Consider the following 57671-nt stretch of genomic DNA (forward strand, 5'->3'; position numbering starts at 1 on the left):
TTGCCTCGAACGCAGCGTTTTCGACGGCCGCTTCTCGACAGGCTCGAAGCTGCTCGAACCGAACGGAATGAGTCTGCATCGAGATATTGACGATCGATAAGCCCCGGTGCAGCATGACCGTATCACCCGATACGAAGAGGCTTTCTCGATGCGGCGCAGTTTCGTCCTGACCACCTTGCTCGCGGCTTCCGCTCTGTCCGCCTGTGCGACCACGCCGCCCGTTGCTGTCTTGCCGCCGCCGGAAGCACCCGCGACGGCCGTCGCCGAAGCCGCCCCGGCACCCAAGCCCGAGATCGGCGATTTCGGCTTCGACGTGGCCGGCATGGACCGCGCCGTGAAGCCCGGCGACAATTTCTACAAATACGCCAACGGCAACTGGGAAAAGATCACCCCGATTCCGGCCGACAAGTCGAACTACGGCATGTTCACCGCGCTCGACGATCTGTCGAAGACCCGCACCCGTGAGCTGCTTGACACCGCCAAGGGCGATGCGAATTCGAAGATCGGCACCGCCTATGCCACCTATCTCGACCAGGCGGCGATCGAAGCGAAGGGGCTGGCCCCGATCCAGCCATGGCTCGGCGAGATCAAGGGCCTGAAGTCGAAGGCCGGCTATGCCGCGCTGGCGGCAAAGGCGTCGCAGGCCGGGGTTGGCGCGCCGTTCGGCGCCTATGTCGGCCCGGATGACAAGGCGCCGACCGTTTACGCGCTACAGACGTCGCAGGCCGGCCTCGGCATGCCCGACCGCGACTATTATCTTTCGACCGATGCCAAGCTGGTCGAACAGCGCAAAGCCTATCAGGCGCATCTCGCCAAGATGCTGACGCTGGCGGGCGAACCCGATGCCGCCGCCCGTGCCGCGGCGATCGTCGCGTTCGAAACGCAGATCGCCAAGGCGCACTGGACGCGGATCGAAAGCCGCGACGCGAACAAGACCTATAACAAGATGACCGTCGCCGACCTCCAGCGTCGCGCGCCGGGCTTCGACTTCGCGACCTATTTCCGGGGTCTGGGCGCCAACACCAGCGACGTGATCGTCGCACAGCCGACCGCCTTCACCGGCATGGCCAAGGTGATCGGCGCGGCACCGCTGTCGGTGCTGAAGGACCAGATGCTGGTGCGCTCGCTCGACAATTTCTCGGGTGTGCTGCCCAAGGCGTTGGACCAGGAAAACTTCGCCTTCTACGGCACCGTCCTGTCGGGCACGCCGGAGCAGGAGGAACGCTGGAAGCGCGCGGTCGACTTCACGTCGGAAGCGGTCGCCGATGACGTCAGCAAGGCGTATGTCGCCAAATACTTCCCGCCCGCGACCAAGGCGGCAGCGGACGAGCTGGTCCGCAACGTGACGGAGGCGATGGGCCGCCGCATCGACAATCTCGACTGGATGGCGCCCGAGACCAAGGCGAAGGCCCGCGCGAAGCTTGCCGCCTTCACGCCGAAGATCGGCTATCCCGATCAGTGGCGCGACTTGAGCGACCTGACGATTACCCCCGGCGATGCGTTCGGCAACATGCTGCGCGCGAACCAGTGGCAGCAGCGCTACAACGTCCAGCATCTCGGCAAGCCGATCCAGAAATGGGAATGGTTCATGACGCCGATGACCGTGAACGCCTATGCGAACCCGGTCATGAACGAGATCGTGTTCCCGGCCGCCATCCTGCAACCGCCCTTCTTCGATCCGAACGCCGATCCGGCGGTCAACTACGGCGCGATCGGCGCGGTGATCGGGCACGAGATCAGCCATCATTTCGATGATCAGGGCCGCAAGTACGACGTCAACGGCAGCCTGACCGACTGGTGGACCGCCGAGGACGTGAAGCGGTTCGACGAACGCACCGCCGCGCTGGTCAAGCAATATGACGCCTATGAACCGCTGCCCGGCCTGCATGTGAAGGGTGAACTGACGCTGGGCGAAAACATCGCCGACCTTGCCGGGCTGACCGCCGCGTGGGACGCCTATACCCATGCCTATCCGAACGATCAGAAGGCGATCGACGGCTTCAGCCCCGAACAGCGTTTCTACCTCGGCTGGGCACAGGTGTGGCGGCGCAGCTACCGCGAGGCGAACCTGCGCCAGCGGCTGCTGACCGACCCGCACAGCCCCTCCGAACAGCGCGCCTGGGTCGTCCGCAATCTCGACCCGTGGTACAAGGGCTATACCCCCGCGACCGGCGAATATCTGTTCCTCCCCCCCGAACAGCGCGTTCGCATCTGGTAACCCCGTTATCCCTCTCCCCATCAGGGGAGAGGGATGCGCAGACTTGGTCTTCGCGCAAGCGAAGGCCTAGTCGAAGCTGGGAGAGGGGGGCGCTCGCGTCTGCGAGCGCGCGAGCCACCGGCTCGCCCCACCCAACTCGCATATCCTCGTCCCCCGCCCGGGAAGGGGCCGGAACGCCGACGAACCGAACACACTGGCGTGCCACCCGTCCGTTCACCGCTACCCGGCCCGCACAACGCTTGACGGACGCAGGCCGTCACCCCAACAGCCTATTCATGCTGCCCAAATTTTCCGCTGGCCCGTCGCCGGTCCTGCCGCTGATCACCGCGCTTGCCGCCGGGGTGGTTGCGGGGGCTGTCATCCTGTGGATGATCGGGAGCCTGGCCGTCGCCGCCGGCTTTGCCGCGGCCGCGGTGGTACTGGCGGGCGTCGCGCAGGCGGTGCTGCACTGGACCGATACCCGCGAACCGGTCGAACCCAGCGTCGACTGGTCGCTGGTGCAGACCATCGCCGCCACCTGTCCCTACGCGCTGGCGGTGACCGACCGGGCCGGGCGGCTGGTCAGCGCCAATAATCGGTTCGCGACGATGTTCGGCGGCTATCCCACCCCGCCCGGCGTGCTGGGCGACGGGGTCGATGCCAACACCCTTGCCGGCGCGGCCCGGTCGGCATGGCGCGATGGCGAGGCGAAGGCGACGGTGCGGCAGGGTGACGCCCCGCTCAATGTGACGCTGTACCGCGCCGGCGACAACATGCTCGTCTGGCAGTTCGAAGGCGGGCAGGTCATCGCCGAGGCGGTGTCGATGCGCACGATGATCGCCGGAACCGCCGGCGACCGGCTCGGCACGGCGGGGGTGATGCTCGCGCTGCTCACCTCCGACGGTCGCATCCGTGCCGCCAACCGCGTGTTCCGCGCCCGCGCCGTCGGCAACGAGGAAGCTGCGATCGAGGGGCGCGACTTCGCCCGCTTCCTCGTCACCGACCATCGCGGGCGGGTGCGCTTCGAACGCGAGGGGCTGGGCGGCGATCCCCTGCGTATCGTGCAGGTGCCGATCACCGACGATGCCGCCGGACCGATGCTGGTGGCGCTGCTCGACGAGGAAGAGGCGCCGGTCGGACTGATGCCGATCGCCACGCCGGGATCGGCGGGGCAGGTGCGGGCGCTCGTGTCGCTGCTGCCGGTCGGCATGGCGCTGGTCGATCGCGACGGGCGCTTCCTGCATATGAACGACGCCTTCGTCCGCGCGACCGGCGTCAATCCGGTCGCGCCGCCGCTCTATCCGGGCGACCTGGTGGTGCGCGAGGACAAGGCGGCGCTGGCCGACGCCGTCCGCCGCTTCGCCGGGGGCGCACAGCATAATGCCGACATGGCGGTGCGGCTGGCCGATCGTTCCGACGAACCGATCGCGCTGACGATCGCCGGCGCACGCGGGCTGGGCGAGGCGGCCGTCGTCCTGTCGCTGCGCGATACGGGCGAGGAGGGCAAGCTGAAGCGGCAGGTGGCGCAGGCGACCAAGATGCAGGCGGTGGGGCAGCTCGCCGGCGGCGTCGCGCACGACTTCAACAACATCCTGACCGCGATCATCGGGCATTGCGACCTGATGCTGATGCGCCATTCGCCCGGCGACAGCGATTATGACGATATCCAGCAGATCCGCGCCAATTCGAACCGCGCCGCCAGCCTGACCCGCCAACTCCTCGCCTTCTCGCGCCAGCAGACGCTGCGCCCGCAGGTGTTGCAGCTGCCCGACGTCATTTCCGAAGTCTCGAACCTGCTGAAGCGCCTGCTCGGCGAAACCGTGCAGCTGGTCGTCAACCACGGGCGCGGGCTGGGGTCGGTACGCGCCGATCCGGGGCAGCTCGAACAGGTCGTCGTCAACCTGGCGGTCAACGCTCGCGACGCGATGCTGTCGCAGGGCGGCAATCGCAACGTGCTGACCATCGAGACGCTGGCGACCAGCGCGCAGGAAGTCCGCGCGATGGACGACGACGTGCTGCCGGTCGGCGACTATGTGACGCTCAAGGTTTCCGATACCGGCACCGGCATCCCGCCCGAAGTGCTGCCCAAGATCTTCGAACCCTTCTTCACCACCAAGGAAGTGGGTAAGGGGACCGGCCTCGGCCTGTCGACCGTCTATGGCATCATCAAGCAGTCGGGCGGTTACATCTTTGCCGAATCGCGCGCCGGGCGCGGTGCGACCTTCGTCATCCACCTGCCGGTCCATGCCGCCGCCGCCGAACCGCCGCGCATCGGCACCAACCCGAAGCTGAAGAGCGAACCGACCGCGCCGGCATGGGGATCGGGCACGGTCCTGCTGGTCGAGGACGAGGACATGGTCCGCGTCATCGCCGAACGCGCGCTCAGCCGGCAGGGCTATACGGTGATGACCGCCGAGAATGGCGAGGCGGCGCTGGAGCTGCTCGCCGACCGCCCGCACATCGATCTGCTCATCTCCGACGTGGTCATGCCGACGATGGATGGACCGACGATGGTCGGCCACGTACGCAAAGTCTATCCGACCTTGCCGATTCTGTTCATGTCCGGCTATGCCGAGGAACAGTTGCGCCGGTCGATTGATCTGGATCAAGTTTCGTTCCTGCCAAAGCCGTTTTCGGTGCAGCAACTTGCCACGGCCGCGCGCGATGCGCTGGCCCAGACCTGATCTCTACGCCGAATTCTGTTGCGGTGTTCCTGCTTTGACCGCTAAGGACCGCGGCGTATGACTTCGCCCGCGCGTATCCTCGTCGTTGAGGATGAACCCCTGATCGCCATGATGCTCGAGGATTTTCTCGACCTGCTGGGCCGAACCGTTACCGGCACCGCCGACAGCGTCGCATCGGCGATGGCTGCGGTGGACAAGGGCGGCATCGACGCCGCGATCCTCGACGTTCACCTGCGTGCGGGGGAAAAGAGCTGGCCGGTCGCCGACAAGCTGGCGGAGGCGGGCATCCCGTTCGTGCTGGCGACCGGTGGGTCGGGCGACATGATCGAACCCGCCCACCGCGACCGCCCGGTCCTGTCGAAGCCGTTCACGATGGATGCCGTCGAAAAGGTGCTGAACGAATTGGGTTGATCCGGTCGGTATTTGGTATCGAAATGTTGCCCATTCCCTGAATTGGGTCCGAATCGACGGCGATTTCGCTACGCCCGATTGACATGCCGTCGTCGTGGCATGAGCCTTCGGTCATGCTCGGACCTGCACTGCTCCTGCTCGCTCAGACCGCCACGCCGCCGGCGGCAGCAACCGACGACATCATCGTGATCGGCAGCCGCGCTGAAGAAGCGCTGGCCGCCTGTCTCGAACGCAACTGTCCGCCCGCCGAGGAAGTGGAGGCGTCGTTGCAGGCTTCGGTCGAACAATTCGTCGCGGGTCGGTATGGCGCAGCCCGCCAGACGTTGCAGGCCGCGATCAAGCGCAACCGCGCCCATGCCGCCGAACTGCCCGGTCCCGTTTCCAGCCTCTATGCGACCCTCGCGACCGTTGCCGAGCATCAGGGCGACACGCGGCTATGGACCGCGTCCGCCCGCAACAATCTGCTGACCCTGCGCAAGCATGTCGGGTCGGCCAATCGCGCCACCTTGATGGAGCAACTGGCGTTTGGCGACGCGATGCTCGGCATCGGACAGTCGCGCGCGGCCGACAGCACGTTTTCGGCGGTGCAACGGCTGGCGATCGAACAGGATCATGCCGCGCTTGCCTCTGCCGCCACCTACCGCCGCGCGATGATAGCCTTCGCCGAACGCGATTATAAGGCGGCGCAGCGTTTCGCCGATCAGGCAGTGCGCCTGGCCGGACCGGACGCGCGCCTGATGGCCAATCTTCGCGATACGATGAACGCCCGGATCGCCATTCGAAAGGGGGATACGGATGCCGTCGATGCGCTGGCCGCGCGGCTGCGCCAGTCGCCCGATCAGCAACCCCGGCTACTCTATGCAAAGCCGATCAGCGACATCAACCGTTTCACGGACGGTGCGCTGCTCAATCCCTACCATGACTCGGACATTCGCTACGCCGATGTCGGATATTGGATCCGCCCGGACGGGACGACGGCCGGTGTCGAGGTCCTGCGTGACAAGGGGCTGGGGCAATGGCGTCCCGGTATCGTCAAGAATGTCGGCGAACGCCGCTACGTGCCGCTCGACGTCGCCGCCAGCCATCCCGGCATCTACCGGATCGATCGTTTCACGGTTCGCGCGACGATAGGCGAGGCCACGGGGACACGCATTGCGCGGCGGGTCGGTCGCCTGTCCGTCCATATCATCGACCTCACCGAAACCGATGCGTTAGGCGACGTCCACAAGCGCCGGGTTGCCGAAGCAACCGAACGGGGAGCAACGTAACCGGCGCCGGCCCGTGTTCGCGGAATTCCGCCGACCCTGATCGCCGCTCCGTCCCACATGACCGCTTCACGGCGCTGTCCGCACCCGTTACCTCGGCCGGGGGAGAGGCATATGGGTTCGATCAAGTCGACATTATCCGACCGGCAGGCCGTGTGGGCGTTCGTGCTCGGCTGTATCGCGGTGACGATCGGCGTCGTCGCGCATCTGCCGATGTTCGCGATGGCGCGGTCGATGGGCTATCATATGGCCGGCATGCCGATGGACAATATGATGCTCGGCGGCATGGCGCTGATCGTGCTCGGCACGATGGTCGCCGCATACGGCCTGCTCCCCCGCGACCTTGCCGCACAGCGGGCCGCCGCCGCCGATATCGTCGTTGCCGCGCCCGAGGATGCCGAACTGTCGCTCGCCCATTGGGGGCTGATGGCGGTGCTGGTCGTGGCGCTCATCATCGACGTGATGAAGCCCGCCTCGCTCGGTTTCACCGTGCCCGGCATGATTTCCGAATATGGCGTTCCCAAACGCACCGTGTCGTTGGTGCCGTTCTTTGCGCTGGCGGGCACCGTTACCGGATCGGTGCTGTGGGGCTGGATCGCCGACGTCTATGGGCGAAAGGCGTCGATCCTGTTGTCGGCGGTGATGTTCGTCGGCACGTCGATCTGCGGCGCGATGCCCAGCCTAGCGTGGAACATCGCGATGTGCTTCATGATGGGCGCGGCGGCGGGTGGCATGCTCCCGGTCACCTATGCGCTGCTCGCCGAGATGATGCCCAACCGTCATCGCGGCTGGAGCCTCGTGCTGGTCGGTGGCCTCGGCGCGGTCGGCGGCTATTTCGCCGCCAGCGGCATCTCGGCGATCTTGCAACCGATCTTCGGTTGGCGCATCCTGTGGCTCGCCAATCTGCCGACCGGGCTGACGCTGGTCCTGCTCGGCGCGCTGATCCCCGAATCTGCCAAGTTCCTCCTTGCCCGTGGCCGCGTGCAGGAGGCGGAGGCGGTGATGCGCCGCTTCGGCGCGAAGGCCAGCCGCGCCCCCGTCCGCATCGCCGGCCCGCGCGCGACCGCGCTGACCGGGGCCAGACTCTATGGCAAGCTCGCGGCGCTCAGCATCTGTGCGCTGTCATGGGGCCTCATCAATTTCGGCCTGTTGTTGTGGCTGCCCGCCGATCTGGTCGCGAAAGGCTATTCGGTCGGCGTGTCGAGCCGCCTGCTTGCCGAAAGCGCGCTGATCGCCTTCCCGACCGTGTTCCTCGCCGCGTTCCTCTACAGCCGGTGGAGCACCAAATGGTCGCTCGCCGTCATGATCGCGCTGACGCTTGCCGGCCTGTTGCTGGTGCTGCAACTCGAACTGGCCGGCAGCGGCAGTCCGGTGCTGCCGGTCGCGTTGCTGATCGTAGGCACCAACGGCATCATCGCGATCGTCCTGCCCTATGCCGCCGAAAGCTTCCCGATGCGTGTCCGCGGTCGCGCCACCGGCTGGGTCGCCGCCTGTACCAAGGCCGGCGGGCTGATCGCACAGGGGCTGACCATCGCCGGCGTCGCGCTGTCGATGGGGGCGTCGTCACTGATGGTCATGGTCCCGACCGCATTGTCGCTGGTGCTGGTCGCATGGTTCGGCCGCGAAACGCGCGGCCGCGACCTGCGCGACCTCGACGCCGACAACGCCTCAACCCTCTCCCCGTAAAGGGGAGAGGGATACCGAAGCTTGCCAGCAAAGCTGGCTAGCGCAGGTTGGGAGAGGGGAGGCGAGCCGACAGGCTCGCGCGCTTGCGTCAGCAGCGTTCCCCAGCGCCGACTTCCACTAAGTGCATTCACCAAACCGCCCCTTGCGGAACGGGAACAAAACGAATACATGGAAATCCAACAGACGCGTTGAACCCTCGACGCGGTTGCTCTACGCGAAAGGCTGGACATGGCGGCAAATCTGAAGGCGGTCGATAGCAAGATGGCGGCGGCAAACGACAAGGCGGCGGGTGAACGGCAAAAGGCGCTCGACGCCGCGCTGGCCCAGATCGACCGGGCGTTCGGCAAGGGTTCGGCGATGAAGCTGGGCCAGAAGGAAGCGATGCAGGTCGAGGCGATCTCGACCGGGTCGCTCGGCCTTGACATCGCGCTCGGCGTCGGCGGCCTGCCGCGCGGGCGCGTGATCGAAGTGTACGGCCCGGAAAGCTCGGGCAAGACCACGCTGGCGCTGCACGTGCTGGCGGAGGCGCAGAAGGGCGGCGGCACCGTAGCCTTCGTCGACGCCGAACACGCGCTCGATCCGGTCTATGCGAAGAAGCTGGGCGTCAACATCGACGAACTGATCGTGTCGCAGCCCGATACCGGCGAACAGGCGCTCGAAATCGTCGATACGCTGGTCCGCTCGAACGCGATCGACGTGCTGGTGGTGGACTCGGTCGCCGCGCTGGTGCCGCGTGCCGAAATCGAGGGCGAGATGGGCGACAGCCATGTCGGCTTGCAGGCGCGTCTGATGTCGCAGAGCTTGCGCAAGCTGACCGGCTCGATCAGCCGCTCGCGCTGCATGGTGATCTTCATCAACCAGCTGCGCATGAAGATCGGCGTGATGTACGGCAACCCGGAGACGACCACCGGCGGCAACGCGCTGAAATTCTATGCGTCGGTCCGCCTCGACATCCGTCGCACCGGACAGATCAAGGATCGCGACGAGATCATCGGCAACACCACCCGCGTGAAGGTGGTGAAGAACAAGGTCGCACCGCCGTTCAAGCAGGTCGAATTCGACATCATGTACGGGCAGGGCATTTCGAAGATCGGCGAAATCCTCGATCTGGGCGTGAAGGCTGGACTGGTCGAGAAATCGGGCGCGTGGTTCAGCTATGACAGCGTGCGTATCGGGCAGGGGCGTGAGAACGCGAAGAACTTCCTGAACGAACATCCCGAACTGCGCGACAAGCTCGAGGCCGCGATCCGTCAGCGCACCGAAAAGGTCGCGGAAGAGATGATGACCGGTCCCGACGCCGATGATGGCGACGACGATCTGTAATCACTGTCAACATCGGGCGGCCAACGTGCCGCCCGATCCTTGTTCGATCTTGTCTTATCTGTTGATCTAGAACGATTTTTTCCCGCCAGTCCGGCTCCGGCAAACATCCGTTCCGTGTAACCTTCGCCAACTTCCGCCGATCCCGCGACACCATCGTGCAACCTCGGTCGGCCTGCCGCATTGGTTCGGCCAAGCCGTTGACCGTACAGGGATGTTCCGATGATCGTCGTCCACCACCTCGAAAACTCCCGCTCGCAACGCGTCCTCTGGCTGCTGGAGGAACTGCGGCTTCCCTATGAAGTAAAACGCTATGAACGGAACAAGGCGACGATGTTGGCACCCCCCGAACTTCGCCACGTTCACCCCTTGGGCAAGTCCCCGGTGATCGAGGACGATACCGCCGCCGCGACCGGCGGTCCGCTGGTCGTCGCCGAAACCGGCGCGATCGTCGAATATCTGGTCGAAAAGGCCGATGGTCGGCTGGGCACGCCCGCGCACCGCCGCGCCGCGCTCCATTACCGCCACTTCCTCCACTACGCCGAAGGTTCGCTGATGCCGCCGCTGCTGGTGAAGCTGGTGCTCGGCCGCGTGCCCCTGCTGGGCAAGGCGGCGCAGAAGAAGATTCAGCCGATGATCGACGTCCATCTCGACTATGTCGAATCGCATCTGGCCGCGAACGAATGGTTCGCCGGCAATACCCTGACCGCCGCCGACATCATGATGAGCTTCCCCCTCGAAGCCGCCCGCAGCCGCGCCGGCCTCGACGCAACCCGCCCCCACACCATCGCCTGGCTGGACCGCATCCACGCCCGCCCCGCCTACCAGGCCGCCCTGAAGGCCGGCGGCGCCTACGCCTATGCCTGATCGATAGCGGTGGCGCACCCGGAGGGATTCGAACCCCCGACCAAGGAGGTAGAAGCTCCTTGCTCTATCCAGCTGAGCTACGGGTGCCCGTCGCTTCGTTAGCGTGCATTGCGACAAAGCGGAACCGCTATCATAACGCGGCAATGCACGAACCGTCCGATGCCGCCCCGACCCCGATCGATGCCGCCACGGTTCCGGCGCAGGGTTTTCGCCATTTCGATATCGTCATGGCCGCGTTCGTCGCGATCCTGTTGCTGTCGAACATCATCGGTGCGGGCAAGGTTGCGGTGATCGGCGTTGCCGGCACGCCGTTCGTGTTCGGTGCGGGCATCCTGTTCTTTCCCGTGTCCTATGTGATCGGCGACGTGCTGACCGAAGTCTATGGCTATGCCCGGGCGCGGCGATGCATCTGGGTCGGGTTCGCGGCGCTGTTGTTCATGGCGTTCATGGCCGCCGTGGTCGTCGCGATGCCGCCCGCTGCCGGATGGACGGGGCAGGGCGCGTATGAAGCCGTGTTCGGGCAGGTGCCGCGGATCGTCTTCGCGTCGATCGCGGCGTTCTGGGCGGGCGAGTTCGTCAATGCCTATGTCCTGGCGCGCATGAAGATCTGGACCGGGGGCCGCGCGTTATGGACCCGTACGGTTGGGTCGACGGTGGTGGGGCAGGCGGTTGACAGCGCGATCTTCTACCCGCTGGCGTTTCTCGGCGTCTGGCCGACGGGTCAGGTGCTGACCGTCATGGTCACCAACTGGGCGATGAAGGTCGCATGGGAAGTGGTGCTGACGCCAGTCACCTATGCCGTGGTCGGCTGGCTGAAGCGGCGGGAGGGCGTCGATGTGTTCGATTCCGCGACCGACTTCTCGCCCTTCGCGGGCGAGCGTCGGTCGCAATGAATCAGGCGCCGACGCGCGCCAGCAATCCTTCGAACAATGCACGACCGTCGCGGCCGCCATGCGCGGCTTCGATGCGGCGTTCGGGGTGGGGCATCATGCCCAGCACATTGCCCTGCGCATTGACCAGTCCGGCGATGTCGCGCGCCGATCCGTTGACCGGCTCCGCATAGCGGAACGCCACCTGACCTTCGCCCTCGATCCGGTCGAGCGTCGCATCGTCGGCGACGTAATTGCCGTCATGATGCGCAACCGGCACGCGGATCGTGTCGCCGGCACGATAGCCGCTGGTAAAGGCCGACTTGGTCTCGCCCACACGCAGCGCGACGTCGCGGCAGACGAACGACAAACCGCGATTGCGCATCAGCGCGCCCGGCAACAATCCCGCTTCGGTCAGAATCTGGAACCCGTTGCAGATGCCAAGCACCGGTAGGCCCTTGCCAGCCGCATCGACCACCGCGCGCATAACCGGCGAACGGGCCGCGATCGCGCCCGAGCGCAGATAGTCGCCATAGGAAAAGCCGCCGGGTACCGCGACCAAGCCGATATCGTCCGGCAGGTCGGTGTCGCGATGCCAGACCATGGTCGGCGCGGTGCCGGTGACCGATTCCAGCGCCACCGCGATGTCGCGGTCGCAGTTCGACCCCGGAAAGACGATGACGGCGGTCTTCATGCCCGTTCGACCCGATAGTTTTCAATGACTGTGTTGGCCAGCAGCTTGCGGCACATCGCGTCGATCGTCTCGTCATCGGCGCCGTCGGCGACTTCCAGTTCGATCAGCTTGCCGACGCGCGCTTCGCCGACGCCCGCGAAGCCGAGCGAGGCCAGCGCATGTTCGATCGCCTTGCCCTGCGGATCGAGTACGCCGTTCTTGAGCGTCACGACGATGCGGAGTTTCATGGGAGTTGCCTCAAGTCCGAATGGGGAGTTGTCGCGGGCGCTATGGCCCCCCATGCGCCTGCGCACAAGAGGCGTGGGGCCTTGCTGCCGGATTCGCTTGAGCGCGCCGTATTGCCTGCCTATCACACTGCCATGGACCATATGCCCCTTTCGCTCGCGCCACTCGACCGCCGGTTCGTCACCGTGTTGCGCTGGCGGGCGGCGGTCGCCGCGCTGGTCGTGCTGGCGGTGGCGGGGGTGGGGGAGGCGATCCTGTATCGGCAGGAATTGCCGAACGGTATCGCCGCAGCGGTGGCGGTATTGATCGCGATATGGCTGGTCGCCATCGCGCCGCCACGCCGCTTCGCACATTGGGGGTTCGCACTCGACAACCGTGAGTTGCATATCGCCCATGGATGGCTGACGCGGGTGCATACCATCGTGCCGATCGGCCGCGTCCAGCATATCGACCTGACGCAAGGGCCGATCGAGCGTGGCTGCGGCGTCGCGACGCTGGTGCTGCACACCGCCGGGACCGATCATAGTCTGGTCACCGTGCCCGGCCTAGCCCGCGAACAGGCCGAAGCGGTGCGTGACCGCATCCGCAGCGCGATCGAAGCGTCGCCATGGTGAGCGAAAGCCCGCGCCGGCTGCATCCCGGCACCATCGTCCTGCGCATCGTCACAAAGGCGCCGCAGCAGGTCGCCGGACTGGTCGCGCTCGCCGCCGCCACATCGCGTTCCGGCATCGGCGTGATGCTGGGCATCGTCGCTGCACTCATGGTCGGGGCGGGGCTGTTCAGCTGGATACGGTGGCGATCCTTCTCCTATACGATTGCCGATGGCGAATTGACGATCGCGAACGGCGTCCTGCATCGCAAGCGGCGATCCATTCCGTTCGAACGGATACAGGACGTATCGATCGACCAGAAATTGCTGGCGCGCGCGTTCGGGCTGGCGCGGGTGCGGATCGAAACCGGCGGTGGCGAAGCGGACGAGGCAACGCTCGACAGCGTGTCGCTGGGCGAGGCGGCACGGCTGCGCGCGGTCCTGCGCGGAGCCGCACCGTCGGTCGTCGCCGACGCCGCTGCAGCCGAACCGGCGCGCGACGTCGTGTTCGCATTGTCGCCGAAGCGCGTTCTTACGATGGGCGTGTTCGGATTCTCGCTGGTCTGGGTCGGCCTGTTGTTCGCGGGTCTCAACCAGGTTGGCGACGTGATCGGATGGAACTGGGTCGATGTCCGCGACTGGGCCGGCGTTGCCCGGCAGGAGGCGATGGCGCTTGCCACGCCGGTGTTCGCAGCGATGGCGGCGGTGGTCGCATTGCTGATCGGCGCGATCAGCGGTGTCCTGCGCACCATGCTGGTCGAATATGGCTTTCGTTTGGAGCGTGAAGGCGGCCGGCTGCGCCGCGTCCGCGGGCTGACCACCCGAACCGAAATCGTGCTCAGCCTGCGCCGCATCCAACTGGCGCTGATCGAGCGCGGTATGGTCAGCGGGCGGCTCGGCTGGGCAGGATTGCGGCTGCAGACGCTGGGCGGCAGCGACGATGCCTGCGGACGGCAGAGCGTGGCTCCGTTCGCGCGCGACGATGAAATAACCCGGGTGCTGGCAGCGGCGGGCTATGCGCCGTTCGATCCGCTGCCGTTGCGGCCGGTCGCGTTCGGACATGTTCTCCGCACCGCCATCGTACGCGGCGGAGTGCCGTTGATCGTGGTGATCGTTGCGGCATTCTTTCTGCCACTTGCCGGATCGGCGCTGTTGCTGGTGCCGGTTCCGATCGTGCTGGCGGTCATGGCGCGACGCCGGCACCGCTATGCGATCGTGGGTGACACCTTGCAGGTGATGCGCGGGGTATTGTCGAAACAGGTGTGGATCGTGCCGCTTGCCCGGATACAGGCGGTGTCGGTGCGGCGGTCGCTCTTGCAGCGCCTGCTCGGGCTGGCGACGGTGCATGTCGATACCGCCGGTGCCAAGGGGCTGGGGCGACCGAACGTCGTCGATGTCGCGGTCGAGGATGCCGAGCGGCTGGCCGCTGCCTTACTCCGCTGACGGGCCGGGCGCGGGGGCTGGATCGCCGGTGCGGCGGACGCCGGTAAGCGGCGGCAACTCGCTGCGGATATTGCTTGGCGGCATCGGCGGGGCGGGGAGCGCACGGCGCATGCACGACGCGGCGGGACGCGATACCAGCTGGCAATTCCATAGCTGTTTCTCGACCCCCGCCCCCCGGTCGCGCAGATAGCTGAACGACATGGTGTTGAGCGCGGCGGGTTCCCATGCCAGCCCGGCACGGCTGGGCACCGCCGCCGGATCGCGCCAGCCAAGGAACTTGCACCGCGTGCGATCGCCGCACGTCGCCTGTGCAAAGGCCGGCCATTTGTCGGGCGTGAGCGCGTCGAGCGGTACGAGGAAGGTGACCGGATCGTCGCTGCTTGGCCGTGGCAGCGCGCTGGGGGCGAAGCTGCCGGTCAGGATGCCGGCTTCCTGTTCGACCGCCAGCACTTCGGGCAGCTTGTGCGCCGGCGAATAGGGGGCAAGCTGTTCGATGCGCGGTTCGACCGTGCCGACGACCCGGCGGAACGCGCCCGGCGTGCCCCACCATCCGGCCCAGCGGAAGAACAGATGCGTATCGACCGCCGCGATCTTGCTCAGGCTCGACTGCCAATACGGCACGACCCAGTCGGTATGATAGTGCGTCGCATAGCCGACCGGCGCGAACACGCTACCCGCCAGCGCCGCCGCCGCGACCTTGCGCGCGCGGTCCCAGAAGGGCTGTGGATAGGCGCGTGCAAGCGCACCGTCACAGGTGAAGGTGAACTGGCAACCGGTCGTCCGCTCCGACCCCTGAAACACCACGCCGCACACGCTCTTGGGAAAGGCGGGGTGGCGCAGCCGGTTGAGTACGACCTGCGCCACCGCGCGCTGCCCCTTCGCATCGTCGCCCACTTCGTAGAGGACGGCGGCGGCGAGGCAGTCGGTCGCGCGGGTGCGGTTGTCGAGGTCGCCGGCAAAGCGGAACGGTCGTGCCGCCGGGTTCGGACCGGTGACGAACGGTACTTTCGCATTAAAGGCGCGAGCGTCGTCCGGCTCCAGTGCGCGATATTCTATCGGTTCGACCGGGGGCGGGGGGGCTTCGGGCGTTTCCGCAGTGGCTTGGCGGCGCTGTTCGACCGTATGCGCCGCCGATCGGATCGGCGGGGCCGACCGGATCAGGATGGCGGGCACGGCGACCGCCGCGACCGACAGTGCCACAAGGACGCCGTCGATCGCGATCGATCCGCTGCCGATCCTGCTCCGTTCGACCACCGCCGGCTCACTCATTGTTCGGGCAGGAAGTCGGGGACCGACAGATAGCGTTCGCCGGTATCGTAGTTGAAGCCGAGCACGCGGACGCCATCGGGCAGGTCGGGCAGCTTTTGCAGGATCGCGGCCAGTGTCGCCCCCGACGAGATGCCGACCAGCATGCCTTCCTCGCTGGCCGAGCGCCGCGCCATGTCCTTGGCGACCGCCGCATCGACCTTGATGACGCCGTCGATCGCGCGGGTGTGGAGATTGGCGGGGACGAAGCCCGCGCCGATGCCCTGGATCGGGTGCGGCCCGGGCTGCCCACCCGAAATCACCGGCGAGAGTTCGGGTTCGACCGCATAGACCTTCAGGTTCGGCCACTGCTCCTTCAGCGTCTCGGCGACGCCGGTGATGTGGCCGCCGGTCCCGACGCCGGTGATGATGACGTCGATCGGACTGTCCGCGAAGTCGTTCAGGATTTCCTGCGCGGTCGTGCGCACATGGACGTCGATGTTCGCGGGATTTTCGAACTGCTGCGGAATCCACGCATCGGGCGTTTCCGCCGCCAGTTCGTGCGCACGCTCGATCGCGCCCTTCATGCCCTTTTCGCGGGGCGTCAGGTCGAAGGTCGCGCCGTACGCCAGCATCAGCCGGCGGCGTTCGATGCTCATGCTTTCGGGCATGACCAGCACCAGCTTGTAACCCTTGACCGCCGCGACCATCGCGAGGCCAACGCCGGTATTGCCGCTGGTCGGTTCGATGATCGTGCCGCCGGGCTTCAGGTCGCCCGACGCCTCGGCCGCCTCGATCATGGCCAGCGCGATGCGGTCCTTGATCGACCCGCCGGGGTTGGAACGCTCGGACTTGATCCACACCTCGGCATCGCCGAACAGCCGCCTGACGCGGATATGCGGCGTATTCCCGATCGTTTGCAGGATGGTATCGGCCTTCATGGCTGGGTCTCCTTGGGGATGACTTCGAGGTCGTTGGGGGGCGTGAAGCTACGCGCGGCGCGCAGTTCAGGGAAGATGCGCGACCAGAGCATGGTGACACCGACCGCGAGGATACCGCCGCCGGCAACGGCGACCACCGGACCGACCAGCGCGGCGAGGAAGCCGGATCGCGCCTCGCCCAACTCGTTCGATCCCGATACGAACAGCGTCGACACCGCGCCGACTCGGCCGCGCATCGCGTCCGGCGTGTGCAGCTGGATCAGCGATTGGCGGACATAGACCGATACCATGTCGGTCGCGCCGACCACGAACAATGCCACCAGGGCCAGCAGTACGGCGGGGGCAAAATCGCTGCCGATCGCCGCCTGTCCGAATAGCGGGATCAGCAGCGGCGCGGACAGGCCGAACAGCGCCGTCGCCGCGCCGAAGCCCATGACCGACAACAGCATTTTGGCGCCGACGTCCTTCGTCAGCGGCTTGACTGCGAACACGCCGGCGACGACCACCGCGCCCAGCGCCGGGGCAGCGCGGAGATGGCCGAGGCCGTCGGCGCCGATCTGGAGAATGTCGCGGGCATAAATCGGCAGCATCGCCGTCGCGCCGCCCAGCAGCACCGCGAACAGATCCAGTGAAATCGCGCCGAACACCAACCGGTTGCGCCGGACATAGGATAATCCGTCGAGCATCTGCCGCCACGGATTGGCCTTCCCCGCAATCACCGCCCGCGGGATCGGCGGGATCAGGAACAGCATGATCAGGCCGAACAGGAATAGCCCCGCCGACACCGCATAGGGAATGTAGTGACCCGCGGCATAGAGATAGCCGCCCATCGCCGGCCCCAGCACCGATCCGCCCTGCCACGCAATCGAACTCATCGCGATCGCGGTCGGCAGCACGGCGGCGGGAACGAGATTGGGAGCAAGCGCCTGCAACGCCGGCCCGGCAAAGGCGCGTGCGACGCCCAGCATCGCCGCGACGAAGAACAGCCAGGGCAACGTGATCGCGCCGCTATAGGTCAGCCACGCGAGCAGCAGCGCACAGCCCCCCTCCAGCGCGACCGATCCGCGCGCGATCCAGCGGCGGTCGATCCGGTCGGCGATCCAGCCCGCCACCAGCGACAGGACGAGGAGTGGCAGGAACTGCGCAACGCCGATCAGCCCGAGCTGAAACGCCGATTGCTTGATCGTCATCGTCTCGCGCGCGATGTCGTACACCTGCCAACCGATGACGACGACCATCGCGATCTGCGCCAGCGTGTTCGACAGGCGAGCCAGAAAATAGGCCCGGAACGCGGGAATGGCGAAAGGATGCGGAGACGCGGACATGGGGTGGGGGTTTAGGTCCGCTGTTGGGCCGGGGCAATGCAGATCGGCTTGGGGGGTATTGTGAGGTGACTTCATACCCTCTCGTTCGTCACCCCCGTGCAGGCGGGGGTCCATAGACGCTGATGTTTCCGTCGATCTAGACAGTAGCGTCTATGGACTCCCGTCTTCGCGGGAATGACGAAGCGCGGTTAAGCGGCTTACCGCCGGCCGAGGAAAGACAGCAGGTCGTCGGTCAACCGGTCGCCTTCCGTCGCGAACAGGCCATGCGGCGCGCCGTCATACTCGATCAATTCGGCGCTCGGCAGCACCTTGGCCAACGCGCGACCAGTCGCGTCGATCGGCACGGTCTGGTCCGACGTGCCATGGATGATCAGCGTGGGCACGTTGATCGATGGCAGGTCGGGCCGGAAATCGGTCGTCCCGAACGATTCCGCGCAGGCCAGCGTCGGCTTCAGCCCGGCGAGCATCGCCGTGTTCCACGACAGGTCGAGCACTTCCTCGCTCACCGGGCTGGTGATAAAGCCGACGCCGTAGAACTGGTCGAAGAAGGTGCGGAAGAATTTCGGCCGATCCGCCTTGATATTGTCGGCGATCTCCTGAAGCTGGTCCTGCGGCACGCCATCGGGATTGTCGTCGGTCTGGAGCATGTAGGGCACCACCGAACCGATGAACCCGACGCGGCTCACGCCCTTGCCGCCGTGGCGCGACATGTAACGTGCGACCTCGCCGCCGCCCATCGAGAAGCCGATCAGCGCGGCGTCGTCGCTGACGCCCGTTTCAGCCATCACATCGGCCAGATCGTCCGACAGGCTGTCATAGTCATAACCCGACCAAGGCTGATCCGACCGGCCGAAGCCGCGACGGTCATAGGCGATGACCCGATATCCGGCGTCGGCCAGCGCCATCGCCTGCGGGTCCCAGCTATCGGCCGACAGTGGCCAGCCATGGATCAGTACGACCGGGCGACCCTGTCCCCAATCCTTCACGAACAGGCTGGTGCCATCGCGGGTCTTCACATAGGGCATCGATCGATCCTCGTCAGCAAATTGCCCAACCTGAACGACCGACGCGCGTGGCGGTTGCCTCTGGACGTCGTTCGGTACGCGCCCTCAATCGCGCGGAACGATGCCCAGCATCGGACGAGCGGCCCCGCCGCGTTCGGCGTCTCGCAACATGGCCGAATAACCCTCCGCCATCGCCCGGTGCACCCGTCGTACTTCGGGCAGGGGCGCGGTTTCGGCGCGGGTACGGGCTTCGTCCAACCGGCGGCGGTAATATTCGGAATTGTCGACGATCGACATCGGAACCTCCTCACGGTCCATGATGGGCCGATGTATCAATACACGAAAATTGAAATCAGGTCGCTGACATACGTTAACCGATTGTTAATCCGTGACGAACCCTCAACCCGGCGTCACGAAACTGTCAAGCACCCGCTTTTGTCCGGCCGTCTCGAACAGCACTTCCAGCTTGTTGCCTTCGATCGTCTCGATCGTGCCATAGCCGAATTTCTGGTGAAACACGCGCTGCCCGGTCGACAGATCGCTACGCCCCTTGTTGCCGAGGCTGATCGCGCTTGCCCGCGCCTCGACCACGCGCGACGGGGCGGTGGTGAAGGTCGACGCCTGCGAAGCGGCCCGCTGCCATCCCGGACCCCGCCCGGTGCCGCGCGCAACGTCCGCGAACGGATCGGCCCGCTCGCTCCAATTGGCGCGCCACAGGCTCTCGCCGCCCGCCATCGTCGTCTCGGTCTCGATATGCTCGGGCGGCAGTTCGCCGACGAAGCGCGAAGGCAGCGACGAATTCCATTGGCCATAGATGCGGCGATTGGCAGCATGGAACACCACCGCCAGCCGCCGCGCGCGGGTGATCGCGACATAGGCGAGGCGGCGTTCCTCTTCCAGGCTCGCGGTGCCGCCCTCGTCGAGCGAGCGCTGCGACGGGAACAGCCCTTCCTCCCATCCGACGCAGAACACCGTGTCGAACTCCAATCCCTTGGCGGCATGGATCGTCATGATCGTGACCTTCGGCTCTTCCGCCGACGCCTCGTTGTCCATGACCAGTGAGACGTGTTCGAGGAAGGCGCCAAGCGACTCATATTCCTCCATCGCCCGGACCAGTTCGGTCAGGTTCTCCAGCCGCCCGGCCGCTTCCGCCGTCTTTTCCGCCTGATACATGGCGGTATAGCCGCTTTCGTCGAGCAACTGCCGCGCCAGTTCGGCATGGGGCAAAGTCTGCGCCATGTCGCGCCAGCGCGCGAAATCTCCGACCAGCCGCCCCAGCGACTTGCGCGCCGCGCCGGTCAGTTCATCGGTGTCAAGAATGCGTGCGGCGGCGGTCATCAGCGACGAACCCGTCGCCCGGGCATAACGGTGGATGGTCTGCACCGCCTTGTCGCCCAGACCCCGCTTGGGGACGTTGACGATCCGTTCGAACGCCAAGTCGTCGGCCGGCTGGTTCACGACCCGCAGATAGGCGAGCGCATCGCGGATTTCGGCGCGTTCGTAAAAGCGAAAACCCCCGACGATCCGGTAGGGCATGCCGATGCCGATGAAGCGTTCTTCGAATTCGCGGGTCTGATGCTGGGCACGCACGAGGATTGCGAACTGGTCGAGATTCTTGCCGTCGCGTTGCCCGCGTTCGATCATCTCACCGACCCGGCGCGCTTCCTCCGGGCCGTCCCATACGCCGATGACGCGAACCTTTTCGCCGACATCGCATTCGGTCCACAGCGTCTTGCCCAGCCGTCCGCCATTATGCGCGATCACGCCCGATGCCGCGCCGAGGATATGGGGGGTCGACCGGTAATTCTGTTCCAGCCGGACGATCTTCGCGCCCGGAAAGTCGCGTTCGAAGCGCAGGATATTTTCGACCTGCGCACCTCGCCACGAATAGATCGACTGATCGTCGTCGCCGACGCAGCACAGGTTGCGCCGTTCCTGCGCCAGCAACCGCAGCCACAGATACTGGACGCTGTTGGTATCCTGATATTCGTCGACCATGATGTAGCGGAAACGCTGCTGATACCCCGCCAGCACCTCGCGATGGGTGCGCAGGATGGTCAGCACATGCAGCAACAGGTCGCCGAAGTCGCAGGCATTCACCGCCTTCAACCGGTCCTGATATTGCTGGTACAGTTCGCCGCCACGCCCGTTGGCGAAGCGTTCGCTCTCCCCGGCATCGACATCGGCGGGGGTCATCCCCTTATTCTTCCACCCGTCGATCAGCCCGGCAAGGCTGCGCGCCGGCCAGCGCTTTTCATCGAGATCGGCGGCGACGATAAGCTGTTTGAGCAATCGCAGCTGGTCGTCGGTATCGAGGATGGTGAAGTTCGATTGCAGCCCGACCAGCTCGGCATGACGCCGCAGCATCTTCGCCCCGATCGCGTGGAAGGTGCCGAGCCACGGCATTCCCTCCACCAGATCGCCGACCAGCCGCCCGACCCGTTCGCGCATCTCCCGCGCGGCCTTGTTGGTGAAGGTCACCGACAGGATTTCGGATGGATAGGCTTTGCGGGTGTAGAGCAGATGCGCCAGCCGCGCGGTCAGCGCCGCGGTCTTGCCGGTGCCCGCACCGGCCAGGACCAGCACCGGGCCGTCGGTGGTCAGCACCGCATCACGCTGGGGTTCGTTCAGCCCGCGCAGATAGGGCGGATCGGCAGGAGTAGGGGCAAGCGACATCGTCGAACAGGTAGGGAACGAAACGTACAGCGACAAGCAAGGAAATTGTTCCGGAACCGTCATCGTGGTGCAACGGATGCTACGCTGCGCTGCAACAATCAGCCGGTATCAGCGCGTTGCCTGTGGACGGCGGCATCCGATACGCGGGTGACCGCCGCCGCGACGGGCACCGAATTCGCAGGAGCTGCCAACATGACCATCCGTATCGTCGCCCTCGCGGCGACCGCTTTCGCGTGCCTGTCGTCCGTCGCTTATGCCGATACCCGCGAACCCGTCTCGGTCCACGTCTCCTATGCCGGACTGGACCTGAGCAAGGTCGAGGATCGCCGTATCCTCAACGCCCGCATCGACCGTGCCTCGCTCAAGGCTTGCCGTTCGAGCGCCTTCGGCCTGCGCCGGATTGCCGACGAAAACCGCTGCCGCGCCGAAATGCACAGCGATGGTCAGGTTCGCGTCGCGCAGTTGCAGCCGGTGACCGTCGCCAGCACCAAGTAACCTTACGGTTCGCCACCCCGGCCACGGTGCCGGCGGTGGCGATACCGATAGTTGCGTGGTGTTGCCTGTCCGGGAAACCTTCTTGCGCAACCGCCGCAAATCGGTAGGCGGGGGCATGACCCATCCGCATCCCATGCGCGCCCATCGCCGCATCCTGATCGCCAGCCTGATCGGCACCTCGGTCGAATTCTACGACTTCTATATTTATGCGACCGCCGCGACGCTCGTCTTCGGGTCGCTGTTCTTTCCGTCGGAAAGTGCATCGGCGCAGTTGATGGCGAGTTACCTGTCGATCGGCCTCGCGTTCATCGCCCGGCCGCTGGGTGCGGTGGTGTTCGGCCATTTCGGCGATCGGCTGGGTCGCAAGTCGACGCTGGTCGCATCGCTAATGCTGATGGGCGGATCGACGCTGCTGATCGCGTTCCTGCCGACCTACGCCCAGGTCGGCTGGGTCGCGCCGCTGCTGCTGTGTACGCTGCGGTTCGCGCAAGGGTTGGGCTTGGGCGGCGAATGGGGCGGGGCGGCATTGCTCGCGGTCGAAAACGCCCCACCGGGCTGGCGCGGGCGGTTCGGCATGGTGCCGCAACTGGGCGCCCCGGTCGGCTTCATTGCCGCCAACGGGCTGTTCCTGCTGCTCGGCCTGACGCTTTCCGAGGCGGATTTCCTCGCCTGGGGCTGGCGCTTGCCGTTCCTGTTCAGTGTCGCGCTGGTCGGGCTGGGCCTGTGGGTGCGGGTCAAGCTCAGTGAAACCCCCGCCTTTGCCAAGGCGCTGGCGCACGAAGCGCCGCCCAGCGTCCCGATCGCCGAACTGGCCGGCGGCCATCTGCGCGCGACGCTGGCCGGGACCTTCGGCGTGATCGCCTGTTTCGCGCTCTACTATATCGCGACGACCTTCGTGCTCGGCTATGGCACCACGACGCTCGGCTACCCGCGTGGTGCCTTCCTGCAGACGCAACTGGTCGCGATCCTGTTCATGGCGCTCGGTATCGCGCTCGCCGGCTGGCTGTCCGACCGGTCGACGCCGGCACGCGTACTGGCGGGCGGTTGCATCGGCGTGGTCGGGGTGGGCGCGCTGCTCGGCCCGATGATCGGCGGAGGATCGCTGTTCGTAATCGGCGCGTGGCTGTCGTTCGCGCTGCTGATGATGGGCTTCGTCTATGGTCCTCTCGGCGCGTGGCTGCCTGCGCTGTTCCCGGCGCGGGTGCGCTATACCGGCGCATCGATGGGATTCAACGTCGGTGGGGTGATCGGCGGCGGCCTGACCCCCAGCATCGCCCAGGCGCTGTCGATCGATTACGGGCTATGGTCGGTCGGCATGGTGCTGGCCGGGGCAGGGGTGGCCAGCCTGATCGGCCTCGCCATCGTTCCGCGCGACGGTTGATATCAGCCCACGCGGCTGGCCCGGTTCGGTTCGGCGCTGACCGGATCGGGCACCGGCAGGATGCGGTTGCGCCCGGCGTCCTTGGCGGCATAGGCGGCGCGATCGGCACGTTCGAGCAGGCTGTCGATCGTGTCCGCCGGCTCCAGCACCGCCAGCCCGGCGCTGATCGTTACCGCCGGCAGATGCGATGCTGTTTCCGACAGCGCCGTCCGCACGGTCTGTGCACTCAGCCACGCCCCGCGCAGCGTTGTGCGTTCGAGCAGCGCGACGAACTCCTCACCGCCCAGCCGGCCGAGCGCCGCGCCGGCGGGCAGACGATCGACCAGGATCCGGGCAAAGGCGCGCAGCACCTTGTCGCCAATGGCATGGCCGTAGCTGTCATTGACCCGCTTGAAATGATCGAGGTCGAACAGGACCGCCGCCAGCGGCTGCTGTCGCGCGCGGGCGCCGGCCATCATCGCCTGCGCCCGCCGGTCGAACCCGCGACGGTTGGCGATACCGGTCAGCGGATCGGTCTCCGACTCCGCGATCGTCCGCCCCATCGCCGCCTGCACGACCAGCAATAGCGCCAGCAACCCGACCGTCACGATCAGCATTCCGCCGACCGACTGCGACAGCAGCGCATAGCTGCTCGTGGCATAGGCGATCGCGGTCGCGCCCGATCCGAACGCAACGGCGAACAGCGGCTTGATGATGAAATAGGTCGTCATCAGCGCCAGAGCGATACCCAGCGCCAGCCATAACGGGCCGCGCTTCCGCCGCACCGCATCGACCGCGATGAACGTCGCCACCGCCGATCCGGCCATGAACGGCGACTGGAACGCCAGTTCGTACCACAGTTCGTTGCGCGGACCGCCCCAGATCGCCGCGCGGATCAACGCGCCGCACATGATCAGCAGGGCGAACGCCCGCCACGGCCGCCGCCGCCCCGCCATCAGCGCCAGCCCCAGCAACAGCATCGCGATGCTGACCAGGAACGATCCGTAGCTGAGTATCATGAATGGCGTCGTGAACGGCGTGAGCCGCACGCCCAGTTCGCTGAGCGGCGTCACCCCGCCGATCAGATAGGTCAGCGCGAAACAGGTTACGTAACGCTGTCCGGGATAGGACAAGCGGATGATCGCGAATGTGACCGCGAACAGTCCGGCAATAACAGCGTTACAGATGAGGGCGTAAACCGCGCTATCCATTTGGCGTCGTCCGGTGATTCATTCCTTTGGCGTCCGCCACCGTTCTTCGCGGTCGATACCCCGGTCCGTCAATCCCCGTCGTTCACGGCCAGTCGTAATAGCGTTATCTTGGCCTTGCCATAGACCCGCTCGGCATCGACCGTGAAGCGTGGCAGGTCGATCGCCTCGGCCTTGGCGGTTTCGATGCTGACCCACGTCGCCGGACCGATCCAGCCGAGCCGCGCCAGCTTGTCCGCCGCCACCGCGCCCGCCCCGCTGCCATAGGGCGGGTCCATCATCACCACGTCGAGCGGACGTGGCGCCGGTCCCAGCGCCAGCACCGACGTCGCGCGCACATCGCCGCCCGCCGCGTCCAGCTTGGTCAGGTTGGCGCGTAGTGCATCCAGTGCGGCGCGATCCTGTTCGACGAACAGGCACGTCGCCGCCCCGCGCGACAGCGCCTCGATCCCCAGCGCGCCCGATCCGGCGAACAGGTCGGCGACCGCCAGTTCGTCGAAGCTGCCGACCCGGCTGGCCAGCATCGAAAACAGCGCCTCGCGTGTGCGATCGGCGGTGGGACGGGTGGCGTCCCCCTTCGGCGCGACGATCGGCCGCCCGCGCCACATGCCCGAAATGACCCGCATCAGCGCTTGCCCCCGCCCGGACGGCCGCCGCCTTTGGGCTTGCCCTTGCCGGGCCTGGTCGAAGGCGCAGCCTTGGCCCAACCGGTCGGCTTGCGCTTCGGCCGATCGACGAAGCTTGCCCGGTCGGCATCGGCGGCCTGTTCGCGCGTCATCCGCTTTTCGACCGGACCCCGCGGAGGTTCGCTGCGCTCGACGCGCGGCTTGCGGGCGACCCCGTCATAGCCCGGCCGATCGGCATGGGCGCCGGCACGACGCGTGCGGGCATTCTCCGGGCGCTCGCCATAGGCCCGCCGGTCGCCAAGACCCGGCTGACGCCGTTCGGCCGGTGTCTGTCCCGCCTGCGTCAACGGATCGAAGCCCTCGCGACTCTCGACCGGCCGTTCTGTCGCGTGGGTGCGCGGGCCGACCCGACGCGCATCGGGGTTACGCGGGCGATCGCCGAAGCCGGCACGTTCCGGCCGCGCGCCGAAGCTGCGCCGTTCGCCGTCTCCCTGCGGTCGTGCCCCGAAGCTACGCCGTTCGCTATCGCCCTGCGGCCGACCCGGACCGTCGCGATCGGGGCGGCGGCCGCTGAAGCCCGAGCGCTGCCCGTCGCGTTCGACGCGCGGGCGTTCATCGAACCGGGGCGTCGCCACCGGTTCGGGACGCGGCAACGGCGTCGCGCGCTTCCATGCCTTCAGCGCCGCCGGATCGGCACCCTCGGGCGTCGGCTTGCTGGTCGGCTTGTTCGCCAGCGTCTTCCGGAACGCGACCAGTTCGTGCTGCTTGATCTCGTCCACCTCGCCCTCAGGCAGGTCTTCGAGGAGGAACGGGCCATAGCGCGTGCGGATCAGGCGCGACACCTTCAGCCCCAGATGTTCGAGGACACGGCGAACCTCGCGGTTCTTGCCCTCGGTCAGCGTCATCTCGATCCAGGTATTGGTGCCGGTGCGCCGTTCGAGATTGGCGTTGATCGGGCCATAGCGCACGCCCTCGATCTCGATGCCCATCATCAGGTCTTCGAGCGTCTGTTGGCTGATCTCGCCATAGGCACGCGCGCGGTACGTCCGCTCGACTCCGGTCGCGGGCAGTTCCAGACGGCGTTTGAATTCGCCGTCGGTCGTCATCAGCAACAACCCTTCGGTATTCAAATCGAGACGCCCGACCGGGATCAGCCGCGGCAACCCCTTGGGCAGCCGGTCATAGATCGTCTCGCGCCCCGCACCGTCGCGTTCGGCGGTCAGCGTGCCGGCCGGCTTGTGGAAGCGGAACAGCCGCGTCGGTTCGGGTGCGGCAACGGGTGCGCCATCGACGGTCACGCCCTTCAGATTGGGCAGGATGGTCGCGGGCGTTTCGAGAGTGACGCCGTCCAGCGCAACGCGCCCGGCGGCGATCATGCGCTCGATGTCGCGCCGCGATGCGACGCCGGCACGTGCCAGCAGCTTGGCGATTCGCTGGCCTTCACGCGGGGAATCGGTCGTGGATTCGGGTGGGGTAACGATGGTCAGGGTTTCCGTTTGCGGCGATGTGACGAAAGTTTCAGCCGAAGCGGTTCCTTCGTCGCGTTCGCGAGTTTGTGCGTTCGTATAAGCTGTATGCATCCCGGTGGAAAGCGAGTGGGGCAATGTTGTTTGGGCGCAAGAAGCGGCACATCAACCGGATCCTGGTCGTCGAGGACGAACCGCTGGTCGCGTTCGATACCGAACACTTCCTCGGTGCCTCGGGATTCGAGATCGCGGCGACGGTCGATACGGTAGCGGGCGCACTGGCGACGCTGGAGTCCGGTTGCGACCTCGACCTCGTGCTGGTCGACATCAACCTGTCCGATGGCAACGGACTGGACGTGGCGCGATCGGCGCACGAACGCGGCATGCCGGTGTTGCTGGTTACCGGTGCCTGCCCGCAAGAGGCGCAGGTGTTTGCGGCAGGATGTCTCAGCAAACCCTATCCGCAAAAGGATCTGCTGAGCGCGATCGATGCGATCGACGCGGTAATCGGCGGGGCGAAACTGCCGCGACGCTTGCCGAGCGGGTTCAACCTGTTTCGTACGGCGGCGTAAGGAGGATCGGCGGCGGGCAGTAAGGTTTGCGACATTGCTCCCCTACCTGGAAGGGAGGGGCTGGGGTGGGTAGGTCCGCGAGGACAGGTCACGTCCGCCAACGGGCCAACCCACCCCCGACCCCTCCCTTTCAGGGAGGGGAGACGCATCCGCCCCTAACTGCTTGAACTGCACATTGAAGGCGCAACGCCACACCCCTACCTTGCCGCCACCGCCAACCCCTTCTACGGTCCCCCCCCTTCCGGGAGGACATGAATGACCGAAGCCGCGCCCAAGGGGCTGGCGCTGATCCGTATGGGGCTGGGCAATCGCAAGACGGCAGCGATGTTCGCGTTCGGCCTTGCCGCCGGGCTGCCCTTCACGCTGCTGCTCGGCACGCTCAACGCGTGGCTGGCGGAGGCGAAGATCAACCTCGCCACCATCGGACTGTTGTCGTGGATCGGGTTGATCGCGGCGTTCAAGTTCCTGTGGTCGCCGGTCGTCGACCGGCTGCGCCTGCCGCTGCTCGAACGTTTCGGGCGGCGCAAATCGTGGCTGCTGCTGTGTCAGGCGGTGCTGGTCGCGACCTTCCTGACGCTGTCGATCAGCGATCCGGCGACCGCGATCGGCTGGTTCGCGCTGGTCGCGGTGATCGGCGCGTTCGCGGCGGCGACGCAGGACACGGTGATCGATGCATGGCGGATCGACGTCGCCGACGACCGCGCGACGCTCGGCATCCTGTCTTCCATCTACCAACTCGGCTATCGCATCGCGACGCTGATCGGCGGAGCGCTGGCGCTGGTGCTGGCCGATGCGATCAGCTGGCCGCTGGTCTATGCGGTGATGGGCGCGTTCATGACCGCGCTGCTTATCGTGACGCTGTTCGCACCCGACACGCCGCGTCCATTGGTGGAGCGCGCGATCGGTGACGCGATCGGACCGAGCACCCGCGACAAGCGGACGGGAATCATCATCGTCGGCCTGTGCTGGGGCTGGGCGATCGTCACCATCGGTGCATTCATGGTTCGGGTGCTGAATGTCGCGCCCGGAGAAACGCCGCCCAGCGTCGGCGACTTCACCCGGCTGACCGGGCCGTGGATCATCGTCGTCACCGTTGTCGTGCCGGCCTTGGTCGCGGCGTGGCTGAACCGGCAGGCGAAGCTCGCCGACTGGCTCGGCTGGAACCGCGACGGGGCAGGGGCGTCGACGCCCGGCTTCATCGAACATGGCTATCGCGCGCTGATCCTGCCGCTGTCCGAACTGGTCGGGCGGCTGGGGTTCGGCGCGGTGATCGTGCTGGGACTGATCCTCAGCTACCGGCTGTGCGATTCGATCTGGGGACCGTTCGCCTATCCCTTCTATCTGGAGGAACTCCAGTACACGAATGCGGAGGTCGCCTTCGCCTCGAAGATTTTCGGCGTCGGCATGACCATCCTCGGCGTGTCGCTGGGCGGCATTTCGTTCGCGGTGCTGGGGCGGATGCCGACGTTGCTGATCGGGGCGATCGTCGCGGCGGCGAGCAACCTGCTCTATGCCGATCTGGCGTCGGGATCGCCGGTGATCGACGCGGTGGCCGAAGCGACCGGGCTGCTCAACCTCGACGTCGATGCGCGGATGATGCGACTGATGATCGCGATCTCGGGTGAGAACATCGCCGGGGGTTTGGCCGGCGCGGCGTTCGTCGCCTATCTTTCCTCGATCGCCAGCAAGGAACATAGCGCGGTGCAATATGCGCTGCTGTCGTCGCTCACCCTGCTGGTCGGCTCGCTCGGCCGCGCTGGGCTGGGCGAAGCGGTCGAACAGATGGGCTATGCCCCGGTGTTCCGCTTCACCGCCGCTTTGGGGCTGGTCGCGGTGGTCTTCGTGCTACTCGAATGGGTGCGGTGGCGGCGCGAGTTGAAGAAGGTTTGATTCACGCGAAGGCGCGGAGGAAGAAGGGAGTTTCGCGCAGAGGCGCAAAGGACGCAGAGAAGAAGCGCCCGCCGCGCCAGCGGCTTTCCTATCGCGGCCGACCACGGGGGAAAGGCTTCGCCGGACAGGCGACACCCGCCGGACAACCCCTCAGCGTCCTTCGCGTCTCCGCGCCTTCGCGTGAACAAACCTAAACCGGCACCTCGTCATTCGCCGATAAGACGGTTCCAGCGAGATACAGCGACCCCGCGATCAGCACCGACTCCGGTTCCGACCGCGCCAACAGATCGAGCGCCGCCGCCGGATCGGTCGCGACATCGCCCCGCAATCCCATCGCCCGCGCCTGCCGCACAAGATCTGCCGGCGCATGGTGCGCGTGACTTGGCACCGGCACCGCCACGACTTGGTCAACTACTTCCCCCAGATGTCGCAGGACCGCCCCGGCGTCCTTGTTCGCCAGCATCCCCAGCACCAGCGCCGATCGTTCGCCGCGCGTGATCCGGGGCCAGCCGCGCGCGACCTCGATCGCGGCGGATTCGTTATGCGCACCGTCGAGCCACACGCCATGGCGCGGATCGACCCGCCCGGTCAGCGGACCGCCCGCGCGCAGCCGCTGCATCCGTGCCGGCCAGCGCGCGGTGCTGGCGGCGGTGCGGATCGCCGCGTCCGACACCGGTACCGCCGACTGATGCCGCAGCATCGCTGCCGCCAGCGCCAGATTGTCGCGCTGATGCACGCCCGTCAGCGCCGGTTCGGGCAGGTCGAGCGTCCCCATCGCGTCGCGGTACCGCCCGTCGACCGCTTCCCAAGCCGATCCTCGCGCGATCGGCGTCGCGCCTGCCGCATCGACCGTCGCTTCGATCCGCGCCGCGATCTCGGGCGGGTAGGCGAGGGTGACGACCGGCACCCCCGGCTTGGCGATCCCCGCCTTCTCGGCAGCAATGCCGACCAGCGACGACCCCAGAAACGCCTCATGATCGATGCCCAGCGCCGCGATCCCGCAGATGGCGGGCGCGGGCAGGACATTGGTCGCATCCAGTCGCCCGCCAAGCCCGACCTCGATCACGCACGCATCGGCCGGCGTCCGTGCAAAGGCTAAAAACGCGGCTGCGGTGGTGATCTCGAAGAAGCTCGCCCCGATCTCGGCGGCGGCGTCCAGAACCTCGCCCAGCAACGCCGCCAGTGCCCGATCGTCGATGAGCGTGCCTGCCAGCCGGATACGTTCGTTGAACCGCACCAGATGCGGGCTGGCATAGACATGCGCGCGCAACCCCGCCGCCTCGATTGCCGCGCGCAGATAGGCGCAGGTCGACCCCTTCCCATTGGTGCCCGCGACATGAAACACCGGCGGCAAATGCCGATGCGGATCGCCGAGTCGCGCCAGCAGCCGGGTGATGCGGTCGAGGCCGAGGATATCGGCGCCCGGCGACAGCAACGTCAGCCGGTCAAGCTGCGCCTGCACCGCCGGATCGGTCGAGATGGCGAAATCGGGCAACCAAGCTCCTCCCCATTCCATGGGGAGGGGGACCATGCGCAGCATGGTGGAGGGGCGTCGCCCCAGACGGCACCGTTGCGTTGCGGGGCGATCCCCCTCCACCGCCGCTTCGCGGCGGTCCCCCTCCCCATGGAATGGGGAGGAGTTTGAACTTACGCCGCTTCCTTGCGCCCCAGAAACTCGATCAACTGCGCCAGTTCGCCCGGCAGATCGCGGCGATGCGTCACGCGGTCGATCAAGCCATGGTCGCGATAATATTCGCTGGTCTGGAAATCGTCGGGCAGCTTTTCGCGGATCGTGCTTTCGATCACCCGCCGCCCGGTGAACGCCAGTGTCGCCTTCGGCTCGGCGATCTGCACGTCGCCCAGCATCGCATAGGCCGCCATCACCCCGCCCGACGTCGGATCGGTCAGCACCACCAGATAGGGGAGGCCGGCATCGTGCAGCATCTCGATCGCGACGGTCGTGCGCGGCATCTGCATCAGGCTCAGGATACCCTCCTGCATCCGCGCGCCGCCGCTCGCCGTAAAGACGATATACGGCACGCCGCGCGCGATCGCTGCTTCGACGCCGGCGATGAACGCTTCGCCGACGAACTGGCCCATCGACCCGCCCATGAACGCGAAATTCTGGACGCCGATCACGCAAGCCTTGCCCGCGATGGTGCCATAGGCGTTCTGATAGGCATCCTGCTCGCCGGTATCGGTCCGCGCCGCCTTCAGCCGGTCGACATAGCGTTTGCTGTCGCGGAACTTCAGCGGGTCTTCGGCGACCTTGGGGTTGGGCAGGATCTCGACGCTGCCGTCATCGAACAGCTGCTCGAACCGCTCCTTCGGCCCGATGCGGCCATGATGGTCGCATTGCGGGCACACGTGCAGATTTTCTTCCCATTCCTTGGTAAAGATCATCTGCCCGCACCCCTTGCACTTGTGCCAGAGGTGATCGGGCGTTTCCTTGCGCGCGACGAACGGCAGGACGTTGCGGACGCGGTTCAGCCAGCTCATGCGGGTTCCTTGCTCGCGGTCGCGATCGCAGCGGCGAGGCTTTCAATATAGGTTTGGACGGGGGCGGCGGCCTGCGCGCCGTGCTGCGCGACGATCCCGACGATCGCCGATCCGACGACGACGCCATCGGCGACACGGGCGATATTGGCCGCCTGTTCGGGGGTGCGCACGCCGAAACCGACCGCGATCGGCAGGTCGGTCGCGGCCTTCAGCCGGGCGACGGCATCGTCGATCGACGCCTGCACCGCCTGTTGCTTGCCGGTGATCCCGGCGACCGAGACGTAATAGAGGAAGCCACCGGCCCCCTCCAGCACCTGCGGCAGCCGTGCCGCGTCGGTTGTCGGCGTGGCGAGGCGGATCGCTGCGACGCCGTGTTCGCGCAACTGCTCGCCCAGGCTGTCGTCTTCCTCGGGCGGAATGTCGACGCAGATCACGCCATCAACCCCGGCGGCAGCGCAGGCTTGGGCGAACCAGTCGGCCCCGCGCCGGACCATCGGATTGGCATAGCCCATCAGCACCAGCGGCACGTCCGGGTGGCGAGCGCGGAAGTCGCTGGCGATGCGCAACACGTCGGCGGTCCGCGTGCCCGCCGCCAGCGACCGGATATTGGCCGACTGGATCGCCGGACCATCTGCCATCGGATCGGTGAACGGCATCCCCAGCTCGATCACGTCCGCGCCTCCCGCGACAAGCGCGTCGAGAATGGCGGGCGTGGCGTCCGGCGTCGGATCGCCGGCGGTGACGAAACACACCAAAGCCGGGCGGCCCTTGCCGAACGCGGCAGCAAAGCGGTTCATCTTAAAGCCCTCTCCCCCTTGGGGGAGAGGGTTGGGAGAGGGGGTCATGTACAACGTCTTCCAATATGCACAGCACGCCATCGAGATTATGCATCACGTCGGCATTGGTGAATCGCACTACCCGATAGCCAGCGCGCGTCAAATAGGCGGTTCGTTCGGAGTCATACTCTACGGTAGTGCCATGCAGGTGGCCGTCGAGTTCGATCACCAGCGGCGGCACATTACTGGCAAAGTCAGCGATAAACGGGCCGATGACCTTCTGCCGCCGAAACTTCACACCAGCGAACCGCTCCGCCCCCAACGCAAGCCAAAGCTTCTGTTCGGCAGGGGTAGGAGCCTTGCGCGCCGCTTTGGCCCGTTCGGTCAACAAAGCGTCGCGCATTCCCCTCTCCCAACCCTCTCCCCTGAAGGGGAGAGGGCTTTTGACCTTTAGATCTCCACCCCCAGGGCGCTAGCCACCGTAAAAATGTCCTTGTCCCCCCGCCCGCACAAATTGGCGAGGATGATCTGATCCGACCGCATGGTCTTCGCCCGCCGCGCCACCGCCGCAATCGCGTGCGCGGGTTCCAGCGCCGGAATGATCCCTTCGGTACGACACAGCATCTGGAACGCATCCAGCGCATCGACGTCGGTCGCGCTGTCATATTCGACCCGCCCGATATCGCGCAGCCATGCATGTTCCGGCCCGATCCCCGGATAGTCGAGGCCCGCCGAGATCGAATGCCCCTCGGCGATCTGCCCGTCCTCGTCCTGCAACAGATAGGTCTTGTTGCCGTGCAGGATGCCGGGGAACCCGCCGGCCAGCGACGCGGCATGGTCCTTGTCCAGCCCGTGCCCGGCCGCTTCGACGCCCAGCATCGCGACATCGGCATCGTCGAGGAACGGGTGGAACAGTCCGATCGCATTCGATCCGCCACCGATCGCCGCGACCAGCAGGTCGGGCAGCCGCCCGGTCCGCTCCAGCATCTGCGCGCGCGCTTCGCGGCCGATGATGCTCTGGAAATCGCGGACCAGCTCCGGGTATGGATGCGGGCCGGCGGCGGTGCCGATGATGTAGAAGGTGTCGTGCACGTTCGCGACCCAGTCGCGCAGGCCCTCGTTCATCGCGTCGGACAGCGTCGCCGCACCGCTGGTCACCGGCCGCACCTCGGCGCCCAGCAGCTTCATGCGGAACACGTTGGGCTGCTGCCGCTCGACGTCCTTGGCGCCCATATAGATGACGCAGGGCAGGCCGAAGCGGGCGCACACCGCCGCCGTCGCCACGCCGTGCTGGCCCGCACCCGTCTCGGCGATGATCCGCGTCTTGCCCATGCGGATCGCCAGCAGGATCTGACCGATGCAGTTGTTGATCTTGTGCGCGCCGGTATGGTTCAGCTCGTCGCGCTTGAACCACACCTGCGCCCCCATGCCCGGCTCGGCCGATGCCCGCAGCGTCTCCGACAACCGTTCGGCATGATAGAGCGGGCTGGGCCGCCCGACATAATGGGTCATCAGGTCGTCGAACTGCGCGGCAAAGGCGGGATCGGCCTTCGCCGCCTTATATTCGCGGTCGAGGTCGAGGATCAGCGGCATCAGCGTCTCGGCGACATAGCGGCCGCCAAAGGCACCGAAATGACCACGATCGTCGGGTTGCGCGCGATAGCTGTTGGGAGCGTTCATGGGGTCGCTCGTTACGCCCGGCGGCGGGCGCTGTCGAGTATCAGCCGCCCGTCACGCTCCGCACGAACGCGGCGATCCGACCGACATCCTTGACCCCCGGCGCGCTCTCGACGCCCGAGGATACATCGACCAGCGGCGCGCGCGTTGCCCGGATCGCCTCCGCTACATTCCCGGCATCCAGCCCGCCCGACAATGCCCATGGCAGCGGATGGACGAACCCGTCGAGCAGCCCCCAGTCGAACCGCACCCCCATGCCACCCGGCAACGCCGCGCCCGGCGGCGTCTTCGCGTCATAGAGCACCCGGTCGGCGGCACCGACCAGCATCCGTGCGGCGTTCAGATCGGCGCGCGTCTTGACCGCGACCGCGCCCCATATCTCCCGGCCGGTCCGCGCCCGGATCGCGGCGATGCGCTCGGGTGCGGTCTTGTGCAGTTGGATCGCGTCCAGCCGCGCAGCCGCCATCGCCACATCGATCAGCGCATCGTCGGGATCGACGAACACCCCGACCTTCGCCACCTGCCCCGGTACCTGCCGCGCCAGCCCCGCCGCCGCATCGAACGCGAGGTTGCGGGGGGAGGGGGCAAAGAACACGAAGCCGACATGGCTCGCCCCGGCGGTCAGCGCGGCGGCGAGCGTATCGGGCGTCGACAGGCCGCATATCTTGATGAGCGTCATGACGCCGCGATGTAACGACGGAGCAGGCCCGGCGATAGCATCGATCGTGTTCACCGGATATCGCCGCGAACGTCCTCGGCCACCGCAGCGTTACGGACGAGCGCGTTTCTCGCCGTCCTCGGCGATATGCGCTTGGCGAAAATGTTCGGCGCCATCGACCAGCGTTTCGACCTGATGGTCGATCTGGGCAAGGCGCGTGCTGGTGTCGACCAGCGTCTCGATCAGCGTGCCGAAGCGTTCGTCGACCTTGCCGACATTGTCGCGCATGATCTGGGCAACCGTTGCCGTCCGGTCGATCGCTGCGGAAATGGCTTCTACCTGAGCCTGTTGTCCGCGGGTCGTGAGGCGGACCGTATCGGCGACCCGGCTGATCCCGCCGATCGACGTTTCGATCTGTCGGTTCGCCTCGACCGCTTCGGCAATGGCGTGGCGGATTTCGCTGATCTCGGCCTCGGTCCGTCTCGCGGCCTGCACCGTCTGGTCGGCCAGTTCCTTTACCGCCTGCGCGACCGCGCCGAAACCGCGGCCGGCATCTCCCGCGCGCGCCGCCTCGATCCGCGCGTTCAGTGACAACAGGCGGCTCTGTTCGGCCAGCCCGTGGATCAGGTCGAGGATCGTCCCCGCGCTTTGCGCATGGGCGGCCAGACGCTGGCACGTCTGACTGCCGAGTTGCGCGCCGGCCAGCGCCAACGACGTCTCGCTAGACACCAGCGCGAGACCGGTGACGACGTCGCCAAATACCCGCTGAATGCCCTGATTGGCATGGGCCGCGTCGTGCATGACGTTCACCGATTGCTCGGCAGCGAAGTTCAGTTCGGCGATACGATCGAGCGTTTCGTAGGCGGAGCTGGAAACATCGGCGTGCCGTTCACGCGTCTCCCGGGTCGCCCTGGCGATCTCGCCGACCGTCGAATGGACTTCCGCGTGGAACAGGTCGGCCTTCACCGCGCGGTTCTGCAACAGTCCGTCGAGCCGCGTCCGGTCGGTGACGTCGTCGAACGTCAGGACCGCGCCATCGCCCACTTTCGGATGATAGCCGATGCGCAGGACGGTTCCGTCGTCATAGTGATGAACGATGTCCTTGGCCTCGGACGCCGATTTCCACGCGCGATGGTTCGAATGGACGGTGGCCACGCGTTCCGCCGACCAGCCGACGCTGCGCCCGACGCAATCGAGGAAGTTGCCCAGCGTATGGCCGATGCCGATCGAGCGATCGTCGATACGGAACAACGTCTTGGCCCGCTTGCTGATCAGCCGGATGGTTTCCCGCTCATCGATGACGACCACGCCATTGCCGATATGGTCCAGCGCCAGTTCCCATATCCCGCTGCTCACCGACGATCCGCCCCTCACGCCACCCTGTTACGGCACCATCCGCCACTAACGGTTGACATTATACTATTGCCGTCCGGTTTAGGATCACCCGAAGGTGTGAACTTACGGTTCGGTACGGCGTGTTTCGTTGCGGGGGCGGCCGGGCGGGGCGCTGCTGTTGCCGTCCGTCCGGTCGAGATGACGCCCTATAAGGTCGCTTCGATCGCTCGCGCTGCCTGATCCGGATTCTCCGCCTGCGTGATCGGTCGACCGATGACCAGCACCGACGCCCCGCCGTCCAGCGCCGCGCGCGGGGTCACCACCCGCTTCTGGTCGCCGACCGGACCGTCCGCCGGCCGGACGCCCGGCACGACGAAGAACCCCTGCGGCCATGCCTTCTTCGCTGCCGCCACCTCGGCCCCCGAACATACGACGCCGTCGATCCCGGCGCTTTTCGCCAGTTCGGTCAGCCGCACCACCTGCTCATGCGGATCGGGGGCAAGGCCGATCGACGACAGGTCGTGCGCATCGAGGCTGGTCAGCATCGTCACCGCCACGACCTTCGTCCCGACCGGCGCGGCGGCCTTTGCATCCTCCAGCATCGCCCGGCCCCCTGCGGCATGGACGGTCAGGATCGCGGGGTCGAGCGGACCCAGCGCCTGGATCGCCTTCGCCACCGTGTTCGGAATGTCGTGGAATTTCAGGTCGAGAAAGATCGGCAGGCCCAGATCGGCCATCGTCCGAACGCCCGCCCGGCCATTGGCCATGAAGAATTCCAGACCGAGCTTCAGCCCGCCGACATGGCCGCGCACCGTTTGCGCCAGCGCCTTGGCCCGCTCCAGATCGGGCGTATCAATCGCGACATAGATGGGTGAACGGCTCACAGCGTGGCTCCCGGCTGGATGACAGGTGCCGGATCGGCGGCGAGGGTCGGCGAACCCTCCGCCCGGTGCAGATCGGCCAGCGTCCGGTCGGTCGCCGCGATCCGCTGCCGCAGCCGCCAACGCGTCAGGTGCAGCGCGATGAACGTCGGCAGGAACCCGGCCAGAAAGGTGACGATCAGCAGCAGCGGCAAGTTCACATCGGCATAAAGCGTGCCCCACAGTTTAAGCGGCACCATCGTCATGTTGTTGAGCGCGAAGGCGACCATCACCCCCACCAGCAATGCCCAGAACAGGGTTTTCAGGAACTGCATCGCTTGAGCGGCCTTCGTCGTTGTCGTCCGCCCTTCCTTACGCCCGTCACGGCGGCTTTTCCAATAGGCGACGGCTCAGCCGATTTCGGCGCGCAATTCGTCGAACAGCGGCTGAATCGCCTGCAATCGCGGCTGTTCCTCGTCGAGGATCGCGAGGAACGCCGCGCGCTTGTGCCGGGTAATCCAGCCGGGCGGCAGGCGGACCTCGGGCGGCAGGGTCGACAGCGCGATGTCGATCATCCGCTCGGCACCATGCAGCCGCCCCCACAGATAGTCGTTCTCGCGGTAGGACCGGCTGAAGAAGGCGCCGAAATTGTTGAAGCGAATGCCTTTCAGCGTCGCCTCCGCACCGCCCGCCCGGATCGACGGCGCATCATCGGGGGCGATCCGGTCGACCCGCACCGGGTCGAATTCGTCCAGCCCTTCGCCGCCCAGCAGCGGCAGCGTCGCGATGTCGAAGAACGGAAAGCCCAAATAGGCGAGCAGGATCGGCCGCCGTATCTCGCGCGGGGCGGCGGCCAGCGCCTCCGACATTCGCGCATCGGTTTGTGCGTCCAGCGTGGTCAGGTCCATCGCCTGCGCCATCGCCGCCAACAGCGCTGCGGGATCGGCGCGCTTATCCTTCGCCAGCGCCTGCACCTCGGCGAAATGATCGGTATTCTCGCACGCCAGATAGGGCGTCAGGCTGGCAAAGATCGCCTCGCGCACCGGGGCCAGCGCCGCCGCGTCCTGTTCCGGCTCCATCGCCGACACCGTCCGCACCAGCAACCGCAACCGCCGGATGCGAAAGGCGAGGTCGTGCGACCGGAGAAAGGCGATCGCCTCTACCGAAGCACCGTCGCCATCGAACCGGCCGGCACCGTCGTCCGCAACGACCCTGGCGAATCCCGCACGGAACCGTCGCACTCCGACGGGCGACGCATCCTCCGCCAGCGTCGCGACCCGTTCGGCCAGCCGGTCGAGCACCTGATCGACCTTCAGCAGTCCATAGGCGGCATGGCCATATCCGGCGCGCTTCGCCGCCTGCACCTGCGCCCGCTGTCGCCACCCGACCAGCCGCGCCGGCGTCGGCCAATCTAGGAACAGCGTATAGCCGAACAGTTGTTCGACCTCCGCCTCGACGCCGCCACGCAGTTTCTCGACGATCGCCAGCATCCGTTCGATCCGTTCGGACCGATGCTGGATCGCGTCCAGATTGTCGCGGATTGGTTGCTTGCGCGGCAGCTCAGACAGCGCGCCCAATATCGTCTGGAAGAAGCCCGGCGGACCTTTGCCGCCGGTGCCGATGCCGAACTTGTGGTTGGGCGCGGGGTCGAGATAGACGAAGCGCCGGTCGATCTGCCGCCGCGCCGGCCGTTCGCGCAGCGCATCGATCGCTGGGGCGAAGGGGGCGTTGGCGAGCACCGATCCGTCGATCAGCGTCGCCTGGTCCGCCATGCCGACAGCCGACTGGCGTGGCAGCACCCGGCGCAGAAACGCATCGCGTCCCGGCCAGTCGACCTCCCGATCGGCCAGCGCCGCGTCCAGTTCCCCGACCCGGAACGGCGGAAACGCGCCGGGAAAGCTCGACGTCGCCCGCGCCGCAAACACCAGCTCGGCGGCATCCGCCAGCCGGTCGCCGCCATGGTCGTGAAAGCCGATGACCAGCCGATGCTCGGTCTCGACCACTTCCCGGGGCGAATTGAGCCGCAGCACCTCGGGGTGCCCCGCGAAATCGGTGACCGTCACGAACAGGTCGAGCGGCTGGCCCGGTGGCAACAGCCGTGGTCCGGCAGGCGCTGCGGCCATCGCGGCAAAGGCGTCGAGCAGCATGTCGACCATCGCCCGCCCGCCGAAGGGCGGCTCGAACCAGCGCGCCCGGACGAAGCGGTCGAGCTTGGCGCGCAGTTCGTCGCGCGCGGCGATATCGACGCTCGACGCATCCTCGCCCTCGCGGCCCAGCGCCATCCACGCGATCGGCCGCGCCCATGGCCGCGACAGCGCGCTCGACGGCGCCTGTGCCGGATCGATCAGCGCCTCGATATCCGCACCGTCGAGCCACAGGTCGGTCAGCGGATCGAGCGACTGGCCGGTCGACACCGCCTGCGCCAGGAACACGCCGTTGATCCCGCCGGCGCTCGCCCCGGCGACGATATCGACGAGCACGCGCAGGCGGATAGCGCTCAAGCCCGCCAGATCGGTCAGCATCGCCTGATACACAGCCGCGCTGCCCGTCAGCGGCTCGCCCTCATCCTGCACCGCGCGGCTGGCGCGGGCGATGTGCCAGATTTCCTTGACCAGCCCGTGCATATAGACGGCGAGGCTGATCCCCCCATAACACACCAGCGCGAGCCGCAGTTCGCGTTCGTGCAGCGGGGGCGGTGCGTCGCTCATGCCGGGGCGAGCGTCGCCCAGATCGGCAGATGGTCCGACGCCTTGCGCGCCGCCGCGCTGTGATGAACACCGGCATCGACGATCTTCAGCTCGCTCGAAACCATGATCCGGTCGAGCCGCCCGACCGGATGGCGCGCATGGAAGCTGGGGCCGGTCTCCGCAAAGCAATGCGTCCGCCCGAAATCGCGCAGACACCCCGATCGCGGCGTCCATTCGTTCAGGTCGCCCATCAGCACGCTCGGCAATGGCGGGGTACAGCCATCGACCTCGGTCAGGATCGCATGCGCCTGCTTGCGCCGCCACAGCCCCGACAGGTCGAGATGCATGCCGACCACGCGCAGCGTCACGCCGTTGGTCGTCACGTCGGCGCGCACCGCCCCGCGTGGTTCGAGTGCCGGGATTTCGATCCGCCGCTGGCTGCTGACGCTCGCGTCCTTGCGCACCAGCAGCGCATTGCCATGCCAGCCCATCGATTTGGCCCGGATCGCCAACGGCACCGCCACCCACGGGGTATGTTCGTCGAGCAGATGCGCCGTTATCACCCCGGCCCGCTCGCCCAGCCGTCGGTCGCATTCCTGCAACGCGATGATATCGGCATCGATCTCGCGCAGCACCTCCAGCGTCCGCTCGGGCATCCGGCGACGATCGGTGCCGATCGCCTTGCGCATATTGTAGCTGGCTACTTTTATCATCGCTCGGCACTCAACGTCGGGGTACCGTATTTCGTTTCGCAGCCGTTCAGCGCGGCAGGCGGATCGTCGCGTTCAGCCCGCCGCCATCGCGATTGGCGAGCGCGATCTCGCCGCCCGCATCACGGACGATCGCCCGGGCCAGCGCCAGCCCGAGGCCGATCCCGCCGGTATCGCGATTGCGCGACGTTTCCAGCCGGGTGAACGGATCGAACACCGCATCCAGTCGGTCGGCCGGGATGCCCGGCCCTTGATCGTCGACGATGATCGCGACCGCGTCCGTGCCGGTTTCGACCCGCACCTCCGCCGACCCTGCATATTTGATCGCATTCTCGATCAGGTTGCGCACCGCCCGCCGCATCAGATTGGGGCGCAGATGCAGCGGCACGCGCGCCGCCTCGACGAAATCGACGTCGTTGCCGAGGTCGCGGAAATCCTCGACCACCGCATCGACCAGCGCCGCGACGTCGACGTCGGTCGCCGCCTCGCTCGGCCGCCCCAGCCGCGCCAGCGACAGGATATCGTCGAGCGTCGCGTTCATCTCGTCGATCGTCTCCGCCATCCTTGCCCGGTCGGTATCGTCCTCGACCGACTCGATCCGGACGCGCAATGCCGCCAGCGGCGTGCGCAGGTCATGACCGATCGCGCCCAGCATTCGATCCTTTTCATCGACCATCGCATTCACCCGCTGGCCCAGATCGGTGAAGGCCGCGATGAGCAGCCGTACGTCCTGCGGCCCCGACGGTTCGATCGCGGGCAGGGGGCGGGCCGGGTGGAACGCCCGCGCCGCCACCGCCAGCCGCCGGAGCGGCTTGGCGATGCGCCGCCCGATCCACAGCACCGGCAGCAGCACGATGACGTACAAAATGAAGGTTTGCGCCAGCGACTGCCACAGCAATCCGCGCTCGGCCATCGGCCACGGTGTATGCGACACCAGCCAGCCGCGACCGGGCAGTTCGACCGCCGCATCGAGCACCGCGCCCATCCGCCGCAGCCGCTCCGCCCGCGGACCACCGATGCCGCGCTCGCGGATTTCGGCCTCGTCGATCGGGCGGATGCGTGCCGCGATCCGGCCCGGCCGGATACCCGCCTCGGCAAAGCCGCTGCGGATCGCCGCCTCTACATCGCGCTCGGTCTCTCCCCGCAGGGTCGGGACGCGATCGGTCAGCAGGCGGACGCCGCGCATCCGGTCGCGCGCCTGCGCGGGGCGCGGCGCGGTAGTGCGCTCGGCGGCGTCGATCAGACGGGTGACCGCGGGCAGAGTGATCTCGGCAAGGCGAAACGCCCGCCGCTCGCGTAGCAACAGCGCGAAATTGAGCGCCTGCGCGACAAACAACGCGAGCGCGACCAGGAGCGCGATCTGGCCCGGCAGGCTGGTTGGCCCAAACCGCCTCACGGGCGGGTTCTCACTTCGGATGGCCTCACAGGCGGGTCACCTCGGCCGCCAGCGTATAGCCGCCACCCCACACCGTCTTGATGATCTCCGGGTTGCGGACGTCGGTTTCGATCTTCTTGCGCAACCGGCTGACCTGATTGTCGATCGCGCGGTCGAAGGCGGCTGCCTCGCGCCCCTGGGTCAGGTCGAGCAACTGGTCGCGGGTCAGCACCTGTCGCGGGCGCGTCACCAGCGCATGGAGCAGATTATATTCGCCGGTCGACAGCGGTACCGACACGCCCTCGCGATCGACCAGCGCGCGCTCGCCGGTCTTCAGCACCCAGCCGGCAAAGGCGAACGACCCGGCTTCCGGCGCATGTTGCCGGACCGCGCCACCGGCAGTCCGCCGCAGCACGACCTTGACCCGCGTCGCCAGCTCGCGCGGGGAGAAGGGTTTGACGACATAATCGTCGGCGCCCATTTCCAGCCCGACGATGCGGTCGGTTTCCTCGGCACGCGCGGTCAGCAGGATGACCGGCGTCTCGCTCGTCTCGCGGATATGGCGGCACAGCGACAGCCCGTCCTCGCCCGGCATCATGATGTCGAGGATGGCGAGGTCGATGGCATAGGCGTTCAGCCGCGCCCGTGCACCCTCGGCATCACCGGCCTGGGTCACGCGGAAGCCCTGCTTCGTCAGATATTGGGCAAGCGGTTCGCGGATCGATCGTTCGTCGTCGACCAGCAGCAGATGCGGGATATCGGCCATGTCGGACATGCTAGGCGGACAAGCTCCTGAAAGGAAAGGCCGGATGGCGGGCAACGTAACCCGCCGTCCGGTTCGGTTCAGCCGCCGGTGCGCGGCGCGTGGCGCTGCATCCGCTTTTCGCGCGCCATGAAGCGTTCGGCGGGGTCGATCTGCCCGTCCTTGTTCGCATCCATCCGGTCGAACCGGGCGAGCGCGCGTGCCTGGAACGCGGCGCGGGTGATGGTGCCGCCGCTCTGCGGCCCCCGCCGGCTTATCCGCTGTTCGCGCGACTGGCGGCGTTCGGCCGCATCGACCCTGCCGTCGTGGTTCAAGTCCTGCCGGTCGAACCCGGCGGCGGCCATCGCGCGGAACTCGCCACGGGCGACGACGCCATCGCGGTTGGCATCCGCCCGCTCCAGCATCCGGCCGCCGCCGCGACGGTGCGGACCGTCCTGACCCGCCTGTGCCGCGCGTTCGGCGGCGCTGATCTTGCCATCCCGATCGGTGTCGAGCGCGTCGAAGCGTTGGTCGGCACGCGCGATCGCATCGGCGCGGGTGACGACCCGGTCGGAGCCGGGCGGCGGCGGGGTCTGCGCGGCGAGGGCGACACCGGGAAGGGCGACTGCGGCAAGGGAGGCGGCGACGATCAGCGATCGCATGACGAACCTTTCGGATAGGGGGAACACCCCCGGTTATTGATGCTCCCCGTCTACCGCCGACTTGTCGCCGACCTGTGTCGTCGTCGCCGATAATTGTCGCAGTTTGTCGCAGTCGGCTCAGGTGGCGGCAGGCGTCCCGAACAGGACGCGGCGCTGCTCCTCGGTCATCGGCTGGTTGCCGCTGCTCACCGCCTTGCCCTTTTCATATGCCGCGACCGTCGCCGGCCGCGCTGCGATCGTTTCGAACCAGCGCTTCACGTTCGGGAAGTCGTCCAGCTTCTGCCCCTGCGCCTCATGCGGCACGATCCACGGATAGGCCGCCATGTCGGCGATCGAATAGTCGCCAACGACGAACGGCCGGTCGGCCAGCCGCTTGTCGAGTACCCCGTACAGCCGCGCCGTTTCGCGGATATAGCGGTCCTGCGCATACGGAATCTTCTCGGGCGCATAGATGTTGAAGTGATGGTTCTGCCCGGCCATCGGCCCCAGCCCACCCATCTGCCACATCAGCCACTGGATCGCGTCGTAGCGACCGGGCAGATCGGCGGGCAGGAACCGCCCGGTCTTCTCCGCCAGATACAGCAGGATCGCCCCCGACTCGAACACCGAAACCGGCGCGCCACCGCCCGCCGGCTCGTGATCGACGATCGCCGGCATCCGGTTGTTGGGCGCGATCGCCAGGAATTCCGGCCGGAACTGCTCGCCCTTCCCGATATCGACCGGATGGATGGTATAAGGCAGTCCCGCTTCCTCGAGGAACAGCGTGATCTTATGGCCATTGGGCGTCGGCCAGTAGTGCAGATCGATCATGAAGCAGGCTCCCATTGGTTCGCGCCGCAAATGGGGGCGGGGCGGGGTGACGCCAAGGTCGTGCCGATCCTCACTTCGCGAACAACGCCAGCGGCACGGCGTCGGCCATCGCCTGATATCCGGCCATCGACGGGTGCAGGTGATCGCCGGAATCATATGCCGGCAGCAACCGGTCGGACCGCGCCGGATCGCGGACGACGCGGTCGAAATCGATCACCGCGTCGAAATTGCCGGGCGTACGGATCCACGCATTCACCGCCTGCCGCGAAGCCTCCGCCGCCGCGTCGGGATGATAATAGTCGTTGCCCATGAACGGCATCACCGTGCCGCCGATCACCTTCAGCCCCTTGGCATGCGCGCGAGCGACGACCTGTGCATAGCCCGCGATCATCCGGTCGACATGGGCGCGGCGTTCGTCCGCGCTCGGCGGCTTCTCCCGCGCGAGGCCGCCCAGATCGTTGACCCCCTCCAGCAGCACCAGATAGCGCGCGCCCGGCTGGCTCAGCACGTCGCTGTCGAAGCGGGCCAGGGCATTGGGACCGAGGCATTCGACCAGCAGGCAGTTGCCGCCGATGCCGTGGTTCAGCACCGCCACGCCACGCGTCGCGCGGTTCGCCGCCAGCCGTCGGGCGAGGCCATCGGTCCAGCGCAGGTTCCGCCCGTCCTTGACCCCGAACCCGTCGGTGATCGAGTCCCCCAAGGCGACGATGGCACGCGCGGCCGGCGCCGCATCGACCTCGACGCTCGCAATCTGGAACCAGCGTTCGACGGGGGTTGCATCGGCGAAGACAGCATCCGACAGCCGGTTGCCCGATGCGATCCAACTGCGCGTCCGGGCGCCCGGATGGCCGGTCTGCTGCTGCGGCAGTTCGGCGAAGCGCGTGCTGATCGCCAGATCGGCGAGGGCCGTCACCGGCAGCGCGACCGGATCGGACCAGTAATCCGCCCCCGCCGGGACATCGACCATCGCCTTCCCACCGAAGGTCAGCGGCCGGTCGCTGCCGGCTTTGGTCGAGGCGGCGGCCGGTCCGCTGGCCAGCGCGACGCTCGCCCCGGCAATACGCAGCGGCGTTGCCCCGAACCGGTTGGAGAACCGCACGCGCAGCGCCCGGCCGCCGATCGTTAGGCGCACTACCTGCCGCAGCGTTGCGTCGCGATATTGGGCGTCGGTCAGTACCTGTTCGGCATTCGGCTTGATCGGCGACGTCGTCCAGCCCGCGACCCACGGTCCCGCCTGAGCCGGGACCGCCACCGTCGCCAGCGCGGCGGCGCTCAGCAGGATACGCATGCATTCTCTCCCCCAGTTCCCGACTGATTCGGTATCGCCGATACCGCTACCACATCCATCGTGGCGGTTGTTGGCGTCGACGCATATTGATTTGCTCCAGCAATAAAACTAACTCGGATGAAGCAGGTATAAAATCCGTATTATCAGTATCTTGCTATCGATTGTTGCAGATGATCGGTTATCCTCGATCAAGTTCGGGAGAAATGATTATGGCGGTACAGGACGGGGAACCCGCGGACCGGAGCGGCTCCCCACATCCGACGGTGTCGTCCGCCGATTTCGCCCGAAAATTCGGTCAGCTGCGACAGATGCAGGATGATCAGCCGATCTTCGTGACCCATCATGGCCGTGCGACCCATGTCCTGACGACGGTGCGCCACTACACCGCGCTGAAAGACGCGAACGGCACGGATCGGGCGGAGATGATCGCCACGACCGGCCTGCACGAACTGGCCAATTGCCTCAGCATCGGCGTGCTGCTGATCGATTACGACCTGCGGATCGTTGCCGCGAACCGGGTGGCGCATGTGCAACTCAACTGGCAGGACGGCGACCTGACCGGCCGGCAGGTGTTCGAAGCGCTTCCGGTGCTGCGCCGGTCGCTGATCAAAACCTATGTCCAGAGGGCAGTGGCGAGCAGGGAACCCTATTCCGCTGAAATACCGTCCCTGTTCCGCGACGGCGCCTGGGTCCGCGCGGAAATCCACCCGTTCGCACAATTTGTCACGGTGCTGTTCCACGACATTACCGACGACATGAAGACCCACCGCCTCGCCGACGCGCGCAAGTCGCTGCGCGAGGCGATCGCGGCACATGATGGCGTCGGCTATGTCTGCCTGAACACCCGCGGTCATATCGATCAGGCTGAGCCGACCTTTTGCGAGATCATTCAACTGCCTGAGGGGCGGCTGCGGCATGTCGCGATGGCCGATCTCGTTCCGGTTGGCCGACGCGTGGCGTTTCGCGAGGCGCTGGATTGCGTCCTGACCGGCGAGGGTGCGCGCACGATCGACAGTGCGATCCTGTCGAGCGAAGGACAAGCGGTTCCCGTGCGCGTCACCATTGCCGAATTGCGCGGCGCCTATGGCAATGAAGGCGCGATCGTCCTGTTGACCCGGCAATAGCGCCATACGCCGCACCGATATCGGCTGAACCGGCTGGTCAGTCGCGCATCGCCGGGATCACTCTGCGCCCCTGCGTGACCCTGCATCGCTCCAGCCATGCATCCGCGGCGTCGTGATCGGTAACGATGCGGACCGTCGGACCGGCCAGATCTTCCAACGGGAATCGAAATCGATCGCAAACATCTGCTCTCATCGGGGGTTCGCAGCTGACCCGAGGGTCATACGATCGTCTCGTACGGTGAATGCAATGCATTGTACGAACGGGTCGTGTCGTCCGCCGATCGGATCGTCATCCGTGCGCTTGCCCGAATATACGGGAGCGGGTAGGCGCATCGAACGACCGGTGTGCTGCGATGCGCACCAATCCCTGACGTAAACGAGTATCGAACGTGACTGCTGCCCCTCGCACGACCGGTTCCAGGCTGTGGTGGCTGGGGGACCGGATGGCGGTCCTGGTCCTCGGGCTGATTGCCGGGTTCGTGGTGGGGCTGTCCTTTGCCGGGGGCGGGCACATCGCGCTGCCCGACAAGCCCGTGCCGACGACCTCGCCGACGCCGCCGATCGTGCCCGGTGCCTCCTCGACCGGCAACGACGCGGTAGCGGCCACGCCGCCGCCCCCCGCCACCGCGCGGACCGTCGACGGCGCGATCGATCCGCGCGTCGTCGACCGGATGCGCCGGGACGGCGTGTTGCGCGTGGGGGTGTTCGGCGACAGCTTCGGCAACGGCATCTGGGACGCACTCTACCGGCAATTACCGAAAAGCGACGGGTTCGAAGTTCTCAAGTTCGCCAAGGAAGCCACTGGTTTCACCCGCTATCGTACCCTCGATCTCGAGAAGCGCGCGCTCGAGCAGTTGCGGCAGCAGCCGGTCGACGCCGTCGTCATCAGCTTCGGCGCGAACGACAATCAGGCGGTGTTTGCCGACGGGCATCTCCACCCGTTGATGAGCGACGGCTGGAAACAGGTGATCGGCGACCGGATCGACAAGTTCGTGGCGGCGGTCCGCTCGACCGGTGCCGTCGTCTATTGGGTCGGACTGCCGGTGATGCGCGACCCGCAACTCGATGCCGATATGCAGGCGATGGACGCATTCTACGAAGCGCATATGCGTCGCCTCGGCGTGCCGTTCGTCGACTCGCGGCCGCTGACGCTGGATGCGGAGGGCAAGTACAACGCCTATCTGCCCGACCTGAAGACCGGCAAGCCGGTGTTGCTGCGGACGGGTGACGGGCTGCACATGATCGGGGTAGGTTATCAGCGGCTGACCGACGGCGTCGCCGCCGATCTGCGTCGTTACGCCGATCGCACGCGGCAGGCGGCCGGGCGGCCGGCACCGCGCGGGGACGCGGGCTGATGTCGGCACTGATGGCGATCGCACTGGCACAGGCGGCGGCGTCGAGCTGCTACGGCGCGCTGTGCGATGCCGATCGCATCCGCCCGTTCCTCGAAAAGCTGGCGACGGCGCGCAGCGCTCCGGCACCGGTCCGCATCCTTCAGATCGGCGACAGCCACACCGCCGGCGACCAGATCACCGGCAGCTGGCGGACGCTGTTGCAGGCGCGCTACGGCCGCGCGGGGCGGGGGACGCTCGCCCCCGGGCGCCCCTATGCCGGCTATCTGACCCGCGACATTACCGCGACGCAGTCGGCGGGGTGGAGCGTCAACGGCATCTTCGGATCGGCGTACCAATCGTCCGGCAGCGTCCGGATGGGCCTCAGCGCCTATAGCCTGACCAGCTACACGCCCGGCGCGGCGGTAACGCTCGGCGCAGATGGCGGGCGGACTTTCGACCGGTTGACCGTCTGCGCGCTGACCGGGCCGGGGGCGGGGACGGTACAGCTCAGCATCGGTGCGGCGGTGGTCGAATGGCCGCTGGCCGCGCTGGAGACGGGCAGCCGCTGTCGCACGCTGGATGCCGGTGGCGAGGCGGCGATCGCCTCGGCCACGGTCGTGCGCGGTCCGGTGACGCTGACGTCGTGGAGCACCGAACGCAGTCGCGGCGGCGGGGTGATCCTGTCGAACCTCGGCACGGTCGGTGCGCAGTTCACCCATTTCGACCGGACCGACGACCGCGTCGTCGCGGCCGAACTCGCCGCTTATCGCCCCGACCTGATCGTCGTCGCGTTCGGCACCAACGAAGCGTTCCGACCCGGATTTTCGGCTGCGGCGTATGAAGCGACGCTGCGCGCCGACCTGACCCGGCTGCGGCGGCTGGCCCCCGGCGTGCCGATGCTGCTGTTCGGCGCGCCCGATTCCGCGACCCGCACCCCCAGCCTGCAAGTCGGGGAGAGCGGCACCAGCCTGCCGTGCGCATCCTCGGCACTGTGGCGCCCGACCGCGGCGCTGGCGACGGTCCAGGCGATCCAACGGCGGCAGGCGCGGGCGTTCGGCATCGCCTATTGGGACTGGGCGCAGGCGATGGGCGGGCGGTGCGTCGCCGACGGCTGGGCGCAAGCGGTGACCCCGTTGATGCGCGGTGACCATGTCCACTTCACCAGCCGTGGCGGTGCCGAGATCGCCCGGCTGCTACAGGCGGATATCGACCTCGCCATGACCAGCTTGCTGGCGCCGACCGTTCCCCCGTCGACGATCCGCTAGATGCTGTTCCCTACGCTCAGCTTCGGACTGTTCTTCCTCATCGTCTATGCGATCACCTGGTCGCTCGGGCGATCGAACGAATGGCGCAAGATCGCGCTGCTGCTGGCCAGCTGGTTCTTCTACGGCGCATGGGATGCGCGGTTCGTCGCGCTGCTGTTCGTCTCCGCCTTCGTCAACTGGGCGCTGGCGGCGGCGATCGTACGCAGCGACGACCGTCGCGGGCGGCTGCTGGTGACGCTCGGCGTCGTCGCCAATCTCGGTGTGCTCGGCTATTTCAAATATGCCGGCTTTTTCCTCGAACAGGTCGCGACGCTGTTGCAGCCGCTGGGCTTCGGGCGCGACCTGCCGCTGTTGCAGGTCGTGCTGCCGGTCGGCGTATCGTTCTTCACGTTCCAGGCGATCTCGTACCTGGTCGACGTCCATCGCCGCCGCTTGGCCACCGCCAGCCTGCTCGACCTGACGCTGCTCATGTCGTTCTTTCCGCATCTGGTCGCGGGGCCGATCGTGCGCGGCGCCGACCTGTTGCCGCAGTTCAAACGTGTGCCGACCATCGATCGCGGCACTGTCGCCGCCGCGCTGCTGCTGATCCTGTGGGGGCTGTTCAAGAAAGCGGTGATCGCATCGCAACTGGCGGGCGCGTTGGTCGATCCGGCATTCTTCGATCCGGCCAGCCGGTCGAGCTTCGACCTGCTGATCGGTGCCTATGGCTACGCGGTGCAGATCTATTGCGACTTTTCCGCCTATTCCGACATGGCGATCGGGCTGGCGGCACTGCTCGGCTACACCTTCCCGCGCAATTTCGACCAGCCCTATCGCGCCGCTTCGCTCCAGGATTTCTGGCGGCGCTGGCATATCAGCCTGTCGAGCTGGCTGCGCGACTATCTCTACATTCCCTTGGGCGGCAGTCGGAAGGGGCCGGTCCGCACCTATCTGAACCTGTTCCTGACGATGCTGCTCGGCGGCCTGTGGCATGGTGCCAGCTGGAGCTTCGTGATCTGGGGCGCACTGCACGGCGGCTGGCTGGCGATCGAGCGTTTCTGGTCGCGCCACCGCCCGGCCCGCTGGCGCCCCGCGCCGCGCTGGCTCGGCATCCTCGTCACCTTTCATATCGTAGTGCTCGGCTGGATCTTCTTCCGCGCCCAGGGTGAGGGGGAGGCGTTCGCCTATCTCGGCCAACTGTTCGCCGGGGACTGGCGCAACACGCTGGTGACGCCGCTGTCGCTGGCGCTAGTCGCCATGGGCCTTGCCATCCATGCCGTGCCGGCCGGCATTTTGCCCGGTATCGCGACGCGCGTGCGCACCCATGCCGCCCCGGTCGTCGGCCTCGCACTGGGCGTGCTGATCCTGATCGTCGACGCGATGCGGCCCGAAGGGGTCGCTCCGTTCATCTATTACCAGTTCTGACGGGAAGCGTGCGATGACCACGGGTGCCGAACAGGGAGAGATCGTCGAGGTCGGATCGCCGGTGCTGGTGCCGGCCAGTCCTGTCGATACGGTGCGGCCATGGCGCTGGATGACCGGCGTCGTCGCGACGACGACCCTGTTCCTGAGCGCGTTCAACGCGCACGCGATCGGCGCGTGGTTCGACGAACTGCCGCCGTCGCCGATCACCGAGCCGCTGCGCGCGCCGATCGCGGCCTGGGTGGCACGCACGGCCGGTCTCGGGTTCGACGCCCCGCGTGCGGCGGTCCGCAAGCGTTGGGAAGCGGCGCAGGCGGCACGGTTCGGTACCGAACAACCCGGCGAGGACGGCAGCGCGCGGTAGTGCCGGCTCCCCAAACGGCAACGCCCGCGCGAGCCTTGCTCAACGCGGGCGTTGCGGTACGCGAACCTGCTTCAGCCGGCGGTTCAGCGATAGAAAGTGTGGTCGGCAATCTGGGTAACGCGGGTCCGCTTCGGCATCGACGCACCGGCCGAATGGAAGAACAGCGCGCCCGGAGCAACCTCCTCGCCCTTGCCGCTCAGCGTGCGCTTGGCGATGTCGACGGCGGTGTCCCAGCGGCCATTGTTGCGCGGCGGGTCATAGGCGTCGACGTTGAAGAACTGGCCGCGCTGCTTGACGACACCGCAGGCGCTGTCGGCGAAGCGGCCGCTGTTCATGCGGGCACGGATGACCTGTGCCACGGCGACCTGTCCACGATGCGGCTGGTTGCCGGCTTCGTGGACGACGACCTTGGCGATGCATTCGACCTCGCGCTTGTCGAGGCTGGTGGTATCGGTTTCAGAAAGGGCCGGTTCGGCTTCGGGAAGGGCCTGCACCACCGGCGCGGGTGCGGCGAAGGTGACGGGGGCAGGGACGTCGGCAACTGGCGTCGATTGCGGGGCAATCTGTGGTTCGGAATCCGTGTTCATCGCGACATGGGCACTCGCGACGCCGCTGACTGCGGTCAGGCTCCACAAAACCAATACGGACCAGCGCTTGTTCATTCCCACTCACTGCTATTGCGCGAAGGTGCCCGCCATCGGCCGCAGAAACGCGGACAAATAGAGCGGCCGTCGGGATCCCCCACGTCTCGCCGTCCGTTACCCGCTGCTTGCACGCGCGGATCGCCGGACCGGCTGAACTCGGCCCGGCTCATCGCTTCGGCGCGGCAAACTGTCAACGCGGGCGCCGTTCATCGGCGACGAACCGTTCGGCACATCCGATCAATCCACGCCCGAAACGACAAATCGGGCGGGTGTTAATCGATTTAAACCATGATCGTCGTCGCCGGATTGTCGCGAATCGTTGCTACGGACCGTCGAGTCCATATTCCGTTCAGCTTCGCCGGTATCGGGATGGGTGCGCAGGCGTTAGGGTGTCGATGATGCTGCCGCCCGCCACCCCACGACCCATGCCGCGCCGGATGCGGCTGGTACGGCTGGGCTGGATTACGCTCGGCTGGCTGTTCGTCGGACTGGGGGTCATCGGCGCGCTGTTGCCGGTGATGCCGACGACGATCTTCCTGATCCTTGCCGCCGCATGTTTCGCGCGCGGATCGCCGCGACTGGAGCGCTGGTTGCTCGACCATCCCCGCTTCGGCCCGACCCTGACCGCATGGCGCCGCGATGGCGCGATCGGACGCGGGGCGAAAGCGATGGCGTGCGGCGGCATCGCCTTCGGATATGGCATGTTCCTGATCGGTGCCCGGCCAGGGTTGGGACTGGCCGCGTTGGTGGCGGTGCTGATGTTCGCCTGCGCTGTCTATATCCTCACCCGGCCGATACCGTTCGATCGCTAAGGGTCAAACCTTCGCGCCCGACGAACCCTCTTCGGCGTACAACGTCGCGTAACGCCGCGTCACGACCGGCAGCGATTCATCGATCCACTGCGCCATCTCCTGTTCCTCAGCCAGAGACTACTGCAATAGCGGCGTCGCAGAGGCAAAGCCGCCATCTTCGGCCATCGTCGGCAGCGACTTGGAGGCCGCAATCTCGAAATGTTCGAAGGCATGGTTGGCAAAGCTGTTCTTGACGATCTCGTCGCCCGCAACGTTATGGCTCAGCGCCGCCATTGCGCCCGACAGGCTGAGACCCAGATCCTTCAGCGTCGACCCGCTGGTGTCGAAGCCGGCCAGGATTTCGTCGAGCCGGGCGATCTGGTCGTTGGTCTCGTCGATATGCAGCCGCAGCCGGTCGGCGACCTCGGGATAGTTCACGATCCGCTCGACCTGCGGCGTCATGATCGACAGCGCCTGTTTCCCGACCGCATGGGCGTTGGTCAGGTCGGTGACAAACAGTTTGCGAAGGATGTCCTGCTGGATTGCCATGTCGCCATGTCGCCATGTCGCCATGTCGCCATGCTCCCGGGATCCGGGTCCGTGCGGCGGGCGTACCGCACGCTGCGATCCGACCGGCTGTTCCTGCCGAACCGTCCCCCTGCCAACCGATAAGCTAGCGATTGGTCGCCTGTTTCATCACGTTATTCGAATGACTTGGATCAGGTCCGATACCGGCGCGCCGGTGGTGGACAGGGCGGACAGGCTCGCCTGCAACTCGTCGTTGCGGAACGGTTTGGTCAGCCGCGGGACATCGGCATCGACCCCCTCCTCATCGGCAAAGCCCGATACGATCAGCACCGGCAGCGTTGGATGGCTGGCCTTCAGCATTCGCGCCAGCTGCGCGCCGTTGATTCCCGCCATCAGATGGTCGGTCACCACGATGTCGGGGATCAGCCCTTCGCGCATCATGCGCAGCGCATCCTCGGCCGATACCGCCTCGACCACGCGATAGTGCAGATCGGTCAGCATGTGCGCGGTGCTCATGCGGACCAGTTCCTCGTCGTCGATCAGCAGCACCGTGCCGATGCGCCCCGGCACGGGCAAAGCATCGGGCAGGGGTTCGGCATCGCAGATCGTCAGCGCGCTGACCGGCAGCCACAGGCTGACCACCGTGCCATGGCCGGGGATGCTGTCGATCGTCAGTCCGCCGCCCAGCTGCGCAGTCAGGCCATGGACCATCGACAGGCCAAGGCCGGTGCCCTTGCCGACGCCCTTGGTCGAAAAGAACGGCTCGATCGCGCGGCGCCGGGTTTCCTCGTCCATGCCGAAGCCGCTGTCGCCGACGCTCAGGCGGACATAGTCGCCGGGCGCAATGCCGGCGATATGGGTCGACAATACGCTTTCCGGCCGGGCGGTGATCGTCAGCGTGCCGCCGTCCGGCATCGCGTCGCGGGCATTCACCGCCAGGTTCAGCAACGCCATTTCCAGCTGGTTCAGATCGGCGCGGGCCGGGGGCAGATCGGCAAAGTCCACCCGCATCGCGATCTTCGGCCCGATCGTCGAACCGATCAGTCCGGTCATGCTGTCGATCACCCGCGCGACATCGACAGCGGTCGGTTGCAGCGGTTGGCGGCGGGCAAAGGCGAGCAGGCGCTGCACCAGCGTCTTGGCCCGTTCGGCCGATTGCAGCGCGCCGCCGATCAGCCGCCGTTCGCGATCGGTGCCGACGCCCTTGCGCACCAGCATGTCGAGCGAACCGATGATCGGGGTCAGCAGATTGTTGAAATCATGCGCCACGCCGCCGGTCAGGCTGCCCATCGCCTCCATCTTCTGGCTCTGGCGCAACGCGTCGCGTGCCACTTCCAGATCGGCTTCGCGGGCCTTCGCGTCGCTCAGGTCGCGACCCACCGCGACGAAATTCACCCCGTCAGCTTCCGGGGCGACGGTCCATTCGATATGTTTCCAGTCGCCGTCGCGGGTGACGATGCGGTTTTCGAACCGGGTCGGCTGGCGGCTCTGCGCCATGCCCGCGATCGCCGCCAGCGTATGCGGTTCGTCCTCGGGATGCATTAAGCTCGCATAGCCGCGCGAAAGCAGTTCGGCTTCGCTCCATCCCAATATCTGTGTCCATGCCGGGCTGACCGCCGACATCATGCCGCCATAATCGGCGCGGGCCAGCATGTCCTGCGACAGGTTCCACAACCGGTCCCGCTCCGCCGAGCGGATTGCGACCTGTTCCTCCAGCGTCTCGTTCAACCGGCGCAGCCCCTCTTCGGCCCGGGCGCGCTCGACCGCGCTCTTCACCCGCTCGCCGACCTCCCGGATCAGATTTTCTTCGGCCTGCGTCCATGCGCGCGGCGTTCCCGACTGCACGGCGAGTACCCCGACCCGGTCCGTTTCATCGAACAGCAGGACATCGACGAACGCCGCGACACGGCGTTCGGCCAGCCCCGCCCGGGTCTCCTCGTTCAGGTCCTTGTTGTTGGGGATGTCGCCGCAGACCAGCGGCTGACCGCTGCGATAGGCCGCGAGCAGGCCGGGGCCGAAGGCGGCGAGGGAGTGGACGCCGGCGATGGAGGGGACCCCGCGGCAATGGTCGCGTTCGACCACCATGGTGCCTTCGTTGCTGATCTCGGCGTAAAAGACTCGCGACGCGCCCAGCCATTCGGCGATCCGTTCGGAAGCGACGGTGGTGATCTCCGCGCGCGTGGTCAGCGGGCGCAGGGCATCGGACAGTGACAGCAGGAACTGGCTGTGCCGCACGCTGGCGAACCGTTCGGTCGTATCGGCCAGGATGCAGATGACGCCGGCCGGCACCCCGTCTTCGTCAAGCACCGGCGAATAGTCGAGGTCCATCCACACCTGTTCGGGGCGGCCGCTGCGTGCCAGCGTCAATTCCTGGTCGCGATAGCGCAGCGTCCCGCCGGCCAGGACCACCTGCATGACATGGTCGTTGAACGCCGTGACTTCGGGCCATCCATCGCGCACGTTCGCGCCGAGCAGGCTCGGATGTCGCGCATGGGCGAAGACCGAATAGGCATCGTTGTAGAGCATCACGCCCTCCGCGCCCCACAGCAGCACGATCGGTACCGGCGAGCGGAGCGCGAGGGCGAGCGTCGTGCGCAGGCTCTGGGGCCAATTCGCGATCGGACCGAGCGGGGTGCGGGTCCAATCGTGCCGGGCGATCAGCGCGGCACATTCGCCGCCGCCGGTCAAGAAGCCCGGCGTGGTCTGCGGGGCTTGCGCCGGCGTAGCGGAAATATCGAACATCGAGGTGAAGGGTCCTCATTTGGGCACGGTACGCCCGACACCGCAAACACGCGGCCGAAAGCGATAATGCTCCTACTACAAATATGATCCAATTTGAATTCTCATACGAATGGTTGACGCTGTGGCGGGATCGATCCGGGACGGTCCTTCTTCCGGGGCCGCAACACGGGTTGTTATCGCGGCGGATTTGCGCGTAATCCGCTGGTTCGGAAAAGGAGCGCGCGTGCAACAGGAACTGCCAGGACCGCTCGTCGACTATCTACGGCATTCACGCGTCGCGTTGGCACTTGCCTCAGCGCATGACGATAATCGGCTTTTGATGGTCAACGACCCGTTTTCCGCGTTGACCGGCTATACCGCCGAGGACGTGGTCGGCCGCAACTGTCGCCTGTTGCAGCGGGAGGCGCAGAACGTGCAGCCCCGCGCCAAGCTGCGCGAATTCCTGGCCCAGCCCGACCAGACGAACGTGCGGACGCCGATCGTCAATTTCCGCAAGGACGGCACGCCCTTCGTCAACCTGCTCTATATGTCGCGGCTGCGCTCGATCGACGGACGGTCGGATTTCATCTTTGCGTCGCAGTTCGATGTCAGCCGATCGCAGCCCGAGATGCTGGCCGATTACGACGAACAACTGCGCGCGACGCTCGGCAAGCTGGTCCCGATCGCGGGCGATGCCGGGATCGTTGTCGAAGGTACGCTTCTGACCATCGCCAACAGTGCCGCGATCGTGGCACAGGCAAAGATGATGCTCGCCGATCTGGAGTCCGCCGCCGGTGCATGACGTGACGACGTCGCGGAGCACCGCAGCGCCGCAGACGGCAGCGGTGCCGATCGTCGGCATCGGCGCGTCGGCCGGCGGGCTGGAGGCATTGCGCGAGATGCTGGCCCCGGCGACGCTGCCGACCGGGCTCGCCTTCGTCGTGGTCCAGCATCTCGATCCCAATCACGAAAGCATGTTGGCACAGCTGCTCGACCGCAACACGGTGTTGCAGGTGCTGCAGAGTGCCGGGGGCGAGCGGATCGAGGCCGATACCGTCTATATCATTCCGCCCGGGCGCGGGCTGGCGGTGCGCGATGGTGTGCTGGAACTGACCGAATTCCAGCAGCCGCGCGGGCTGCGCCGTCCGATCGACGACTTCTTCCTGTCGCTCGCCAGCGATCAGCAATCGAACGCCGCCTGCGTCATCCTGTCGGGGACGGGGGCCGATGGCACCACCGGTCTGCGCGCGATCAAGGAGAATGGCGGGGTCTGCGTCGCGCAGCAGCCCGAAAGCGCGCGCTATGACGGCATGCCGCTGTCGGCGGTCGGCACCGGCATGACCGATTTCGTCCGGCCGCCGGGCGAGATCCTCGAATGCCTGCAACGCTTTTTCGAACGCCGCCGCAGCGATCCGAAGGAGCATGAGGCCGATGTCGTCGCCGATCATGTCGACGAATTGTGCCGCGTGCTGCGTTCGGCGATCGGCCATGATTTTTCGGGCTACAAGCGATCGACCTTCGTCCGCCGGGTCGAACGGCGGATGCATGTGCTGGGCATCGACACCGGCCGCGCCTATCTGTCGCGCGTGCGCAGCGATGCGGGGGAATGCGAGGCGCTGTTCCGCGACCTGCTCATCAACGTCACCCGCTTCTTCCGCGACCCCGAGGCGTTCGAGCAACTGCGCGTCCATGTCGTCGAACCGCTGATGGCGCAGCGCCCGACCGAGGAGGATTTGCGCGTCTGGGTGCCCGGCTGTTCGAGCGGGGAAGAGGCGTACACGATCGCGATGCTGTTCGCCGAAGCGGCGCGCAAGACCGGGCAGCCGCTGGCGGTGCAGATCTTTGCGACCGATATCGATGAACAGATGCTCGGCATCGCGCGCGAGGGCAGCTATCCGACCTCGGCGCTGGTCGACCTGCCGCCGGCGCTGCGCGAACGCTATACCGTGCCGCATACCGACCGGTTCTCGATCACGTCGTCGATCCGCGACATGATCCGCTTTTCCAGCCACAGTCTGGTCAAGGATCCGCCCTTCTCGCGCATCGACCTGGTGTCGTGCCGCAACCTGCTGATCTATTTCGACGACCGGTTGCAGCAATCGGTCGTGCCGCTGTTCCACTTCGCGCTGCGCGAGGGCGGCTATCTGTTCCTCGGGCCGTCGGAGAGCGTCGGCCGGTTCGAGCATCTGTTCCAGCCGATCGATCAGCAGGCGCGACTGTTCGTGCGCGCGGCGGGGGCGACCAGCTACCCGATCGACCTGCCGGCCAATACCAACCCGCCGATCGTCCGGCGCGAGCGTGGCGACCGCATCGACAATCGGTCGCTGGCGGGGGAGGCGACCGCGATCCGCCGGATGGTCGA

Annotated in this window: 52 protein-coding genes and 1 tRNA gene (1 of these 53 only partly in view); 22 read left to right on the plus strand and 31 right to left on the minus strand. The window is 66.7% G+C overall.

Going from position 1 to position 57671, the window contains the following annotated elements:
- Positions 1-148 precede the first annotated feature (148 nt).
- From ASE59_RS12735 to ASE59_RS12765, 7 genes are all read left to right on the plus strand, one after another.
- Positions 149-2218 (plus strand): M13 family metallopeptidase, encoded by a 2070-nt coding sequence (locus ASE59_RS12735; RefSeq protein WP_056456982.1) that lies wholly within the window; start codon positions 149-151, stop codon positions 2216-2218.
- A gap of 275 nt (positions 2219-2493) precedes the next feature.
- The gene (locus tag ASE59_RS12740; protein ID WP_056456706.1) at positions 2494-4881 is read left to right on the plus strand and encodes an ATP-binding protein; all 2388 of its coding nucleotides are present in this window, start codon (positions 2494-2496) and stop codon (positions 4879-4881) included.
- Between the two features lie 57 nt (positions 4882-4938).
- Positions 4939-5292: a response regulator gene (locus ASE59_RS12745; protein WP_056456708.1), complete on the plus strand. Its 354-nt coding sequence runs from the start codon at positions 4939-4941 to the stop codon at positions 5290-5292.
- A 113-nt stretch (positions 5293-5405) separates the two neighbouring features.
- Complete coding sequence (locus ASE59_RS12750; protein WP_156360070.1) at positions 5406-6560, plus strand: hypothetical protein; 1155 nt, start codon at positions 5406-5408, stop codon at positions 6558-6560.
- Between the two features lie 111 nt (positions 6561-6671).
- Positions 6672-8243, plus strand: a complete 1572-nt coding sequence (locus ASE59_RS12755; RefSeq protein ID WP_056456714.1) for an MFS transporter — start codon at positions 6672-6674, stop codon at positions 8241-8243.
- A 228-nt stretch (positions 8244-8471) separates the two neighbouring features.
- Positions 8472-9566 (plus strand): recombinase RecA, encoded by a 1095-nt coding sequence (gene recA, locus ASE59_RS12760; protein WP_200913279.1) that lies wholly within the window; start codon positions 8472-8474, stop codon positions 9564-9566.
- A gap of 219 nt (positions 9567-9785) precedes the next feature.
- Positions 9786-10430 (plus strand): glutathione S-transferase family protein, encoded by a 645-nt coding sequence (locus ASE59_RS12765; RefSeq protein ID WP_056456717.1) that lies wholly within the window; start codon positions 9786-9788, stop codon positions 10428-10430.
- A gap of 10 nt (positions 10431-10440) precedes the next feature.
- Here the strand turns inward: ASE59_RS12765 and ASE59_RS12770 are convergent.
- A tRNA-Arg gene (locus ASE59_RS12770) sits at positions 10441-10517 on the minus strand.
- A gap of 56 nt (positions 10518-10573) precedes the next feature.
- Here ASE59_RS12770 and ASE59_RS12775 point away from each other — a divergent pair.
- On the plus strand, positions 10574-11323 hold the full coding sequence (locus ASE59_RS12775) for a queuosine precursor transporter (protein WP_056456721.1): 750 nt from the start codon (positions 10574-10576) through the stop codon (positions 11321-11323).
- Between the two features lies 1 nt (position 11324).
- On the opposite strand, the gene purQ is transcribed toward ASE59_RS12775, so the two are convergent.
- Both purQ and purS read right to left on the minus strand, forming a co-directional pair.
- Entirely contained in the window at positions 11325-11993 is a 669-nt protein-coding gene (gene purQ / locus ASE59_RS12780) for a phosphoribosylformylglycinamidine synthase subunit PurQ (RefSeq protein ID WP_056456724.1), read from the minus strand.
- Positions 11990-12220, minus strand: a complete 231-nt coding sequence (purS, locus tag ASE59_RS12785; RefSeq protein ID WP_056456727.1) for a phosphoribosylformylglycinamidine synthase subunit PurS — start codon at positions 12218-12220, stop codon at positions 11990-11992. The genes purQ and purS overlap by 4 nt, the downstream gene beginning before the upstream one ends.
- A gap of 132 nt (positions 12221-12352) precedes the next feature.
- Between purS and ASE59_RS12790 the strand changes: the two genes are divergently transcribed.
- Complete coding sequence (locus ASE59_RS12790) at positions 12353-12832, plus strand: PH domain-containing protein (RefSeq protein WP_056456730.1); 480 nt, start codon at positions 12353-12355, stop codon at positions 12830-12832.
- Positions 12826-14250, plus strand: a complete 1425-nt coding sequence (locus tag ASE59_RS12795; RefSeq protein WP_056456733.1) for a PH domain-containing protein — start codon at positions 12826-12828, stop codon at positions 14248-14250. Before ASE59_RS12790 ends, ASE59_RS12795 begins: the two co-directional genes overlap by 7 nt.
- On the opposite strand, the gene ASE59_RS12800 is transcribed toward ASE59_RS12795, so the two are convergent.
- From ASE59_RS12800 to ASE59_RS12825, 6 genes are all read right to left on the minus strand, one after another.
- Positions 14239-15519: a cell wall hydrolase gene (locus ASE59_RS12800; RefSeq protein ID WP_082458383.1), complete on the minus strand. Its 1281-nt coding sequence runs from the start codon at positions 15517-15519 to the stop codon at positions 14239-14241. The two genes, ASE59_RS12795 and ASE59_RS12800, sit on opposite strands and share 12 nt — an antisense overlap.
- Complete coding sequence (gene cysK, locus ASE59_RS12805; RefSeq protein ID WP_056456736.1) at positions 15516-16436, minus strand: cysteine synthase A; 921 nt, start codon at positions 16434-16436, stop codon at positions 15516-15518. Before cysK ends, ASE59_RS12800 begins: the two co-directional genes overlap by 4 nt.
- Positions 16433-17761, minus strand: a complete 1329-nt coding sequence (locus ASE59_RS12810; protein ID WP_056456739.1) for an MFS transporter — start codon at positions 17759-17761, stop codon at positions 16433-16435. The genes cysK and ASE59_RS12810 overlap by 4 nt, the downstream gene beginning before the upstream one ends.
- A 197-nt stretch (positions 17762-17958) precedes the next feature.
- On the minus strand, positions 17959-18786 hold the full coding sequence (locus ASE59_RS12815; RefSeq protein ID WP_056456742.1) for an alpha/beta fold hydrolase: 828 nt from the start codon (positions 18784-18786) through the stop codon (positions 17959-17961).
- A gap of 84 nt (positions 18787-18870) precedes the next feature.
- Positions 18871-19062 (minus strand): hypothetical protein, encoded by a 192-nt coding sequence (locus ASE59_RS12820; RefSeq protein WP_156360071.1) that lies wholly within the window; start codon positions 19060-19062, stop codon positions 18871-18873.
- A 102-nt stretch (positions 19063-19164) separates the two neighbouring features.
- Positions 19165-21441: an ATP-dependent helicase gene (locus tag ASE59_RS12825; protein ID WP_056456748.1), complete on the minus strand. Its 2277-nt coding sequence runs from the start codon at positions 21439-21441 to the stop codon at positions 19165-19167.
- Positions 21442-21633: 192 nt separating this feature from the next.
- Between ASE59_RS12825 and ASE59_RS12830 the strand changes: the two genes are divergently transcribed.
- Both ASE59_RS12830 and ASE59_RS12835 read left to right on the plus strand, forming a co-directional pair.
- Positions 21634-21936 (plus strand): UrcA family protein, encoded by a 303-nt coding sequence (locus ASE59_RS12830; RefSeq protein WP_156360072.1) that lies wholly within the window; start codon positions 21634-21636, stop codon positions 21934-21936.
- 115 nt (positions 21937-22051) lie between these two features.
- On the plus strand, positions 22052-23317 hold the full coding sequence (locus ASE59_RS12835; RefSeq protein WP_235515756.1) for an MFS transporter: 1266 nt from the start codon (positions 22052-22054) through the stop codon (positions 23315-23317).
- A 2-nt stretch (positions 23318-23319) separates the two neighbouring features.
- Here ASE59_RS12835 and ASE59_RS12840 read toward each other — a convergent pair whose 3' ends face one another.
- The 3 genes from ASE59_RS12840 to ASE59_RS12850 all read right to left on the minus strand — a co-directional run bounded on the left by ASE59_RS12840 (position 23320) and on the right by ASE59_RS12850 (position 26617).
- The gene (locus ASE59_RS12840) at positions 23320-24507 is read right to left on the minus strand and encodes a GGDEF domain-containing protein (RefSeq protein ID WP_056456753.1); all 1188 of its coding nucleotides are present in this window, start codon (positions 24505-24507) and stop codon (positions 23320-23322) included.
- Between the two features lie 68 nt (positions 24508-24575).
- Positions 24576-25130 carry a 16S rRNA (guanine(966)-N(2))-methyltransferase RsmD gene (gene rsmD / locus ASE59_RS12845; RefSeq protein WP_056456756.1) on the minus strand — a complete coding sequence of 185 codons (555 nt, stop codon included), beginning with the start codon at positions 25128-25130 and terminating at the stop codon, positions 24576-24578.
- On the minus strand, positions 25130-26617 hold the full coding sequence (locus tag ASE59_RS12850; protein WP_414899188.1) for a pseudouridine synthase: 1488 nt from the start codon (positions 26615-26617) through the stop codon (positions 25130-25132). Before ASE59_RS12850 ends, rsmD begins: the two co-directional genes overlap by 1 nt.
- A 116-nt stretch (positions 26618-26733) precedes the next feature.
- Between ASE59_RS12850 and ASE59_RS12855 the strand changes: the two genes are divergently transcribed.
- Both ASE59_RS12855 and ASE59_RS12860 read left to right on the plus strand, forming a co-directional pair.
- Positions 26734-27168 (plus strand): response regulator, encoded by a 435-nt coding sequence (locus ASE59_RS12855; protein ID WP_056456759.1) that lies wholly within the window; start codon positions 26734-26736, stop codon positions 27166-27168.
- Positions 27169-27423: 255 nt separating this feature from the next.
- Entirely contained in the window at positions 27424-29058 is a 1635-nt protein-coding gene (locus ASE59_RS12860) for an AmpG family muropeptide MFS transporter (RefSeq protein WP_056456762.1), read from the plus strand.
- A gap of 190 nt (positions 29059-29248) precedes the next feature.
- Here the strand turns inward: ASE59_RS12860 and ASE59_RS12865 are convergent, their stop codons facing one another.
- The 16 genes from ASE59_RS12865 to ASE59_RS12940 form a co-directional block, all read right to left on the minus strand.
- The gene (locus ASE59_RS12865) at positions 29249-30553 is read right to left on the minus strand and encodes a bifunctional folylpolyglutamate synthase/dihydrofolate synthase (RefSeq protein ID WP_082458388.1); all 1305 of its coding nucleotides are present in this window, start codon (positions 30551-30553) and stop codon (positions 29249-29251) included.
- 152 nt (positions 30554-30705) lie between these two features.
- The gene (gene accD, locus ASE59_RS12870) at positions 30706-31557 is read right to left on the minus strand and encodes an acetyl-CoA carboxylase, carboxyltransferase subunit beta (protein ID WP_056456767.1); all 852 of its coding nucleotides are present in this window, start codon (positions 31555-31557) and stop codon (positions 30706-30708) included.
- Positions 31554-32354 (minus strand): tryptophan synthase subunit alpha, encoded by an 801-nt coding sequence (gene trpA / locus ASE59_RS12875; protein WP_056456772.1) that lies wholly within the window; start codon positions 32352-32354, stop codon positions 31554-31556. The genes accD and trpA overlap by 4 nt, the downstream gene beginning before the upstream one ends.
- Before the next feature lies 1 nt (position 32355).
- The gene (locus ASE59_RS12880) at positions 32356-32736 is read right to left on the minus strand and encodes an endonuclease domain-containing protein (protein WP_056456775.1); all 381 of its coding nucleotides are present in this window, start codon (positions 32734-32736) and stop codon (positions 32356-32358) included.
- Between the two features lie 47 nt (positions 32737-32783).
- Positions 32784-34013 (minus strand): tryptophan synthase subunit beta, encoded by a 1230-nt coding sequence (gene trpB / locus ASE59_RS12885; RefSeq protein ID WP_056456777.1) that lies wholly within the window; start codon positions 34011-34013, stop codon positions 32784-32786.
- Positions 34014-34053: 40 nt separating this feature from the next.
- Complete coding sequence (locus tag ASE59_RS12890) at positions 34054-34689, minus strand: phosphoribosylanthranilate isomerase (protein ID WP_056456997.1); 636 nt, start codon at positions 34687-34689, stop codon at positions 34054-34056.
- Positions 34690-34779: 90 nt separating this feature from the next.
- Entirely contained in the window at positions 34780-36024 is a 1245-nt protein-coding gene (locus ASE59_RS12895; protein WP_056456780.1) for a methyl-accepting chemotaxis protein, read from the minus strand.
- 185 nt (positions 36025-36209) lie between these two features.
- On the minus strand, positions 36210-36887 hold the full coding sequence (gene pyrF / locus ASE59_RS12900) for an orotidine-5'-phosphate decarboxylase (protein WP_056456783.1): 678 nt from the start codon (positions 36885-36887) through the stop codon (positions 36210-36212).
- On the minus strand, positions 36884-37198 hold the full coding sequence (locus ASE59_RS12905) for a LapA family protein (protein WP_056456786.1): 315 nt from the start codon (positions 37196-37198) through the stop codon (positions 36884-36886). The genes pyrF and ASE59_RS12905 overlap by 4 nt, the downstream gene beginning before the upstream one ends.
- A 75-nt stretch (positions 37199-37273) precedes the next feature.
- Entirely contained in the window at positions 37274-39571 is a 2298-nt protein-coding gene (locus tag ASE59_RS12910; protein WP_056456790.1) for a patatin-like protein, read from the minus strand.
- Positions 39568-40263: an endonuclease/exonuclease/phosphatase family protein gene (locus tag ASE59_RS12915; RefSeq protein WP_056456793.1), complete on the minus strand. Its 696-nt coding sequence runs from the start codon at positions 40261-40263 to the stop codon at positions 39568-39570. The genes ASE59_RS12910 and ASE59_RS12915 overlap by 4 nt, the downstream gene beginning before the upstream one ends.
- Before the next feature lie 46 nt (positions 40264-40309).
- Positions 40310-41656: a sensor histidine kinase gene (locus ASE59_RS12920; RefSeq protein WP_056456797.1), complete on the minus strand. Its 1347-nt coding sequence runs from the start codon at positions 41654-41656 to the stop codon at positions 40310-40312.
- Between the two features lie 25 nt (positions 41657-41681).
- Complete coding sequence (locus ASE59_RS12925; RefSeq protein WP_056457001.1) at positions 41682-42401, minus strand: response regulator; 720 nt, start codon at positions 42399-42401, stop codon at positions 41682-41684.
- Between the two features lie 77 nt (positions 42402-42478).
- Positions 42479-43039, minus strand: coding sequence for an EF-hand domain-containing protein (locus ASE59_RS12930; protein WP_056456800.1), 561 nt, complete (start codon positions 43037-43039; stop codon positions 42479-42481).
- A 117-nt stretch (positions 43040-43156) separates the two neighbouring features.
- Positions 43157-43849, minus strand: coding sequence for a glutathione binding-like protein (locus ASE59_RS12935; protein WP_056456803.1), 693 nt, complete (start codon positions 43847-43849; stop codon positions 43157-43159).
- A 70-nt stretch (positions 43850-43919) separates the two neighbouring features.
- Positions 43920-45137, minus strand: a complete 1218-nt coding sequence (locus tag ASE59_RS12940) for an SGNH/GDSL hydrolase family protein (protein WP_056456807.1) — start codon at positions 45135-45137, stop codon at positions 43920-43922.
- Between the two features lie 308 nt (positions 45138-45445).
- Here ASE59_RS12940 and ASE59_RS12945 point away from each other — a divergent pair, with 308 nt between their 5' ends.
- From ASE59_RS12945 to ASE59_RS12965, 5 genes are all read left to right on the plus strand, one after another.
- Positions 45446-46261, plus strand: coding sequence for a PAS domain-containing protein (locus ASE59_RS12945; protein WP_162235315.1), 816 nt, complete (start codon positions 45446-45448; stop codon positions 46259-46261).
- Between the two features lie 443 nt (positions 46262-46704).
- Complete coding sequence (locus tag ASE59_RS12950) at positions 46705-47616, plus strand: DUF459 domain-containing protein (RefSeq protein WP_056456813.1); 912 nt, start codon at positions 46705-46707, stop codon at positions 47614-47616.
- Positions 47616-48860: a GDSL-type esterase/lipase family protein gene (locus tag ASE59_RS12955; RefSeq protein WP_056456816.1), complete on the plus strand. Its 1245-nt coding sequence runs from the start codon at positions 47616-47618 to the stop codon at positions 48858-48860. The genes ASE59_RS12950 and ASE59_RS12955 overlap by 1 nt, the downstream gene beginning before the upstream one ends.
- A complete protein-coding gene (locus ASE59_RS12960) occupies positions 48861-50264 on the plus strand; it encodes an MBOAT family O-acyltransferase (RefSeq protein WP_056456820.1) in 1404 nt (467 codons plus the stop codon).
- A gap of 13 nt (positions 50265-50277) precedes the next feature.
- Positions 50278-50625 carry a hypothetical protein gene (locus tag ASE59_RS12965; RefSeq protein WP_056456823.1) on the plus strand — a complete coding sequence of 116 codons (348 nt, stop codon included), beginning with the start codon at positions 50278-50280 and terminating at the stop codon, positions 50623-50625.
- An 83-nt stretch (positions 50626-50708) separates the two neighbouring features.
- Here the strand turns inward: ASE59_RS12965 and ASE59_RS12970 are convergent, their stop codons facing one another.
- Positions 50709-51287 (minus strand): cell wall hydrolase, encoded by a 579-nt coding sequence (locus ASE59_RS12970; protein WP_056456827.1) that lies wholly within the window; start codon positions 51285-51287, stop codon positions 50709-50711.
- Between the two features lie 377 nt (positions 51288-51664).
- On the opposite strand from ASE59_RS12970, the gene ASE59_RS12975 reads away from it, so the two are divergent.
- Positions 51665-52081: a YbaN family protein gene (locus ASE59_RS12975; RefSeq protein ID WP_235515757.1), complete on the plus strand. Its 417-nt coding sequence runs from the start codon at positions 51665-51667 to the stop codon at positions 52079-52081.
- A gap of 117 nt (positions 52082-52198) precedes the next feature.
- Here the strand turns inward: ASE59_RS12975 and ASE59_RS12980 are convergent, their stop codons facing one another.
- Positions 52199-52633, minus strand: coding sequence for a DUF892 family protein (locus tag ASE59_RS12980; protein ID WP_235515758.1), 435 nt, complete (start codon positions 52631-52633; stop codon positions 52199-52201).
- A 123-nt stretch (positions 52634-52756) separates the two neighbouring features.
- Positions 52757-55330, minus strand: coding sequence for an ATP-binding protein (locus ASE59_RS12985; RefSeq protein ID WP_056456833.1), 2574 nt, complete (start codon positions 55328-55330; stop codon positions 52757-52759).
- 223 nt (positions 55331-55553) lie between these two features.
- Here ASE59_RS12985 and ASE59_RS12990 point away from each other — a divergent pair, with 223 nt between their 5' ends.
- Both ASE59_RS12990 and ASE59_RS12995 read left to right on the plus strand, forming a co-directional pair.
- Positions 55554-56111: a PAS domain-containing protein gene (locus ASE59_RS12990; RefSeq protein WP_056456835.1), complete on the plus strand. Its 558-nt coding sequence runs from the start codon at positions 55554-55556 to the stop codon at positions 56109-56111.
- Between the two features lies 1 nt (position 56112).
- Positions 56113-57671: the beginning of a CheR family methyltransferase gene (locus ASE59_RS12995; protein WP_268795283.1), read on the plus strand. The gene runs 1876 nt beyond the window's last position; 1559 of the gene's 3435 nt are visible here — the first part of the coding sequence; its start codon is at positions 56113-56115; its stop codon lies off the right edge, out of view.

The sequence above is a fragment of the Sphingomonas sp. Leaf10 genome (genome assembly GCF_001421245.1).
Classification (GTDB): Bacteria; Pseudomonadota; Alphaproteobacteria; order Sphingomonadales; family Sphingomonadaceae; genus Sphingomonas.

What these genes read in the sequence shown, in the direction of transcription:
- ASE59_RS12735 (WP_056456982.1), top strand. Translation starts at nt 149, where the DNA reads ATGCGGCGCAGTTTCGTCCTGACCACCTTGCTCGCGGCTTCCGCTCTG.
- ASE59_RS12740 (WP_056456706.1), top strand. Translation starts at nt 2,494, where the DNA reads ATGCTGCCCAAATTTTCCGCTGGCCCGTCGCCGGTCCTGCCGCTGATC.
- ASE59_RS12745 (WP_056456708.1), top strand. Translation starts at nt 4,939, where the DNA reads ATGACTTCGCCCGCGCGTATCCTCGTCGTTGAGGATGAACCCCTGATC.
- ASE59_RS12750 (WP_156360070.1), top strand. Translation starts at nt 5,406, where the DNA reads ATGCTCGGACCTGCACTGCTCCTGCTCGCTCAGACCGCCACGCCGCCG.
- ASE59_RS12755 (WP_056456714.1), top strand. Translation starts at nt 6,672, where the DNA reads ATGGGTTCGATCAAGTCGACATTATCCGACCGGCAGGCCGTGTGGGCG.
- recA (WP_200913279.1), top strand. Translation starts at nt 8,472, where the DNA reads ATGGCGGCAAATCTGAAGGCGGTCGATAGCAAGATGGCGGCGGCAAAC.
- ASE59_RS12765 (WP_056456717.1), top strand. Translation starts at nt 9,786, where the DNA reads ATGATCGTCGTCCACCACCTCGAAAACTCCCGCTCGCAACGCGTCCTC.
- ASE59_RS12775 (WP_056456721.1), top strand. Translation starts at nt 10,574, where the DNA reads ATGCACGAACCGTCCGATGCCGCCCCGACCCCGATCGATGCCGCCACG.
- purQ (WP_056456724.1), bottom strand. Translation starts at nt 11,993, where the DNA reads ATGAAGACCGCCGTCATCGTCTTTCCGGGGTCGAACTGCGACCGCGAC.
- purS (WP_056456727.1), bottom strand. Translation starts at nt 12,220, where the DNA reads ATGAAACTCCGCATCGTCGTGACGCTCAAGAACGGCGTACTCGATCCG.
- ASE59_RS12790 (WP_056456730.1), top strand. Translation starts at nt 12,353, where the DNA reads ATGGACCATATGCCCCTTTCGCTCGCGCCACTCGACCGCCGGTTCGTC.
- ASE59_RS12795 (WP_056456733.1), top strand. Translation starts at nt 12,826, where the DNA reads ATGGTGAGCGAAAGCCCGCGCCGGCTGCATCCCGGCACCATCGTCCTG.
- ASE59_RS12800 (WP_082458383.1), bottom strand. Translation starts at nt 15,519, where the DNA reads ATGAGTGAGCCGGCGGTGGTCGAACGGAGCAGGATCGGCAGCGGATCG.
- cysK (WP_056456736.1), bottom strand. Translation starts at nt 16,436, where the DNA reads ATGAAGGCCGATACCATCCTGCAAACGATCGGGAATACGCCGCATATC.
- ASE59_RS12810 (WP_056456739.1), bottom strand. Translation starts at nt 17,761, where the DNA reads ATGTCCGCGTCTCCGCATCCTTTCGCCATTCCCGCGTTCCGGGCCTAT.
- ASE59_RS12815 (WP_056456742.1), bottom strand. Translation starts at nt 18,786, where the DNA reads ATGCCCTATGTGAAGACCCGCGATGGCACCAGCCTGTTCGTGAAGGAT.
- ASE59_RS12820 (WP_156360071.1), bottom strand. Translation starts at nt 19,062, where the DNA reads ATGTCGATCGTCGACAATTCCGAATATTACCGCCGCCGGTTGGACGAA.
- ASE59_RS12825 (WP_056456748.1), bottom strand. Translation starts at nt 21,441, where the DNA reads ATGTCGCTTGCCCCTACTCCTGCCGATCCGCCCTATCTGCGCGGGCTG.
- ASE59_RS12830 (WP_156360072.1), top strand. Translation starts at nt 21,634, where the DNA reads ATGACCATCCGTATCGTCGCCCTCGCGGCGACCGCTTTCGCGTGCCTG.
- ASE59_RS12835 (WP_235515756.1), top strand. Translation starts at nt 22,052, where the DNA reads ATGACCCATCCGCATCCCATGCGCGCCCATCGCCGCATCCTGATCGCC.
- ASE59_RS12840 (WP_056456753.1), bottom strand. Translation starts at nt 24,507, where the DNA reads ATGGATAGCGCGGTTTACGCCCTCATCTGTAACGCTGTTATTGCCGGA.
- rsmD (WP_056456756.1), bottom strand. Translation starts at nt 25,130, where the DNA reads ATGCGGGTCATTTCGGGCATGTGGCGCGGGCGGCCGATCGTCGCGCCG.
- ASE59_RS12855 (WP_056456759.1), top strand. Translation starts at nt 26,734, where the DNA reads ATGTTGTTTGGGCGCAAGAAGCGGCACATCAACCGGATCCTGGTCGTC.
- ASE59_RS12860 (WP_056456762.1), top strand. Translation starts at nt 27,424, where the DNA reads ATGACCGAAGCCGCGCCCAAGGGGCTGGCGCTGATCCGTATGGGGCTG.
- accD (WP_056456767.1), bottom strand. Translation starts at nt 31,557, where the DNA reads ATGAGCTGGCTGAACCGCGTCCGCAACGTCCTGCCGTTCGTCGCGCGC.
- trpA (WP_056456772.1), bottom strand. Translation starts at nt 32,354, where the DNA reads ATGAACCGCTTTGCTGCCGCGTTCGGCAAGGGCCGCCCGGCTTTGGTG.
- ASE59_RS12880 (WP_056456775.1), bottom strand. Translation starts at nt 32,736, where the DNA reads ATGCGCGACGCTTTGTTGACCGAACGGGCCAAAGCGGCGCGCAAGGCT.
- trpB (WP_056456777.1), bottom strand. Translation starts at nt 34,013, where the DNA reads ATGAACGCTCCCAACAGCTATCGCGCGCAACCCGACGATCGTGGTCAT.
- ASE59_RS12890 (WP_056456997.1), bottom strand. Translation starts at nt 34,689, where the DNA reads ATGACGCTCATCAAGATATGCGGCCTGTCGACGCCCGATACGCTCGCC.
- ASE59_RS12905 (WP_056456786.1), bottom strand. Translation starts at nt 37,198, where the DNA reads ATGCAGTTCCTGAAAACCCTGTTCTGGGCATTGCTGGTGGGGGTGATG.
- ASE59_RS12910 (WP_056456790.1), bottom strand. Translation starts at nt 39,571, where the DNA reads ATGAGCGACGCACCGCCCCCGCTGCACGAACGCGAACTGCGGCTCGCG.
- ASE59_RS12915 (WP_056456793.1), bottom strand. Translation starts at nt 40,263, where the DNA reads ATGATAAAAGTAGCCAGCTACAATATGCGCAAGGCGATCGGCACCGAT.
- ASE59_RS12925 (WP_056457001.1), bottom strand. Translation starts at nt 42,401, where the DNA reads ATGGCCGATATCCCGCATCTGCTGCTGGTCGACGACGAACGATCGATC.
- ASE59_RS12930 (WP_056456800.1), bottom strand. Translation starts at nt 43,039, where the DNA reads ATGCGATCGCTGATCGTCGCCGCCTCCCTTGCCGCAGTCGCCCTTCCC.
- ASE59_RS12935 (WP_056456803.1), bottom strand. Translation starts at nt 43,849, where the DNA reads ATGATCGATCTGCACTACTGGCCGACGCCCAATGGCCATAAGATCACG.
- ASE59_RS12940 (WP_056456807.1), bottom strand. Translation starts at nt 45,137, where the DNA reads ATGCGTATCCTGCTGAGCGCCGCCGCGCTGGCGACGGTGGCGGTCCCG.
- ASE59_RS12945 (WP_162235315.1), top strand. Translation starts at nt 45,446, where the DNA reads ATGCAGGATGATCAGCCGATCTTCGTGACCCATCATGGCCGTGCGACC.
- ASE59_RS12950 (WP_056456813.1), top strand. Translation starts at nt 46,705, where the DNA reads ATGGCGGTCCTGGTCCTCGGGCTGATTGCCGGGTTCGTGGTGGGGCTG.
- ASE59_RS12955 (WP_056456816.1), top strand. Translation starts at nt 47,616, where the DNA reads ATGTCGGCACTGATGGCGATCGCACTGGCACAGGCGGCGGCGTCGAGC.
- ASE59_RS12960 (WP_056456820.1), top strand. Translation starts at nt 48,861, where the DNA reads ATGCTGTTCCCTACGCTCAGCTTCGGACTGTTCTTCCTCATCGTCTAT.
- ASE59_RS12965 (WP_056456823.1), top strand. Translation starts at nt 50,278, where the DNA reads ATGACCACGGGTGCCGAACAGGGAGAGATCGTCGAGGTCGGATCGCCG.
- ASE59_RS12970 (WP_056456827.1), bottom strand. Translation starts at nt 51,287, where the DNA reads ATGAACAAGCGCTGGTCCGTATTGGTTTTGTGGAGCCTGACCGCAGTC.
- ASE59_RS12975 (WP_235515757.1), top strand. Translation starts at nt 51,665, where the DNA reads ATGATGCTGCCGCCCGCCACCCCACGACCCATGCCGCGCCGGATGCGG.
- ASE59_RS12980 (WP_235515758.1), bottom strand. Translation starts at nt 52,633, where the DNA reads ATGGCGACATGGCGACATGGCGACATGGCAATCCAGCAGGACATCCTT.
- ASE59_RS12985 (WP_056456833.1), bottom strand. Translation starts at nt 55,330, where the DNA reads ATGTTCGATATTTCCGCTACGCCGGCGCAAGCCCCGCAGACCACGCCG.